Raw genomic sequence first — 57,671 nt, forward strand, 5'->3', positions numbered from 1 at the left:
GATCATGTTCCGCAAGATCATCTGCTGAGATCGATTGACCGGTTCGTGGACCTGGACGGCATTCGGCCCCATCTTGCAGACTTCTACAGCCACACAGGGCGTCCGTCTGTCGATCCTGAACTGCTGATCCGCATGCTGCTGGTTGGGTATTGCTTCGGCATCCGATCCGAACGGCGGCTCTGTGAAGAGGTCCATCTGAACCTCGCCTATCGCTGGTTCTGCCGTCTTGAATTGAGCGACCGCATCCCTGACCATTCAACCTTCTCGAAGAACCGACATGGACGCTTCCGCGAGAGTGAACTGCTGCGCCATCTGTTCGAGACGACCGTTGCGAGATGCATCACCGAAGGTCTAGTGAGTGGACAGCGTATGGCTGTTGATGCTAGCCTGATCGAAGCCGACGTGAACCGGCAGTACTCTGCTCCAAAAGAAGAATGGGACCCGGCGCGTGTCGATGTGGACGCTGCACCACGAACTGTTCGCGAGTATCTCGACACGCTGGATGAGGCCGCGTTTGGTGCTGCCAGCGAGGTATAGCCCAAGTTCACCTCGCATTCTGACCCGGCCAGTCAATGGACAGCGGCCCGCAAGGGTGAGCCATTGGTCCGAGAGACAATGGCGAACGCGTTCTTCAGCTATTCCAACAATTACCTGATCGATACGGATCACGATGTTATCGTCGATGTCGAAGCGACTAGATCGATCCGAGAGCCCGAGGTGGGATCGACGAAGACCATGCTGAACCGGGTCAAAGACAAATTCGACCTGCACCCGGAGCGGCTGATCGTAGACACCGCCTACGGATCGGGTCCGATGCTGGGCTGGTTAGTGAAGCGCAAGATAGCGCCGCATATCCCGGTGATCGACAAAGCTGGCCGGGCCGACGGCACATGGTCCCGCGCCGACTTCGAATGGGACGCTGAGAACAACCAGTACATCTACCCCGAGGGCGAAGTGCTCAAGCAATTCCGTCGGAACTATTCCGACCCCAATCGCGGGCCGGCCGGGAAAGGCGTTGCCAAGTATCAGGCGCTCAAACACACCTGTAAGGCGTGTCCATCTAAACCCCAATGCTGTCCCAAGGTAGACTGCCGCAAGATCACCTGCGAAGAGCATGAGGATGCCCGCGATGTCGCCCGCGCCATCCGCAAAACATCCCAGTACAAGGTCTCATCCAGGCTGCGGAAGAAAGTCGAGTTGCTCTTCGCCCATCTCAAACGCATTCTGGGCTTGGGACGGCTTCGATTACGAGGGCCTTGCGGCGCAAATGACGAATTCCTCCTTGCCGCCACCGCCCAGAACCTCCGCAGACTCGCCAAGATCTTTCCTGCACCGCAGCAAACGCGAAAAGCTTGATCAGAAAGTCGCTGGCGCCATCTTCCCGACAGCACTTTCTGTGTCATCAACACGTTGTTTTTTCACAGAATCGGCTCTTTCCCGACTTTAGCCGCGCGGGTTACGGATCAAGGCAATGCGGGACGAAACCGACCTTCGCTTTATTCGCGCCAACGGCTGGTTCTTGCGCTTCGCGACACCAGCGACATCCGCCGGATCAACTCCCAGAATTTCTGAAAACTGAGACTTGCCGGTCTTAAGAGTTGGTTAAAGGACAAGAGTAGGTCACGGTTCTGATCACGAGCCGAGTCTCATTAATTCAGTCTCAGCATATACGACATCCGACATGACTTGTCGGCGTTCTTAAATGGTGAGGTTCCAAGTTTGATGGATTGCGCTCTGCCGCTACGCTGAGTCAGTATATTGCGGATAAGGTTACACCAATCCCAGAGACTTCTGAGTAGGACGACCAAGTCCGAGTAACCTAGTTTCATTACCGGATGGGTTTACGCCCCTAATACATGACTGTGTTGAGCGTGATAGAAACAGGTGAACCGGTCTTGGAAATTGCACTGCCGCGCGCGAGGAGCCAGCCGTCCTCACGCTCGAGACGTGCGATGATTTGCAAAGGTCCCACACTTGCAGGTGGCGAAAAGGAAAAAGCGATCGTTTTTGCCCCTCCATCACTTTTAACCTGCGTTTGAGCGGTAGGATGTCGGGTTTCGTTTGGCAGCGCGGAATCCTCAGAATAAATTTCGATCTCACCTTGGGGGATTTTGGCGCCGCCTTCGAAATCGACTGTGCCTCGGATTTCCGTCGATTGCGCCATAGCTGTATCTGCGACCGCTGCGACAGCCGCAACTCCAACTGCCAAGAGTATCCTGCGGCGATTTGTGTGATGATCCGTCATGCATAACCTCCCTTACCGTTCGTTCTTATTTTCGCTCCGGTCGTCAAAGCGGCATCGGGAGGGGCACCATAACGTGCCCCTCCCATATCGCGTCAGACGATGACAAAGTTATCTACTGAAAGACTAAGATTCATACCCAGCTGCGCGAACTCAATGGCGTCAAGCTCTCCGGAGCCATCAGCGTCATAAGACAGCGCCCCGGTTTCGGTATTGTAGATGATGCGGTCGTCGGCATCACGGCTTTCGCCCATTGCGCTACCATAGAACGCGCCAAAGGATAGGGCACCATCATCGCCCAGCTCGGTAAAGATGAGGCTGTCTAGAAGGATCAAATCTTCGGCGACACAGAAATCCCTGATCCTGTCAACATTGTCATCCCCCAGGGCAGTTGTGAAGCGGAACGAATCCTCGCCCGCGCCGCCGACCAGCAAGTCGGCGCCAACCCCACCATCGAGCAGGTCGCTGCCTCTGCCACCAAAGAGCCGGTCATCGCCTGCCTCGCCCGGTTGGGCAGGTGGGGCAGGGAAGTCGACCGATACGTTCAACTCGTATGTCGACCCTTCGGGGATGGCCTCGGTCCAGCCGCCTTCTGTCGATTCAGGTGTCCAGCTGCCTTCGAGAATGTAGTAGGTTCCGGTTTCTTCGACGACGAAAACAGTGCTTGAATCCCTTACGCTTGTGGAGCCGGGGTCGCCGCCGCCATCGTCGTTTTCGGCAACGATATCGCCATTGCTGTCCAGCAACCGCACCCAGCTGTCATGGACGTTGGGATCGGCGATGCCGTCAATGTCGATTGTGATGATCGTACCTGCCGCCAGATCGATACTGTAATACGCACCAAGACCGTTGCCGGTGGCATTGACGGTCGTATGCAGCACAGTTGTTGAATCGAAGATATCCGGATCTTCTGTCAGTGAGAAGTTATCGGAAATGTCGAATGCAGTGGCGATCGAATTGTTCGTAGCGTCCGGCCCCAACGTGGCGTAGCCGGTGCCCAAACCGGGGGTTGGCGGCGCATCGCCCTGATACGCAAAGTCACCAAGCAGCGTGTCATCACCCCCGCCGCCGCGCAGCACATCATCGCCGCCTTGGCCTGTCAGAACATTCGCCGCACGGTCCCCGATCAACCGATCATCAAAGCCCGAACCGGCCAGATTTTCGATAGAAACATAGGTGTCGCCCTCTGATCCGTCGCGCCTGAGATTGAGCCGGACCCCGCTGGTCGCGTCGGCGTAATCTGCCGTATCGCTACCTGCGCCGCCGTTCAGAATGTCGGTACCGCCGCCACCCGTCAGCGTATCATCACCAGAGCCACCGGAAAGTTCGTTGGTCTGGTCGTCCCCGATCAGGTGATCATCATGGAATGAACCGACGACATTTTCGATCTCGGCAAGGATATCGTTCCGGATCACAGTGCCGCGTCCGACGATTTGCGCCGGGCCGGTTGCGTCGCCGCCACTGGCCGTCCCGTTGGCAAGATCCACGGTCACGCCAGCGGAACTGCCAGCGTAAACAACCGTATCAATGCCATCGCCGCCATTCATGTAGTCCTGACCGGACCCGCCGATGAGTATGTCATCGCCATCTTCGCCATACAGGATGTCGCCATCATTGCCGCCGTCCAGCACGTCATTCCCGGCGCCGCCGTTGAAATAGTCACCACCGCCCTGACCCCAGAAATGATTGTCCGATGCGTTCCCGACGAAACGGTCAATCCGGTCATCCGACCCAATCAGGTTCTCGATGCTGTAGAATGTATCGCCCGAGGCTGTGCCACCACTGGCCACATTCGTTTCAAGATTGACAAGCAGTTGGAACGGGCTTTCCCGGCTGTAGTCAACAGTATCGCTGCCATCGCCGCCTATGAAGACGTCGATGCCGTCTTGACCACTGAGCGTATCGTCGCCGTCGCCACCGTTGAGGATATCATTGCCCTGGCCGCCAAGGATGGTGTCGTTACCAGCACCGCCATAAAGCGTGTCGTTGCCGTCATCACTTTCGGTTTGGTCTTCAAGATCCGCGATCGCAATCGTATTGTTGATATCGCGACTGGCGAGTGAGTCGGCACCGCCGATGATGAAATCGTCACCGCCCATCCCAAAGATTGTGTCGTCACCGGCACCCCCTTCAAGGACCTCACTGCTGCCATCCCCGATGATGATGTTGGTCAGGGTGTTGTCGCCAGCACTGGGTGGCGTTTCACCGCCACCATTGTCCGGTTGGTAAGGCGTTCCATTGGTATAGATAATGTTTTCAACATTATCGACGTTCCCAATGTCAATATCACCAGACAACACGATGATGGTGTCGTTCCCGCCGTCTTCCTCCTCGTGCACGATATCGTCGATTGAATCGACAAAATAGACATCGTCACCGCCATAGCCCGCCATGCGGTCAGCACCGCCACGGCCATCCAAAACGTTATTTCCGTCATTGCCGATCAAGATATCGTCATGGCTGCTGCCGATGCCGTTTTCGATATAGTATTCGGTCTCGTCAGCGTTATGGCCGGCAAAAATCGATACATTGTTGTTGTGACCATTGACGCTAGAAAACTGCCCGGCGCGCAAATCAAGGATCGTGTCTGCGGTAGATCCAGAGAAATCAATTGTGTCGGTGCCACCCGTGTCGTGGATCACAAAACCGATGTCACGCTGCATGCCCGTTGAGGTCAGCGCATACCCATATTCGGTACTGTTGAAGCCATAGACGGTGTCCCCGGTTTGGAGGTTGATGGTCTCGTAGGTCCGCACCCCGTTCTCATCCACCTCCGAGAAATAACGACGGATCGTCGCCTCAATATCGGCCATCATGGGGGTGGCTGCCGACCATCGGCTTTCTTCACCAACGTCAATGCCGTCAAAATAGGACATGACACTGTACTGCTGGCGATCAAAGATCCAGGTGGCGTTGTTAAGATAGTTGATCTGCACGCCGCCCGGGCCGCTGTAATTGTATAGGCCGGGGTGGTTCAGACCGAATTCATGGCCAAATTCGTGAACGAAGGTGTCAAACACGTAACCACCGATATCCGTCAGGTTGGGTTCGGTGTCGTGGAAACGTTGGCCCACGCTGACATAGCGGTTGCTGGAAAACGCGCTGCCATCACTGGGCTCGCCAATTTCCGGGCTGACGATCTGCATCCAATCCGTGTCGGGATCGAAGGGGGTGTCATAGACTATTTCGAATTGGAGTGGTGTGACAGAAGCCCACATCTGCAAGGCGCCAACTGCGGCGGCCTGATAATCGGTATGGTTGGCAAGCTCTGAGACATTGATCCTCATAGGCTCCGCCGCGACCTCTGGCGTTAGGCTTCTGGGCAATGCCCCCAAATAGTCGAGATAGGCTTCGTAGTCTTCGCTTTTGCCAAATGGATTGTCCGGTGTTTGGTCATTGACCCACCATTCTTCGTTTGTCTGGATTGGAGACGGCATCTTTGGGAACCCCCTGTGGTACAACCTGAGATATTTTCGGCTGAACGGTTTTTGTGCTGCCAACTACCGACAGGTGTCTTGCAGACGGCCTGTTGTACTTATCACCCTTGATCATAATGCTGTGATGTCGCGAGTGTGTCTACGGCTCTGAAAAAGGAAGTGTTTATTATTCTATCATAAAATCAATGTGTTAATATGTTGAGCGGGTCGATAGGCTGAAATCAGCCTGATAACTCCTACCATAAACTGGCCGGCGCGGGCATCTGCCACTCAAAGAACCAGTGAAATTCACAAACGCGTTCTGCATCGAGAATCGCAATTGCTACGCCTCAACCCAGAGGCGATATTTCTCTGGTGATACCGGCAGGTGTATGAATAGCTTGCCTATCATGATGCCGCCCGTCAGATTCATCTAATGAAGGCCCTAGGGCCGCCCAATTGGGCTAAGATGCCGAAACGCGACCGTACAAGCCAAAGATCCGCTTGATGACGTGCAATCGATCGCACTGAACTCGATATCTTCGTGGTTGATGAGCTGACTAGAGAGTCTATTGGTCGACCATACGAGGTTGTGTAGGGCGTCATCGCCCAGGATCCTCGCCAACAAGGAACGCCCTCTCACGTCTTGGCAAAGCACGAAGACTGCGGATGAAAGTCATGGTGCGGAGGTTGTCCTTCATTTCACGTCTGTAAAGCAGCCAAAACCGACAATGTGAAATGTGTCCTTGCCGATATCGATGCCTATCGACATCATCTCATCAAAGTCTTTCTTCGCCATGCTACTTCTCCTAGTCTACAGGTGAAATAGGCTCAGCCTAACCTGCTGGGAGAAGCAGCCGGTACATCCCATTACCGGACCTTGAACACTCGACCCGGATGCTGCATAGGCACCCGACTTTGCGGTCATTCGCTGCGTGTGCGAAATCTGGAGTTAGGTGAGCTCACAGTCGGCGGGACTTAGCTGCCTTCCAATACCGATGAGCTTTGAGTAGCTAGGCTTTCATACTAAATACTTAAGAGCGAATTGGAGATCAGATGGTCGAACTGCATGGCTGGTTCACGATCCGAGAAGCGTTTCGAGAGGGAGACGAAGCGGACGAGATGCTCTCTGATGCCATTTCTATCATTGAAAAAAAGTAGAAGGCATCAATGGCTTTAATCTGTTTGCAATGGTGCTTTCCCAGAATAGAGCCCGTAACCTCTTGATTAATGGAAATTTCAACCACCTCGACAGTCGTTGGAATGAAGTCAATGGCCTTGTGGCACTCGTCGCCGATGTCGCCCCCGGATCATTTGGTGTTCTGCACTCTTACAATGATGAGGACGAGTGCAGGTTGGACAATCAGTTTCAAGCATTGTTTATTAAGAAAGGCAAAATCCAAACGGCATTGGAGCAGAAACTTTCACCTGTGTTCGACGAACTAGGGGAGTAGCTTTGGGCTCAAAGCCGTCATTCGTTTCGCGGATCATCATGATTTATTTTTTGGTCTTAGGTCCCCAGTCAGAACACCCGTATTGTCCCACTCGACCCGCTCACGTCACCCGCCCCGCCTTCTGATACGCCGGATCGTCCCAGAGCCGGTTGTCCAGTACATCGGCCAGAACATCCACCGCCCGCCGCACGTCGTTTTCGTCGATATAAAGCGGGGTGAAGCCGAAGCGCATCACGTTGGGTGCCCGGAAATCGCCGATCACGTCCCGTGCGATCAGGGCCTGCATGGCGGCATAGCCGTGTTCGAACGCGAATGACACTTGCGACCCCCGCATCGCCGCGTCGCGCGGGCTGTGCAGGGTCAGGGCGGGGCAGCGGGACTCAACCTCTGCGATGAACAGCTCGCACAGGGCGATACTGCGGTCGCGCAGGTGCTGCATGTCGATGCCGTCCCAGACCTCCAGCGCGGCCTCGAGCGCGGTCATCTGCAACACCGGCGGCGTGCCGACCCGCATCCGTTCGATATCGCGGGCCGGGCGATAGGATGTCTCAAAAGCAAAGGGCGCATCGTGCCCCAGCCAGCCGGATAGGGCCGGTCTGATGTCATCCACGATATCGGGCCTTGCGTAGATGAACGCCGGCGCACCGGGGCCGCCGTTGAGGTATTTATAGGTGCAGCCGACCGCGAATTCGCAGGCGCAGGCGGTCAGATCAACGGGCACTGCGCCGGCGCTATGGGCCAGATCCCACAGCATCACCGCCCCCGCTTCATGGGCCGCTGCGGTGATCGCCGCCATGTCATGCAGCCGACCGGTGCGGTAATCGACCTGTGTGATCACGGCGACGGCGACGTCATCTGTCATGGCTTCCGCGACCTGTTCAGGGGCCACGATCCGCAATTCATAGTCGCGATCCAGTTGGGCGATGAGCCCTTCGGCCATATAAAGGTCAGACGGGAAATTGCCACTGTCCGACAGGATCACCCGCCGGTCCGGGCGCATCTGTACCGCCGCCGACAGCGCCTGATAGACCTTGATCGACAAAGTATCGCCCATCGTCACCGACCCGTCAGGTGCGCCGATCAGACGGGCCACCATATTGCCCACGCGCATCGGCTGGCCCATCCAATCATCAACGTTCCAGCCCTTGATCAGGTGCTGGCCCCATTCATCAGTCACCATGGCGGACAGCCGGTCATGCACCCCTTTGGGCAAGGGCCCCAGTGAATTACCATCGAGATAGATCATCCCATCGGGCAGGACGAATTTCTCCTTGATCGGCAGGGTCACACCAACATCTTTCATCATAACCGCCCTCGCATGTTCCAGAGTTCTGGGAAAAGCTCGACCTCGAGCATCTTACGTAGGTATTTCACACCGGATGTCCCCCCGGTGCCCCGTTTGAAGCCGATGATCCGTTCGACGGTTGTGACGTGATTGAAGCGCCAGCGTCTGAAGTAATCCTCCAGGTCGACCAGCTTCTCGGCCAGTTCATAAAGGGTCCAGTGATCGCGGGGCGACTGGTAAATCGTGGTCCAGGCGGCCATCACCGCGTTGTCATGCTGATGCGGCTGGTCCATGCGGTAAATCTTTGGGTCAAAACGGGTGTCGAGCCGCGCTGCAAGCTTGTCCAGCACCACGTGATAAAGCGACCGGGTCCGCAATTCCTGTTCCAGCATGTGATGCAGTTCGGGCCGGTGTTCATGGACTTTCAGCATGGCCCGGTTGCGATTGCCCAGGATGAATTCGATCAGGCGATACTGGTGCGACTGAAACCCCGATGACGCGCCCAGCTTGTCCCGAAAGGCGGTGTATTCGCTGGGGGTCATGGTGCGCAGCACGTCCCAGGCATTGTTCAACTGGTCAAAAATGCGCGAGACGCGGGTCAGCATCTTGAAGGCCGGTTGAAAATCATCGGCGATCAGGGCGATGCGGGCGCTGGATAATTCATGCAGGGCCAGCCGCATCCACAGCTCGGACGTCTGGTGCTGGATGATGAACAGCATCTCGTCATGGGCGTCGGACAGCCGGTTCTGCGCGCCCAGGATCGGATCAAGCGACAGGTAATCGGCGTAGCTCATGTCGCGGGCAAAGGACATTTGCGCGCCGTCCCCCGCCGGATCATAGGCGTCGGTCACGCGCTGGCCTCGTTTGTGGGGTGCCGCAGGAGCGTGCCGACGGGCGTTTCGGCGGGCAGCAGTTGTATCAATTCCTCAAAAGCCTGGATCGACAGGTTGGCATGTGCGCGGAACAGCTCTGCAGCGGCATCGGTATCGCGCGCCAGTGCTGCATCATGCAGTGCGGTGTGCGGGGCCAGTTCCATCGCCTTGGAAAATGTTGCCGCTGCGGTCGACGCCTGTGCCGGCTGCGTGACTGACATGTCCCGCAGACCATTCTGGATGAACAGATGATAGCGCCCCAGCTGATCGCCCAACTGGTCGCAGAAACGGTGCATCCAGACCGATGGCGCACCACTGATCAACGCCCGGTGAAACGCCTCGTGCCGCTTGGTCCATTGCGCCAGGTCCTCGGGCGCCTGCAGGACAGAGGGGAATGGTGTTTTGGATAAATGGTGGTAGGACCCCACAACCGCCGCTTCCCATGTGTCGCGGCCTTGTCTGATGGAGTCGACGAAAAGCGCGCCTTCGATGGCATTGCGCGCCTGCTCGAGGTCAAGCAGGTCCGCGCGCGACAGAGGTGCCACGCGAAACCCCTTGTTATGTTCGATCACCACCAGCTTTTCCGTGGTCAGCCGGTTGAGGCATTCGCGCAGCGGCGTCAGCCCGATCCGATACCGTTCTGACAGGGTTGGCAAACGCAGCGGCGCCCCCGGTTCGAGATCAAGCGAAAGAATATCCTGGCGGACCGTCTGATAAAGACTATCTGATTTAGAACGGGTCGTGGGCATGGCGATTCACCTATTTTCGTATTTGATATTATTTATTAGATACGAAAAAGCAAATCATATATGATGTTGTGGATAGCTGTATCGCAATTTGTCAGGACAGTTGCGACCGTCATCGCCAGACCAAGACAAAGGCGGGACCATGCATCAGACCCGGCGCTGGTTCGGACCAGCCGATCCCATCGCTATCCAGGACCTTTTGCAGATCGGTTTGCAGGGCGTTGTGCCCGCGCTGCATCATATCCCAACCGACCACGTACGGACCGCATAATGAACGCCGTTGACAGCCCCGCAAACGGTATCACGTTCTGCGGCGGGGTGGGATGCCGGGCTATCCGCTGATCAGGCGGATGCGCGGACTCGCCGAACTGCGCGGGATCATGGCGGCCCTGTCCTAGCCCAAAGGCGACAAATCGGGGCTACCAATCGTCGTTATGCGCCAAATGAAATCGCCCGCTTGCACGCATAATGGCAGCGTTCCTTCAGTGCGGGAGGTTGCCCCATGAACAAACACGATCCGCTTGCGTCGGTCATGGCGCCCGTCAATGTCGCCAATGGCCTGCCCAATGCGCATTACATTGACCCAGACGTTTTCGAGGCTGAAAAACATGCCGTCCTGTTCCGGAACTGGGCCGGGATCGGGTTTGAAAAGGACGTGCCGGAACCGGGCGATGCAATGCCCGTCAGTTTTGTCGGTATGCCTCTGCTGATCCTGCGTGATCGCAACGGCAAGGTTGGCGTTTTCCAGAACACCTGCCGGCACCGGGGCATGATCCTTGTCGACAAACCCGGCAAGATCAGGGGCGCGATCCGCTGCCCTTATCACAGCTGGTGTTACGATCTGGACGGCACGCTAAAATCCACGCCCCATGTGGGCGGGCCAGGGCAGAACCGGCACGACGATATCGACATGAACGCCTTGGGCCTGATCCCCATCCCGTCCTATATCTGGCAGGGCGTCGTATTCGCCAATATCGACGGCACCGCCCCGGATTTCGAGGTCGCCCATGCCCATCTGCTGGATCGCTGGCGCGAATTCGACCAGCCGCTGCATCTGGGCGGCGATGTGTCCTATTTCACGCTGGATGTGCAAACCAACTGGAAACTCGCGGTCGAAAACTACTGCGAAAGCTATCACCTGCCTTGGGTCCATCCCGGCCTGAACAGCTATTCCCGGCTTGAGGATCATTACAATATCGAAGAACCTGGCCTTTATTCTGGTCAAGGGACGCTGGTCTATCGCCAGTTGAAAAGCGAAACCGGCGAGGCAATGCCGGACTTCCCCGACCTCAGCGAAAAATGGAACGAGGGCGGGGAATATGTCGCGATCTACCCCAACGTCCTGCTGGGCGTGCAGCGCGACCATACCTTTGCCATCGTGCTGGAACCGCAGGGCTGTGAAAAGACGGTCGAACATATCGCGATTTTCTATGCCGTGCCCCCCGCCGACACGCCGGACCTTGACGCCCTGCGGACCAAGAACGCAACCCAATGGCGCGGTGTCTTCGAAGAGGATGTGTTCGTCGTCGAAGGCATGCAAAAGGGGCGGCACGGCCTGCATTTCGATGGCGGTCGGTTTTCCCCGGTGATGGATGGCCCAACCCATAACTTCCATCATTGGGTGGCCAGCCAGATGACAGCCGGACGCTGACAATCGTGGATCGCGACTCGCTGGATGCCGGTCTGCTACAGGCCCATGCCGATCATGACTTACCCGGGCTCATCGACCTATACACGCAGGCCGCCGATCAGGCCGAGGCTGCGGGCGACATCAACGCCGCCTGCTTTTTCCTGACCCAGGCCTTCGTTTTCGCGCTTGAGGATGGCGCGCGCGAAGCCATCACCCTGAACCAACGGCTTGTCACCCATGGCCGCGCCCACCCGATCACAGGACCCTGCCATGACTGACCCCCTGCCCACCACCGCCCGCGCCGTCGTCATCGGTGGCGGAGTCATCGGCTGTTCCATCCTCTACCATCTGGCCAAACTCGGCTGGTCCGATGTGGTGCTGCTGGAACGCGATGAACTGACATCCGGCTCCACCTGGCATGCCGCCGCCAATATCCACGGGCTGCATGACAGCACCAATATCAGCCGGATCCAGCACTATACGATGAACCTTTACAAGGAACTGGAGCAGGAAACCGGCCAGGGCTGCGGCGTGTTCCAGCCCGGATCGCTTTATCTGGCGCAGACCGAAGCGCGCGAACACCAGCTGCGCCTGCAGGCGGCCAAGGCGAAACTTTACGGTATGAATTTCCACGAAATCAGCATCGCAGAGGCCCGTGATTTGCACCCGCTGGTCAATTTCGATGGCATCCGCTGCGTGATGTACGAACCCGATGGCGGTAATGTAGACCCCTCCGGCGTCACGCAGGCCTATGCCGCGGGCGCGCGACAGCGCGGCGCGCAGATCCACCGCTTCACGCCCGTCACCGGGACCGTGGCGCAACCCGATGGCAGCTGGATCGTCCAGACCCCGAGGGGCGATATTCACACCAAATGGGTGGTCAATGCCGCAGGGCTATGGGCGCGCGAGGTGGCGGCACTGGCCGGTCTGCAACTGCCACTGCAACCGACCGAACATCAGTATTTCGTCACCGAAACCATCCCTGAAATCGCGGCGATGGACCGCCGCCTGCCGTCGGTCAGCGACCGGGACGGCGAATACTATCTGCGGCAGGAAGGCAAGGGCCTGCTCGTCGGCGCCTATGAACGCGACATGCGGTTCTGGGCCGAAGACGGCACACCGCTCGATTTCGCCCATGACCTGTTCCCCGACGATCTGGACCGGATCGAGGAAAACATGATGAACGCGATTGAGCGGGTGCCGGCGGTGGGCGAGGCCGGGATCAAGCGGGTGATCAACGGCCCGATGATCTGGTCCCCCGACGCCAATGTGCTGTTCGGCCCGGTCCCGGAACTGGACAATTACTTCTGCTGCAACGGCATCATCCCCGGCTTTTCGCAATCCGGCGGCATGGGCCTGCTGGCCGCCCAATGGATCATCGAGGGCGAGACGCAATATGACATGTTCGGCTGGGACATGGCCCGGTTCGACACATGGGCGACCAAGACCTTCACCAAGGCGCGCGTCGCCGATCAGTATGCCCACCGCTTCGCCATCCATTTCCCGAACGAAGAACGCAGCGCAGGCCGCCCTGCCCGCACCCGCCCGGTCTATGACATGCAGCGGGATAGGGGCGCGGTCTTTGGCCTGAATGCTGGCTGGGAACACCCCTTGTGGTTCGCCGACATGCCCGGCGCGACAGAAACCAACGGCTTTACCCGGCAGAACTGGTGGGACCCGGTGGGTGCCGAATGCCGGATGTTGCGGGACAAGGCGGGGATCATCGATATCTCGAATTTCGCCAAATATATCTGCCGCGGGCCGGGCGCCGAAGACTGGCTGAATGCTGTATTCGCCAACACGATGCCCCGCGCGGTCGGGCGGTCCTGCTTGACGCCTTTGATCAGCAAACGCGGCGGGATCGCTGGCGATTTCACCGTGACCAGGACGGCAGACGACACATTCTGGATCATCGGCTCCGGCATGGCCGAACGCTATCATAAACGTTTCTTCAAACAGGTCCCCCTGCCCGATGGGACCACATTCGAAAGCCAGACCGAAGCCATTTGCGGGTTCAACGTCGCCGGCCCCGCCGCACGCGACCTGCTGCAATCGCTGACAAACACATCACTCGCAACAGCCGATTTCCGGTTCATGCGGTCGCAAACCATCACGCTGGCCGGGGTCGAGATGTTGGCGCTGCGTGTGTCGTTCACAGGTGATCTGGGGTGGGAGTTGCATTGCAAAACCGCCGATCAGGCCGCCCTCTACTCCGCCCTGCTGAATGCGGGCAAGGCGCACGGCGCAGGCCCGGTGGGCAGCCGCGCCCTGATGTCGCTGCGGATCGAAAAAGGCTACGGATCATGGTCCCGCGAATATTCCCCCGAATACTGGCCGCAGGAGGTCGGGCTGGATCGGCTTTGCAAGCTGGACAAGGATTTCCTGAACAAGGAAGCTGCGGTCAAGGTTCTGCGAAACCCGGCCCGCGAGCGCCTTGTCATTTTGGAACTGGACGCTGATAACGTTAACCGCTCAAACGCGGATGCCACAGGGGGCGAGCCGATTTTCAAGGATGGCAAGGGCATCGGCCGGGTGACGTCGGGCACTTATGGGTACACGGTCGATCAAAGCCTCGCACTTGGTTTTGTTAAGGATGCCGGGCCGGGCGATGTGGTGGAGGTCATGGTGCTGGGTCAGCCCCACAAGGCCACGATCCTTGCCGCCCCGCCATTCGACCCCGAGGGGCGCAGGCTACGCGCCTGAGCCCCCACTGTTCAACTTGCCTTACGCGTCTGCCGTGATTGCGGCGACATGGCGTTCGAGATTGTCCAGACCACCGCCCCAGCCCTGTTTGAAGTCCTCGAGCGTTTCGGGTCCTGAGAATGAGGAGACCGCAACCGTGACCCCAAGTTCGGTTCCCGGCCCTGCGGCTGTCAGGCTGTAGGTCACAAGGCTGGTGCAAATCGGCTCACCCCCGATGATCAGGGTTTCGGTGAAAACCGCCCGTTCCGGCCCGGTCAGGTCATACCACCGGGTTTCGACCACGAATTCCGGCGCGTCGGCAGGCCCGCAGCGGTGCCGGTCCTGCCCGCCCACGCGCAGATCGGCGGCATCGACCACCAGCACGGTCTCGGCATCCGGCCCGCCCCACTTTTCACGGTGCTTGGGGTCGGTCATGACCTCCCACAATTTTTCGGGTTTCAGGGGCAAAGTGCGATGAAGATCAAAGGTGGTTGTATCAAGTGCCATCGTTCTGGTCCTTTTGTGAGATTTCATGGGCAAGCGCCGCAAGACCATCCAGCCGGTTTTCCCAAATCTCGCGCTGCCAGGCGAGCCAGCCCTGCGCTTCGATCAGCGGGGCTGCCTCGATATGGCAGGTGCGCACGCGCCCTTTCTTGACGGACCGGACGATGCCGGTGTCCTCCAGCACCTTGAGGTGGCGCATGAAGGTGGGCAGCGCCATTTTGTGCGGCTTGTGCAATTCGCTGACGCTGGCAGGACCCGAGGCGAGCCGTTCGATAACGGCCCGGCGGGTGGGGTCGGCCATAGCGCCGAAAAAGGAATCAAGTTGGTTAGCCATGTTGCTAAGTATTGATGCAAAGCCGACCGTTGTCAATACAGTTAGCAAAGATACTAAGTTTTAACCGCAACTGCCTGCCTATGGCTTTGAAAATAGGGCATCCTGCATCCCCGGCAGCCAGTCGCGTGTCTGCTGATCAAAGATCGCGAAGTTTCCGGCGAACCCCCAATGGCACCAGCCGATCCCATGCGCCTCAGCCTCTTGCCGGACCGTTTTGGTCCAGTCCGCCCGATCGCGTGCGTTCGTCTCGATCGTCACGCCGAATTCACCCAGCAACATCGGCAGGCCATACTGGGCCGCCTCAGCAATATATCCCTGCACCGCCGCCCGATCGCCGTCAGACCCCCACCCCATGGCCGGTGGCGGGTCGGCGAGCCAGCTTGCCTGCTGATGCGTAAACTCCCACGGCCCGTAGAAATGAAACGACAGAACCGTGCGGTCATCGAACCGGGGCAGTTCGGGCAAGGCGCTGATATTGGCCCAATAACCGCCTTCGATGATCACCCAGCGGTCCGGGCTTTCGGCGCGGATCACGGGCATCAGGCTGCGAAACAGCGACACCGCCCGGTCAGTGGTAAGCTGATCATGCGGTTCGTTCAGTAACTCGAACATCAGCCGGTCATCATAATCGGCATAGCGCATCGCCAATTCGATCCAGATTGCCTGAAACTCCGCCGTGTGCGTGGACGGGTCCGCCATCAGAGCGTCGAAATGATGCAGATCCAGAATGATATTCAGATCGGCGGCCAGCGCCCAGCCGATCACCGCATCGACACGCGCCAGAAAGCTGGGGGCGATCTGACCGTTCCAATGGGCATCAAAGCGTACTGGCAGCCGGATCGTGTCGAACCCCTGTGCCGCGATCCATTCAATGTCAGGGCGGGTGATCCGGTAGCCCCAATCGCCTTCGTTCGGGGCCTCAAGCGCCTGATCCAGATTGACACAGCGCGCCACCGGAAAGCTGTCCGCCACAGCCGGTGCCGCCCAAAGCGCCAAGAACAACGCGCGCCACATCGCAAATCCCCCATTGCCATCTTGTAGACTGCCACACATCAGATACCCTGAAAAGCATGAGCACATCCCCCCGATTCATTCACCTGCGCGTCCACACCGAATATTCGCTGCTTGAGGGCGCGATCCCGGTCAAGAAACTGCCTGGCCTTGCCGCCGGAATGGGCATGCCTGCTGTCGCCGTGACAGACAGCAACAACATGTTCTGCGCGCTGGAATTTTCCGAAGGCGCGTCAAAGGCCGGCATCCAGCCGATCATCGGCTGTCAGGTCGATGTCGGCTACACGACCCCCGAACCGGGCAAGCGCCCCGAAAACCCTGCCCCCATCGTGCTGCTGGCCCAGAACGAAGCGGGCTATATGAACCTGATGAAGCTGAATTCCTGCGCTTATCTGGATGCAGAAGGCCAGTTGCCGCAGGTCACGGTTGAGGAGTTGGAGCAGTATAGCGACGGTCTGATCTGCCTGTCCGGCGGCCCGGACGGCCCCATCGGGCGGTTGTTACGCCAGGGCCAGCGGCCCAAAGCCGAGGCGCTGATGGACAGGCTCGCCGCGATCTATCCCGACAGACTTTATGTGGAACTGCAACGTCATCCCGGCGACGGCCTGCCAGAGGCAGAGCGGTTGTCGGAACGCGGCCATATCGAAATGGCCTATGCCAAGGGGTTGCCGCTGGTCGCCACCAATGACGCCTATTTCCCCAAAACCGAACTCTACGAAGCGCATGACGCCCTGATCTGCATCGCCGAAGGCGCCTATGTCGATCAGCAGGAACCGCGCCGCAGGCTGACCCCCCAGCATTACTTCAAATCGCCGCAGGAAATGGCGACCCTCTTCGCCGATTTGCCGGAGGCAATTGAAAACACCGTCGAAATCGCACGCCGCTGTGCCTTCAAGGCCTATAAGCGCAACCCGATCCTGCCGAAATTCGCCGATGACGAGGTCGCGGAATTGCGGCGTCAGGCGCAAGAGGGGCTCAAGGCCCGCCTTGCCGTCATCCCCCACGCCGCCCCGGTCGAAGACTACGAAAAGCGGCTGGAATTCGAACTTGGGATTATCGAGGGCATGGGCTTCCCCGGCTACTTCCTGATCGTGGCCGACTTCATCAAATGGGCCAAGGATAACGACATCCCCGTCGGGCCCGGTCGTGGCTCTGGTGCTGGCTCGCTCGTCGCCTACGCCCTGCTGATCACCGACCTGGACCCCCTGCGCTATTCCCTACTGTTCGAACGGTTCCTGAACCCCGAACGTGTGTCGATGCCCGATTTCGACATCGATTTCTGCATGGATCGCCGTGAAGAGGTCATCCGCTATGTCCAGGAAAAATACGGGCGTGACAAGGTGGGCCAGATCATCACCTTCGGCGCGCTTCTGTCCAAGGCCGCGGTGCGCGATGTGGGCCGGGTCTTGCAGATGCCTTACGGGCAGGTGGACCGTCTGTCGAAAATGATCCCGGTCGAAGGCGTCAAACCCGTCAGCATCGAAAAGGCACTGGCCGACGAACCGCGCCTGCGCGAAGAGGCCAAGAATGAAGAGGTCGTGGACCGCCTGCTGACCTACGCCCAACAGGTCGAGGGGTTGTTGCGCAACGCCTCTACCCACGCCGCAGGTGTGGTGATCGGTGACCGCCCGCTGGACGAACTGGTCCCGCTGTATCAGGATCCGCGGTCCGACATGCCCGCCACCCAGTTCAACATGAAGTGGGTCGAACAGGCCGGACTGGTCAAATTCGACTTTCTGGGGCTAAAGACGCTGACGGTGATCCAGAACGCGGTGGACCTGATCCAGAAGGCGGGGCGCCCGCTGAATATCGCAGCCGATGGCACACAGCTTTACGACGCGCCGGAGGGGTTCGAATACGACATCGGGGCGATCCCGCTGGACGACGAAAAATCCTACGCGCTTTATTCCTCGGCCAAGACGGTCGCCGTGTTCCAGGTGGAATCCAGTGGCATGATGGACGCGCTCAAGCGGATGAAACCGACCTGTATCGAAGACATCGTGGCCCTCGTGGCACTCTACCGTCCCGGCCCGATGGAAAACATACCGACCTATTGCGAGGTCAAGAATGGGCAGCGCGAACTGGAATCGATCCACCCGTCGATTGATCACATCCTGAAGGAAACCCAGGGCATCATCGTCTATCAGGAACAGGTGATGGAAATCGCGCAGGTCATGGCAGGCTACAGCCTTGGCGGAGCCGACCTGCTGCGCCGCGCGATGGGTAAAAAGATCGCCGAGGAGATGGCGAAAGAACGCCCCAAATTCGAAGCAGGCGCCAAGGCCAACGGGGTCGAGCCGAAAAAGGCACGCGAGGTTTTCGACCTCCTGGAGAAATTCGCCAATTACGGTTTCAACAAATCCCACGCCGCCGCCTACGCGGTCGTCAGCTACCAGACCGCGTGGCTCAAGGCGAACCACCCGGTCGAATTCATGGCCGGGGTCATGAACTGCGATATCCACCTGACCGACAAGCTGGGCGTCTATTTTCAGGAGGTCAAGAAAGGGCTGGGGCTGGATTACATCCCGCCTTGCGTCAACCGGTCGATGGCGACGTTCGATGTGCATGACGGCAAACTGGTCTATGCGCTTGGCGCGCTGAAAAACGTCGGGGTCGAGGCGATGAAACTGATCGTCGAAGGGCGGGACGGGGCAGCGCCGCACAAACCCTTCGTCAACCTTTTTGATTTTGCCCGCCGGGTCGACCTGAAACGCATCGGCAAGCGCCCGCTGGAAATGCTGGCCCGCGCTGGGGCCTTCGACGTGCTGGACCCGAACCGGCGCCGTGTGTTCAACAGCCTTGATGCGCTCACCGCCTATTCGGCGGCAATCCACGATCAGAAATCATCCGATCAGGTATCCCTTTTCGGCGACGCTGGCGAAGACCTGCCCGAACCGCGTCTCGCGGGCGGCGATGACTGGCTGCCCGCCGAACGCCTGGCCGAGGAATTCAAGGCCATCGGCTTCTACCTGTCCGGTCACCCGCTCGACGACTACATGGGCGCGCTCAAGCGCAAACAGGTCATGACACTGGATGAGGTCACAGCCCGCGCCGAAAAAGGGGCCGCCATCGTCAAGATGGCGGGCACCGTGTCAGGGCGGCAAGAGCGTAAATCGGCACGCGGCAACCGTTTTGCCTTTGTGCAGCTGTCCGACCCGACCGGCCAATACGAGGTCACGATGTTTTCCGACACGCTGGAGGCGTCGCGCGAATTCCTTGAAACCGGCGCGCAGATCGTCCTGCAATGCGAGGCCACTATGGAAGCCGATCAGTTGAAGCTGCTCGGGCGCTCGGTCTCTCCGATCGACACGATCGTGGCGGATGCGGGTGGTGCGGGCCTGCGTGTCTTCATCGACGCGCCCGATGCCATCGGGTCGGTCGCCAGCATTCTGGAAAACGCCGCCCGCGACGGTGTGCGGGCCGGGCGCGGGCCGGTCTATTTCTGCCTGATGGGCGATGACCTACCCGGGGAGGTGGAACTGGATCTGGGTCAGGATTTCCCGGTAAATCCAAAGATCAAAGGGGCCTTGCGCAGCCTCAGCGGCGTCATCGAGGTGGAAGACGCCTGAGTACGGCGCGTTGTCGCAGGCCGCGCGCCACCATGGACGCGAGGCCCGGTCATCGTTATCGCAATGCAATAGGAAACATTGGGATATTCAAATGTATCGCGCAAGCCTCGCCGCCTTCACGGCATTGATGCTGTCAGGCTGCATTGATCCTGCCGGGGTCGATGGCATGGGTGCCGGTCAAACCAGCTTTGGCTTTGCCGATACTGCGGTGGCGGCGGATGCGGTGCCTTTTGGCCAACTGGCCCGCAACTGCACAATCCGGAAACGCGACATGGGCACCCGCGTGGGCACTGCATCCGGCTATGATGTTTACGACACCGCCCCCGACACGATCCAACCCAGAACGCATTTCCTGACCGGCTTTGGTGATGGCTGCGCGCGGCAGTTCACCGGCGCCTTGGTGATTTTCGGCGATATCGGCACGCATGAAATCGTCCGCTACGCCGATGTCGGGTTGGACCAGCCCTACACCCCCACCGACGACGCGTATGAGGCGATCAAGGCGTCATATTGCCGGGTCGGGCGCAGCGAACCCTGCGGCAGGTCGATCAATCGGCTGGCAAGGACGACCAGTTTCGTCACCATCTACAACAGCTTTGCCGACAACGCGGCATGGATGGATATCCTGCTGCACAAGGGCGATGTCGCCGCCACTGACGTCAACCGCTAGCCGCGCTGCGCGTATAAATCCGGCCCCAACGCGGCAAAACACTTGCAAATCCGGCCCCGTCCCGCTTTTCTTGGGCGAACAGAGGGGCAGATGTCTACGCCGCATCGACATCGTGCCGCGCACCTCGGGCAATCGGTAAGGCGGCAGGTTTACATCATGAATGTGACGTTTCTTCTGAACGGGGAAACTGTGCAGGTCGATACCGCCCCGACGCGGACCCTGCTTGACTGGCTGCGCGAGGATCAGGGGCTCTGCGGGACCAAGGAAGGCTGCAACGAAGGCGATTGCGGCGCCTGTACCGTCATCGTGAGCGATAACGATGGGGCGAAAGCCCTGAACGCCTGCATCCTGTTTCTGCCGCAACTGCATGGCAAGGCGGTGCGCACAGTCGAAGGGATCGCTGGGCCGGACGGCGCGCTGCATCCCGTGCAGCAGGCCATGGTGGACCATCACGGATCGCAATGCGGATTCTGCACCCCCGGCTTTATCGCCTCAATGACGGCGGGGCATATGAATGGGCGCAGGGATTACGACGATGTGCTGGCAGGCAACCTGTGCCGTTGCACCGGTTACGCCCCGATTATTCGCGCAGCAAAGGCGGCGGAGGCCGCGCCCTCGCCCGATTGGCTGGATGACGATATGCCCAGCGCAGCACAACAACCCTACGCCCCCGAAACCCTTGATGATCTTGCCACGTGGTACGCGGCCCACCCGGACGCGACCCTGATCGCCGGGGCCACCGATGTCGGGCTTTGGGTCACGAAACAACTGCGCGACCTGCCCCATGTCGCGTTCCTGAACCGCTGCGCTGACTTGCAGCGGATCACCGTCAGCGATGATACGATCCACATCGGGGCCGGGGCAACCATGACAGCCGTCATGGCCTCGATGGGTGAATTTCACCCATCCTACGCCGAACTGATCCGCCGTTACGGGTCCGAACAGGTGCGCAATGCAGCGACCATCGGGGGCAACATCGCCAACGGATCGCCCATCGGGGACAACCCGCCAGCGCTGATCGCCCTTGGGGCCACGCTGCACCTGCGCCATGGGGACAAAACGCGCGACATGCCGATCGAGGATTTCTTTCTCGACTACGGCAAGCAGGACCGGACCGCGGGCGAACTCGTCACCGGTGTCACAATCCCCAAAACCGCCTCTGCATTGCGCTGCTACAAAATCTCAAAACGGTTCGATCAGGATATCTCGGCCCTGTGCGGCTGTTTCAACATCACCGTCGCGGATGGGGTCGTATCGGACGCCCGCATCGCATTTGGCGGCATGGCCGGCACGCCGCACCGGGCGCACAAGACCGAGGCTGCACTGATCGGCCAACCCTGGAAACCAGAGACTGTCGCCACGGCCGCCGCGCGGCTGGGCGACGATTACACACCAATGACCGACATGCGCGCCTCTGCCGCATACCGGCTGACCACCGCGCAAAACCTGCTGCACCGCTATTTTGCCGATCTGTCCGGCGACAGGATCAACGTGCTGGAGGTGACATCATGAGCGTCGCCAAACCCCTGCCCCATGATGCCGCCCGGCTGCATGTGACCGGCAGCGCGCGCTATGTCGATGACCTGCCAACCCCGGCCAATACGCTGCATCTGGCCTTTAGCACTGCCGAAATCGCCAAGGGCCGCATCACAAACATGAGCTTGGACAAGGTGCGAAAGGCTGCTGGTGTTGTCGCGGTCCTCACAGCCGCTGATTTGCCTTTTGCCAACGATGTCTCACCCTCGATCCATGATGAACCGCTGCTGGCGACAGGTGATATTCATTACCTTGGCCAGCCGATTTTCATCGTTATCGCTGACACCCACCTGAACGCGCGCAAGGCCGCCCGGCTGGCCGAAATCGACTACAAAGAAGACACCCCGATCCTGACCATCGAAGACGCGCTGGCCGCGAACAGCCGGTTCGAGGATGGCCCGCGCGTCTGGACCAAGGGCGACGTGGATCAGGCTCTGGCAGACGCCCCAAACCGCATCAACGGCACAATCAATATGGGCGGGCAGGAACATTTCTACCTCGAAGGGCAAGCCGCCCTCGCCCTGCCGCAGGAAGGCGGCGATATTGTGGTCCATAGCTCCACCCAGCATCCGACCGAAATCCAGCACAAGGTGGCCGAGGCGCTGGGGATGCCGATGCACGCGGTCCGCTGCGAAATCCGGCGCATGGGTGGCGGGTTCGGCGGCAAGGAAAGCCAGGGCAACGCGCTGGCCGTCGCCTGTGCCGTGGCCGCACGGGCAACCGACCGCCCCTGCAAGATGCGTTATGACCGCGACGATGACATGATGATCACCGGTAAGCGGCATGATTTCCGGATCGATTACGATGCGGGGTTCGATGAGAAGGGCAAACTCCTCGGCGTCGATTTCACGCAAATCACCCGCTGCGGCTGGGCGCAGGATCTGTCGCTACCCGTGGCCGACCGAGCGATGCTGCATGCCGATAACGCCTATCATCTGCCCGCCGCCCGGATCACCTCGCACCGGCTGAAGACCAACACCCAATCCGCCACGGCCTTTCGCGGTTTCGGCGGCCCGCAGGGGGTGCTGGGGATCGAACGAGTGATGGATCATATCGCGGCGGAACTGGGGCTGGACCCTGTCGCGATACGCCAGCGGAATTACTATGCCGCGATGGAGGGAGGGGGGCCGTCTGCCCCCCGCGCTGCGCGCCCCCCCGAGGATATTTCCACTCCAAAGAAGCAAGGGCCAAACCCAGCATCCCGCGGTGCCACCTCCAGCGCGGCTGACGAAACAGCGCGGGATCGTAAGATGGGTCTTGACCCATCCCCGGTGCAAACAACCCCCTACAGGATGCCGGTCACCGATTTCATCCTGCATGACATGACCGACGATCTGCTGGCCCGCGCCGATTACCACCGCCGCCGCGAAGCGATCGCTGACTGGAACGCAGGACAGACGATCCTGAAGAAAGGAATCGCCTTCAGCCCGGTCAAATTCGGGATTTCCTTTACCCTCAGCCATCTCAATCAGGCGGGTGCGCTGGTGCATGTGTATCAGGACGGATCGGTCCATATGAACCATGGCGGCACCGAAATGGGGCAAGGCCTGTTCCAGAAGGTGGCCCAGATCGCCGCCCACCGGTTCGGGATCGATGTGAGCCATGTCAAGATCACCGCCACCGACACCGGCAAGGTGCCCAATACATCGGCTACCGCCGCATCGTCCGGGTCTGACCTCAACGGCATGGCCGTCGCCAACGCCTGCGACATCATCCGCGACCGCATCGCCGCCTGCCTTGCCGAACTGCACCAGACCAGCACCGAAAACATCCGGTTCGAGGATGGTCATGTTCAGATCGGCACCGAACAGATCACCTTTGCCGAGGCCGCGCAGGTCGCTTATCTGAACCGAGTCAGCCTGTCGGCCACGGGTTTCTACAAGACCCCGGGCCTCAGCTGGGACCGGATCAAGGGTGAAGGCACTCCGTTCTTCTATTTCGCACAGGGTGCCGCCGTGACCGAGGCCGTGATCGACACCCTGACCGGCGAAAACCGTATCCTGCGCACCGATATCCTGCATGATGCCGGTGCCTCGCTGAACCCCGCGCTGGATATCGGCCAGATCGAGGGCGGCTATGTGCAAGGCGCGGGCTGGCTGACGACCGAAGAACTGGTCTGGGACGATACCGGTCGCCTGCGCACGCACGCGCCCTCCACCTACAAGATCCCCGCCTGCTCCGACCGCCCCCGCGTTTTCAACGTGGCCCTGTGGGACGCGCCCAATCCAGCGCAAACCATCTACCGGTCCAAGGCGGTAGGCGAACCGCCCTTCATGCTGGGCATTTCCGCCTTCCTCGCCCTGTCCGACGCGGTCAGCGCCTGCGGGCCCAACTACCCCGATCTGCAGGCCCCCGCCACCGCCGAGGAAGTCCTCAACGCTGTGCAAAGGGCGCGCGGATGACCAACTGCATCCGCATCACCATCACCAAAACCGCCGGTTCCGTACCGCGTGAGGCGGGCACGCAGATGCTGGTCCACGCTGACCGTATCGAGGGCACTATCGGCGGCGGTACGTTGGAATGGGAGGCGATGGCGGAGGCCCGCAAGATGCTAGTCGATGGGCGCGAGGCGCTGACGCGCACGATCCCGCTTGGCCCCGCGCTGGGGCAGTGCTGCGGCGGGTCGGTGACGCTGATATGGGAGCGTGCCGACATGCTAACCGCATCGCCCGTCCGTCCGCTCTGGATTTACGGCGCGGGCCATGTGGGCCGCGCCATCATGCATGTCATGGCCCCCCTGCCCGATTTCGAGATCACCTGGGTCGATACCCATACCGACCGGTTCCCCGAAACTGAGGTCACAACACTGGTCGCCACGGATCCAGCCCAGATCGTCAAACATGCGCCCACAGACGCTGATCACCTGATCCTGACCTATAGCCATGAGATCGACCTCGCCCTTTGCCATGCGATCCTGAGCCATGATTTCCACACGGCGGGCCTCATCGGCTCCGCCACCAAATGGGCGCGTTTCAGGAAACGGCTGGCGGCATTGGGGCACACATCTGAACAAATCGCACGCATCGCCTGCCCGATCGGTGACCCTTTGTTAGGCAAACACCCCACAGCCATTGCACTTGGCGTCGCAACCGCCATGATCAGCCCGCAGAATCGCGCGATCAAGGACCACGCCGGATGAATAGCCCACTACTGCGCCTGTCCGGCCTGACCAAAGCCTACCCGGGGGTCGTTGCGAACAAGGATGTGTCCTTCGATATTCTGCCCGGTGAGGTGCATGCGCTCTTGGGCGAAAACGGCGCGGGCAAATCCACGCTTGTCAAAACCATCTATGGCCTCGTCAAACCCGACAGCGGGACCATGACGCTGCAAGGCCAGCCGTTCCAGCCGCCCGAACCGCGTGCGGCCCGTGCCGCCGGTGTCGCCATGGTGTTCCAGCATTTTTCGCTGTTCGACGCGATGAACGTCGCCGAAAACATCGCCCTTGGCATGGAAAACCCGCCGCCCCAGCGCGAAATTGCAGCACAGGTGCGCAAGGTGTCGGATCAATATGGCCTGCCTCTGGACCCCGACCGGATCTTGGGTGAGCTTTCTGCAGGCGAACGGCAACGGGTCGAGATTATCCGCTGCCTGCTGCAGGATCCCAAGCTCTTGATCATGGATGAACCCACATCGGTCTTAACCCCGCAAGAGGTGGCGATCCTGTTCGAAACGCTGCGCAAGCTTAGCAGCGAGGGGACCGCGATCCTTTATATCTCGCACAAGCTGGAAGAAATCCGGACCCTTTGCGACAATGCCACCGTGTTGCGGCTGGGCGAGGTGGTGGGTGAATGCGACCCCAAAACCACATCGGCCCGCGACATGGCCGAACTGATGGTCGGCAGCAAACTGCATGTGCCGGAAAAAGCGGATAAACCGGCGGGCGATACTGTCCTGACCCTGCAAAACCTCAGCGCCGCGGCCCCGCACCGGTTCGGCACCGCGCTGAAGGATATCACACTTGAGGTTCGAAAAGGCGAGGTGCTGGGCATTGGTGGCGTCGCGGGGAATGGACAAGATGAACTGGTCGCGACCCTGTCAGGCGAAATGCGGGTCGCCCCGGCGATGATCAGCTATCAGGGGCGCGCCATCGGGCAAATGCCCCCGAACGGGCGGCGCAGGATCGGCCTGCTGGCCGCGCCAGAGGAACGGATGGGCCATGCCGCCGCCCCCGACATGTCGCTGACCGAAAACGCGGTGATGACCGCGATGACCCGGCAGAAGCTGACCAGCAAGGGCTTTGTGCATTGGGGCAAGGCGCGCAGCTTTGCCGAAGGGGTGATCAAGACCTTCGATGTGCGCACCCCTGGCCCCGCCAACGCGGCCCGGTCACTGTCAGGTGGCAACCTGCAGAAATTCGTCATCGGGCGCGAGATTATGCAGGCCCCGGATGTGCTGGTGGTGAACCAGCCCACCTGGGGTGTTGATGCCTCGGCCGCCGCCGCGATCCGGCAGGCATTGCTGGATCTGGCGGCCAAAGGAACGGCGGTGATAGTCATCAGTCAGGACCTGGATGAACTGATGGAAATCTCGGACCGGTTCGCCGCGCTGAACGAAGGGCGGCTGTCTGCACCACGCCCGGCGAAAGGGCTGACGGTGGAGGAAATCGGTTTGATGCTGGGAGGTGCACACGACATGGAGGTGGCGCATGTCGAAGATGCATAGAACGGAGGGCAGCCCCCGAGCCTGGGTGGGGGTGAAGCCCCCTCCCGTGGGGAGGGTCGGGGGCTGCCCGGCCTATCAGCCGGGCGGAACAGTATTGCGAGGTCCCGCCCCATGATCGCCCTCGAAAAACGCCCACAGCCATCGCGCGTCTGGACCTTTGCGACCCCGCTCCTCGCCGTTATTCTGACGATGATCTGTGGCGGGCTGCTGTTTGCGGCCCTCGGCAAGAACCCGTTCGAGACGATCCGCACGATCTTTCTGGATCCGCTGTTTTCCGAATTTGCATGGTTCTACCGCCCGCAACTCCTGATCAAGGGCGCGCCCCTTGTCCTGATCGCGATCGGCCTGTCCTTTGGCTTCCGGGCGGGCATCTGGAATATCGGGGCAGAGGGGCAGTATATCGTCGGCGCAATTTGCGGGGCGGCGGTGGGGTTGGCCTTCTATCCCACCGAGTCCTTGATTATCTTCCCCCTGATGATCGTCGCGGGCGCTTTGGGTGGCATGCTCTGGGCGATCATTCCGGGGTTTCTGCGGGTGAAATTCGGGACGAATGAAATTCTTGTCTCCCTCATGCTGGTCTATGTGGCCGAACAATTGCTCGCCTCCATGGCGCTGGGAACGCTACGCAACCCCGACGGCATGGGCTTTCCCGGTAGCCGGAACCTGTCGCAATATCCTTCGGCTGCGAACCTTGAAATCATCCAGGGGTCGGGAATGCATTGGGGCGTTGTCGCGGCCCTGATTGCCGTCATCTTTGCCTATATCGCGCTATCGCGGCATGTCTTTGGCTTTCACGTGCGGCTGGCAGGCCAAAGCCCCCGCGCTGCCAAATTCGCTGGCGTAAACCCCGCGGCGCTGATCCTGGTCTGCATGGGGCTATCAGGTGCGCTGGCGGGGCTTGCGGGCCTGTTCGAGGTCGCGGGCCCCGCAGGCCAGATCAGCATTGATTTCAACGTGGGTTACGGGTTCACGGCCATCATCGTGGCCTTCCTCGGGCGGCTGCACCCGGTCGGCATATTGCTGGCGGGCGGCCTGATGGCGCTGACCTATATCGGCGGCGAAATCGCGCAATCCAACCTTGGGCTGCCCCTTGCCGCGATCCAGTTGATGCAGGGGATGCTGCTGTTCTTCCTGCTGGCTGTGGATGTGTTGACGAATTACCGGGTGCGGTTTGGGCGGAGGCAAGTGGCATGAGCTATGACCGGGCAAGTTTTGAAGATTGGGTGAATGCGATCACCAAACCGGTGATCGGGCTGCTGCTGGGTCTCGTTCTGGGCGGTCTGATCACGCTTGCTGTCGGTGGATCACTGTGGCTCGCGGTCATCATGGTCGTGTTGGGTGTTATCTTCTGGTTCGGGGTCCTCTTACTCGACAAACTGGACACGACGTTCACCAACTGGCTGTTCGGCGGTTCAGGCGTGCGGCCCGCCGCTAATCGCCAGACGTCACCCGGCCAATCCTGGCCTGCACTGGTCGGGCGCTACGGGCTGATCGCGGGGCTCGTCCTGGGATGTCTGGCCGAGCTTTTGTTGCCGCAGTCGGTCCTGAACATGGTGCTCTCATGACCTTCTCCGGAAGCAAGCCAAACCAGTTTTTCGCCGCAGGCATGTTGCCCGGATGCGGTGCACAAAGCAGTAAAGGGCAAAGCGCATGATGACGGCAACAAAGCCACTGGCAATGGGTGCCCTGATGGGGCTGATGATGCTCTGGATGCTGCACGGGCAGTTGACCGGGGACAGTTCGCTGTCCGGGACCGCATTGGCCGCTTTCATCGGTGTGCATGCGGCACTGGCCGCGGCACTCATCGCAGGCGCGCTGTTCGCGACCCGCCTGTCACCGCGCGCGCGGACATGGCTTGACCGTTTGCATCGCCCCTCACTACGCCATCTCGGACTGATGCTGATGGGTGCAACCCTTTCTGCGGGCCTCGTTCACTTCTGGATACATGGGCTGATCTGAATGGACCTTTCCGCAATCAACCCCATCCTCCTGCTCGCCTCGTTGATGGTGGCCGCAACCCCGATCCTGCTTGCCGCCATCGGTGAACTGGTCGTGGAACGCGCGGGTGTCCTGAACCTCGGGGTTGAGGGGATGATGATCACCGGTGCGGTCTGCGGGTTTATCGTGGCGGTCGGCACCGGGTCACCCTGGCTTGGCTTTATCGGAGCAGCCGTCGGGGGCGCGATCCTGTCGCTGGTCTTCGGCGCGCTAACCCAGTTTCTGCTGTCCAATCAGGTGGCGACCGGGCTGGCCCTGACCCTGTTCGGGCTTGGGCTGTCGGCGCTGATGGGGCAAGGCTATATCGGGATCAAGGCACCGGAATTCCCCGACTGGCACATCCCCCTGCTGGGCGACATCCCGGTGATTGGGCCGATCATCTTTCAACATGATCCGATGGTCTATGTCGGGCTGATCCTTGTGGCGGCGACATGGGCGTTCCTCAAATACGCCCGCGCCGGGCTGATCCTGCGGGCGGTCGGCGAAAACCACGAGGCCGCCCATGCGCTTGGCTATCACGTGATCCGGGTGCGGCTGCTGGCCATCATGTTTGGCGGGGCATGCGCGGGGCTGGGGGGCGCTTACCTCAGCCTGGTCCGCGTGCCGCAATGGACCGAAGGAATGACGGCCGGTGCTGGCTGGATCGCCCTTGCTATCGTCGTCTTTGCCAGCTGGCGACCCGGCCGGCTTCTGATCGGTGCCTATTTGTTCGGCGGGGTCACGGTGTTGCAGCTTAATCTGCAAGCCGCGGGCGTCGCCGTCCCGGTCGAATATCTTTCCATGACGCCCTATCTGGCCACCATCGCCGTTCTTGTTATTATGCGCGCAGGACGGGCGCCGGGGTCACTGGGCCAATCTTTCCATGCCTCACGCTAGGGGCGCTGCCAAACCACCAACAAGGGGATGAGTATGACAATCACGAGACTTCTGGCCGGGGCCACATTGGCGCTTGGCCTTGCTTCCGGTGCCATGGCCGACGGGCACGAACCGACCACGGTCGGGTTCGTTTATGTCGGGCCAGTGGGCGACGGCGGCTGGACCTATGAACACGATCAGGGGCGGCTTGCAGTCGAAGAACATTTTGGGGATGCGGTTGAAACCGTCTTTGTCGAAAGCGTGCCAGAAGGGGCCGATGCGGAACGGGTCATGACCCAGATGGCGCTGCAAGGGGCCGACCTGATCTTTACCACCTCCTTTGGGTATATGGACCAGACGATCAACGTCGCCGAAAAATTCCCCGATGTGAAATTCGAACACGCGACCGGCTACAAACGCGCCGACAACGTATCGACCTATTCCGCCCGGTTCTATGAAGGGCGCGCGGTACAGGGCCACATCGCCGGGCATATGACCGAAAGCAACATCATCGGCTATATTGCCTCCTTCCCCATCCCAGAGGTGATCCGGGGCATCAACGCGGCCTATATCCACGCGAAAGAAGTGAACCCTGACGTCGAATTCAAGATCGTCTGGGCCTACACATGGTTCGACCCCGCGAAAGAGGCTGAAGCCGCAACCGTGCTGATCGAACAGGGCGCTGACGTGATCCTGCAGCACACGGATTCGACAGCGCCGCAGGCGGCTGCACAGCAGGCCGGCAATGTTGTCACCTTTGGGCAGGCCTCCGACATGGCTGAGTTCGGGCCCTTCCCGCGCGTGTCGTCCATCATCGACAACTGGGCGCCTTACTATATTGCTCGCACCCAGGCCGTGATTGATGGCACCTGGGAAAGCACGGACACATGGGATGGCATCGCCCCCGGCATGGTCGAAATCGGTGAAATCACCGATGCCGTGCCCGCCGAAGTGAAAGCCAGCGCCGAGGCCATGATCGAAGCGATGCGGTCGGGTGAATATCACCCGTTCACCGGCCCGCTGAACAAGCAGGACGGATCGGCATGGCTAGCCGAAGGCGAGGTTGCCGATGACGGCACCTTGGCGGGCATGAGCTTCTACGTCGAAGGGCTGACTGGCGAAATCCCGCAGTAAAACATGACGAAAACCAACGGACAGGCCCCCAATATGCGGGGCCTGTTTGTGTTTCAGCCCCGTGAATTTTCGATTCGACGCAATGCCAATAATCTAATGCGCCGCCGGGTGACCTATGTTCATTTGGATGCAATTTTGACACAATTAAACTGATGTAACTTTTACCAGACAGTCAGCCTGTCAATCCTAATTCAGCCCATCGCGCCGGTATTCGCGAAAACCCGCCGTCAACGAATTTGAGCTCTATTTTTGCATTTATTTCATACGCTTACACAACATGGCACTAGGTAATTTTTATCGGACCATCTGCCGTTAGGTCAATCTGATTGCGGAAAACAAGGACGTGACCAACGCTCAATCGGAAAATCAAACAATTAACGCATGCCTATTAAGCATGTCCTTTAGTAGATACAATTTTCTACCCCTGCGCCTCATTTTGTGCACAAATCAACGACAGATTGTGACGCAGCACGCACGGTATTGGCGCAGACAAAACCAAAAAGTGCTTACAGTGACGAGTAGTTAAGTGTCTGGCCTGTATGCAGAACGAGTGAGTAAATGGAGAAAAGTATGACTTTTAAAGTCCCTGGAAAAACACGCAATATGGTGTCGGGGTTCGCGCTCTGCGCGGCCATGATGGCCCCAGCAGCAGTGAACGCGGCAGAAGTAACGTTGAAATCTGCCGACGGTACGGTGAACCTTGTGGGCGAGTTCATCGAATTCACCGACAACAACTATGTGATCCGCACCGGCCTTGGTGATCTGCGGATTTCGGCATCTCGCGTCCGCTGCGAAGGCGACGCCTGCCCTGATTTCAGCGAAGTCGACGCCGATGTGATCATTGCCGGTTCGGACACTGTGGGTTTGGGTGTGATGCCGCTTCTGATGTCCGGCTATGCGGCGTTTCTTGAGGCCGAGGCGACGGTCACATCAACCGGAACAGAGGGTGAAATCATTGCCGAGCTAGTCGGTGATGAGGGCTTTGGTGACCCTCTTGGATCCTATTTGGTGAACTCCACTGGCTCCAGTGATGCGTTCCGCAAACTGCTTGATCAGTCGGCACAGATTGGCATGGCATCCCGCCGCATCCGCCCTGATGAGGCACGCGCCCTGCGCGATGATGGCGCTGGCAACATGATCAGCCCTGCCAATGAGCATATCATCGCGGTCGACAGCCTTGTCGTTATCACCCATCCCGACAACCCGGTTGATACACTGAGCACCGATCAACTGCGCGGCATCTATGCAGGTGAAATCACCAATTGGTCAGAGGTCGGGGGCAATGATGGACCGATTTTGCTGATTGGCCGTAGCGAAGGCTCTGGTACGCGCGGGGTGTTCGAAGATCGGTTGTTCGGCGATGATGTCCCATCGACGCCGGGAAACAAATCTGTCGCCGTTGACAACAACGATATGGCGGCACAGGTCAACGCCGATCCGAATGCCATCGGCTATGTCGGGTATGCGTTCCAGCGCGGCGCAAAGGCCATGACGCTGATCAACGAATGCGGCTTGACGATGGAACCCACGCCCTTCTCGGCACGGACGGAAGAATACGCGCTGCAGCGTTTCCTGTATCTCTATAATCGCGAGGACACCACGGATCAGGCGACAGCCGATTTTCTGGACTACGTGATTTCGGACGAGGCTGATGAGGTCATCGCCAAGGCCGGCTTTATCGATCTGGGCATTGACCGTCAGGCACAGCCGCTGGATGGCCAGCGGGCCGCCCAATTGCTTGATCCGAATGTCGACGATTATGAAGGCGGGATCATGCGCGGGATGCTGTCCGAGATGGTGAATTATGATCGCCTGACGTCCACTTTCCGGTTCCGCACCGGGTCGTCCAAGCTTGACCCACGTGGCTTGCTGAACCTTGAACGTCTGGCCGACTATCTGGAAGATGAACCGGAAGGGACAAAGGTGTTGTTCGTGGGCTTTACCGACAGTGTCGGTGCCTTCGACAGCAACCGCGAACTGTCGATTGGCCGGGCAAATCAGGTGCTTGAGGCGATGCAGGACTTCGCCGGTGATCGCCTGACAGGCATCGAAATGGCGGCTACAGGTTATGGCGAAATTGCACCATCCGCCTGCAACACGTCCGAAACCGGACAGCGTATCAACCGGCGGGTTGAGGTCTGGATCCAGTCTGCCAACGGCTGACCAGGCACCGGGTGCCGCGTGCGGCACCCGGACCTCATTGCAGAGGATGCAAACCGCATCCGGACTTTCCGCCCAGCAGTGTTTTGGTCAGCGACGGCACCAGCCGCATCGCACAGCCCTCGCATTGCAAGCACCAAGGACATTGAGATGAAACAACATCGAAACAGAAAAACACCCGCACGGGCAAGATCAGTTGGCCGTAAAGCCATGGCCGTTACGCTGGCGATCGGCGTCGCCGTGATCACCCCCGGCACCGCCCAGGAACTGACCGCAGAACAGCTCCAGCAGGCGCAATTCCTCGAAGATATAGGGGCCAGCCAACGTATCGATTTTTCGGGCAAACTGCGCATGCTCAGCCAACGCATCCCGGCTGCCGCCTGCAACTACGCTGAAGGGATCACCCCCGACAGCAGCGGCGCCATGCTGGATACGGCCTCCGCCGAATTCCAGCAGATCGTGAACGCCCTTGAATTCGGCGACGAAAGCCTCGGGATCGTCGGCGCTGAAGAGCGGCGCAAGACGCTTGTCGGCCTGCGCAAACTGCGCGAAAACTGGGACCCGATGTTTGCGACCGCTGATGCGATCCATAACGGCGAGAACTCGGCGGAGGCCGTAACGACCATCGCCGATCAAAGCGTGCCGGTGCTCGACATCGCCAAGCTTCTGGTCAGCACGATATCGGAGGAATACTCCAACCCCGTCGCCCTCCTGCAGGCCGACGCGCTTGTGATCGACATCGCCGGGCGGCAACGGATGCTGTCGCAGCGCATGTCCAAGAACGTCTGCCTGATCGCTGCTGGCGTGAACGTTGACACCGCCATGTCAGAGCTGGCGAGCACGGCACAGCTTTTCGAAAACGCGCTGATTGCCTTGCAAAACGGCATGCCTGATGCGGGCGTCAAGGCCCCGCCGAATGCCGAAATCCAGGAAGGGCTGGATGTGGTGATGGATGACTGGAACGGATTGAAACCCATCGTCACCCGTGTGCTCGCCGGTGAAACGCTCGACGACGAAACACGCGGCATCATGTTCAACGGCGCCAACCACATGACAACGGATATGAACAAGGTGGTCGGCATGTATTCAGAGGCGTCCAAGCTCGGCCTATAGGCCGTCAGCCTCTGAGAAAGCCGTGCGGGTTCTCCATTCCCGTGCGGCTTTTTATATATAGGGATTGAAAAAGGCGCGCCGTATCCTGGGCGCGCCTTTCTTGTCAAACAGCTTGCCTAATGCTTGTGCTTGACGATCTCGCCCGACTTCAGGCGACCGAAATAGCTGTTCATTTCGCGCTTCACGATCGGCATCAGGAAGTAGAGCGCCGTGATGTTCACCACCGCCATCGCAAAGATCATCGCGTCAGAGAAGTTGATGACCTCAGTCAAATCTGCTGCAGCGCCGATTATGATGAAGACACAGAAGATCACCTTGAAAACGATCTCCTTCGCACTCCCTTCCCCGAACAGATAGGTCCAGGCCTTCAGGCCGTAATAGGACCAACTGATCATGGTCGAGAAGGCGAACAGGATCACCGCAATCGCCAGAACGTAAGGAAACCAGCTGAACCCGGTGGCAAAGGCCGCCGATGTCAACTGCACGCCGGACGAACCATCAGCCGTCTGGATCGATGTGCCCGCCTCGTTCAGCACATAGATGCCCGCCGCCTCGTCAAAGACCAGCACACCGGAAATCGTGATGACCAGCGCGGTCATCGTACAGATCACCACAGTGTCGATGAAAGGCTCCAACAGGGAAACGACGCCTTCGGTGATCGGCTCTTTGGTGCGCACGGCAGAGTGTGCGATGGCCGCAGAACCCACGCCAGCCTCGTTCGAAAACGCCGCCCGCTTGAAGCCCTGGATCAATGCACCGACAAAGCCGCCAGCAACACCCAGCCCGGTAAAGGCCCCGGCAAAGATCTGGCCGAACGCCCAGCCGATCTTGTCATAGTTCACCAACAGAATGATCAGCGCCACGACGACATACATGATGCCCATGAACGGCACGACTTTTTCGGTGACGCGGGCAATGGATTTGATCCCGCCGACGATCACCAGAAACACAATCACTGCAAAGACAAGGCCGGTGATCCATCCCGGATAATCACCCGTGATCCCCGAAATCTGCGCATGTGCCTGATTGGCCTGGAACATGTTGCCCCCGCCCAGCGCACCCAGGATACAGAAGATCGAAAACAGGATGGCCAGGATACCACCACCCGGTAGGCCGCGTTCCTTGAACCCCTTGGTCATATAGTACATCGGGCCACCCGAAACGGTGCCATCAGGGTATTCGTTGCGGTATTTCACACCCAGCGTACATTCGGTGAATTTCGACGCCATCCCCAGCAGACCCGCCAGGATCATCCAGAACGTGGCACCCGGCCCGCCGATCCCGACAGCCACGGCAACACCAGCGATATTCCCCAGGCCCACTGTGCCTGACAAAGCTGTGGCGAGGGCCTGAAAGTGGCTGACCTCACCCGCATCGTTCGGGTCGGAATAGTCACCCTTCACCAGCGATATGGCATGACCAAAGGCACGCAACTGGATCAGGCCAAAATAGATGGTGAACACCGATGCACCAATCACGAGCCACATCACGATCCACGGGAAATCGGTCCCCGGCAGGTTCATGAAGATCAGATTGACGAACCAGCCGGTCGAACCGGCGAACACCTCGTTGATGCGGTCATCGATTGATGCCTCCTGCGCGGCAGCCGCGACAGGTGACAAGGCGGCCATCAGGGCCGCAAGCGTAAATCTTTTCATTGTCTTTCCCCTCACGGAATGATTGTCACAGGGATCGACGCCGAAGCGACCAACCGGCCTGTCACACCACCAAAAACCCGTTCTTTCAGGCCACGTGCACCGACACGACCCACGATGATCTGTGCGGCACCATGCTCTTTGGCCAGATTGTCCAGTATTTCAGCCACGTCACCATGCTTGACCACGCCAACCACGGTGAACCCTTCGTCGGTTGTGGTCTTTACAGCGGGGTCCAAAACCCTGTTATGGGCCATGCTGATTTCTTCTTCACGACGCTTGTGGCGTTGTTCGTTTTCCTCCGGGGTCTGGAAGGAGAAGGGCGACCATTCGATCACGTAACACAGCACGATCGTGCAGTCCCCTGCGGCTTTCGCCCGTTCCTTGGCAAAGGCCAGCGCCCTTTCGCCCGCATCAGAGCCGTCGAGCCCGACGACATAAGTTGTCTTTGACATTGTTTAGTCCCTGTTGCTGTTTCGGGTCGTGTGTCGGACAAAGCCGACCAAAGCACCGGTTTCTGCCGACCGGTCTGGGGTCATCATACGCCAATGCAACAGGTATGGCGAAAAAACTTTCCAAACGGCGGTATTCCAGTCCAAGTTACAAGGCATTTATGGTTTTGCAGATCAGAACGCCTGCATTTTCATCACAGGCAGTCGTTTGATCTTACACTCCCAGACCGGAAACAGCGCTGTTATTCACCACTTTTGCAACTTTTAGACATGTTTTATTGCATGAAAAACTATCTTAAGTTGTTGATCCAAGACTGATTAGCGCTTCTGTCGCGCGGCGAAAGAAGCCACGGCTTAACGCTTTTTACATGCCCCGGATGCTAGCCATTGACCGCCTGAACGACAGAAAACCCCGAATGATCACCTGGATGTCCATCATTGCAGCCATTGGTATGGCAACTGGCTTCGTCGGTCTGGCTTGGCTGATCGGGAAACGGATGAAATGGCCTGTTGTGACCGCACCGGTGACTGACGGCGGCCCGACTGACCTGGAACGGTTTTATCCGGTCATCGCCATCGACCATACCAGCGACGGGATGTTGATCATGAGCATGAACGGGATCATTCTGTGGATGAACCCTGCCTATTGCCGGATCATGGGATACCAGGCGCATGAGATGCTTGGACGCAACCCTCTCAGCTTTGCGTTGCCGCCCGAAGAAACTCCGGACGCCGAATTCGTGCGCAACTTCCGCTTTGTGCGTGAGGCATACGAAAAAAGCGGACTGCAACTCTATCGCAATGTTCGCAAAAATGGGGAGTTGTTCTGGAACCAGATCAGCGTGTCCTTTCACACGACAGATCAGAACCAGCAATATGCCGTTCTGGTCTGCAGGGATGTCACCACTAATATCGAAAAGGAACAGGCGCTTGAGGCGGCAAGCCGGGAACTGGCCTATATCGCGGCACATGATGATCTGACGGGCGCTGCCAACCGGGCAGAGCTGTCCCGGTTCGTCGAGGCCGCTCTCACGACCGCGCAGGACACCGATAGCAAGATCGGGTTGCTGCATATCGACCTCGATAAATTCAAGCAGATCAACGACACCTATGGCCATCCTGCGGGCGATGCGGTTCTTGTCGCAACGGCGGAACGGTTGCGGGCGGAAACCCGTGACACTGATCTGGTTGCGCGCATGGGCGGGGATGAATTTGTGGTGGTGTGCACCGGCCTGCAGACCCTGACAGACCTTAGAAATGTCGGGAAGGCCCTGATCAAAGCGGTGACCAAGCCAATCCCGTGGCAGAACAGCACGCTGAACTTCGGTGCCAGTATCGGCGCGGCCCTGTCAAACGACACGATCAAATCCGCCAATGACATGCTGATCCAATCCGACTTTGCACTTTATGATGTCAAACGGACAGGGCGTGGGCGTGTGGCGACCTATAATGCTGAGCTTCACCGCCGCTATACACAAGCCGCCGCGCGCGAGACGGCGCTGGTTCAGGCGATCCGCGACAAGGCGCTGACATTCCACTTTCACCCTGTTGTGGCCCCGCAGCCGGGTGTTGTGCGCGGGCTTGAAACCCTGGTTCGGTGGGAGCATCCGACCGAAGGCTTGATGTCGCCGGACATATTGCTGCCGCTGGCGCAATCGCTTGGCCTGATGGCCGATCTCGACTTTCTGGCCATGAACGCCGCCCTTGATATGAAAACCCGCCTGAATGCTGCCGGTCATGCCGACGTGCTGGTCAGCTTCAACACCTCGCCCGAGGTCCTGTCGCATACCGACTTCTGCCAGAAACTTCTGTCCGGGCTCGCCTTTCGGGACCTGACCCCCGATGATGTCATCGTCGAAGTGCTTGAAACCGTCGTGTTCGAAAACCAGGGCGGTGCCACACCATTCACCCAAATCGTGGCAGATCTGAATGACGCCGGCATCTTCACCGTGCTGGATGATTTCGGCAGCGGCAATGCGGGGATTGCCCAACTCGCCAAACTTGCCATCAAGGGCGTCAAGTTCGACAAATCCATCGGGATGAGTATCCTGACAGACCAGACCATGGAAGTTGTCTATAAAACGCTGGTCGGGCTGTGCAACGAACTCGACCTGCGCATGGTCACTGAAGGGGTCGAAACCGAAGCACAGGCAGAGCGCCTGCGCGAACTGGGCTGCACCAACATTCAGGGCTTTTTGGTCACCAAACCCCTGCCCTCCGACGCCATCCTGCAGTGGCTTGACCACTACACCGCTTCTGCGATTGCCCCTGACGACGCCCCCCGCTATCTAAAGGCCAATTGAACCACTCGCGGAGCGTCCCCAATGGCCAGCAATCAATTCGTCTATTTCATGGATGGCGTGTCCAAAACCTATCCCGGCGGCAAGAAGGTGTTCGAAAACATCCGGCTGAACTTTTTGCCAGGGGTCAAGATTGGGGTCGTGGGCGTGAACGGCACAGGTAAATCCACTCTGATGCGGATCATGGCGGGGCAAGACAAGGATTTCCAGGGTGAGGCTTGGGCCGCCGAAGGCGCGCGCGTCGGCTACCTGCCACAGGAACCCGAACTCGACCCGAACCTGACCGTCCGTGAAAACGTCATGCTGGGTGTGGCCGACAAAAAGGCGATCCTGGATCGCTATAACGAAGTCGCCATGAACTATTCCGAAGAAACCGCCGACGAAATGGCCCAGCTTCAAGATGAGATCGACAGCCAAAACCTCTGGGACCTCGACGCTCAAATCGACATCAGCATGGAGGCGCTGCGCTGCCCCCCCGACGACGCCGATGTGACCACCCTGTCAGGCGGTGAAAAACGCCGGGTCGCGCTTTGCAAACTGCTGCTCGATGCGCCTGACATGCTGCTGCTCGACGAACCGACCAACCACCTTGACGCGGAAACCATCGCCTGGCTGCAGCAACACCTGATCGAATACAAGGGCACGATCCTGATCGTCACCCACGACCGGTATTTCCTAGATGCGATCACCGGCTGGATCCTCGAACTCGACCGCGGGTCGGGCATCCCCCACGAAGGCAACTATTCAAGCTGGCTCGAAGCCAAGGCAAAGCGTCTGGAACGCGAAGCGAAGGATGACAAATCCAAACAGCGGACCCTCGCCCGCGAACTGGAATGGATGCGGCAGGGCGCCAAGGCGCGGCAGGCCAAATCCAAGGCCCGGATCGCGTCCTACAACGAGCTCGCCAACCAGTCCGAGCGCGAAAAAATGGGCCGCGCCCAGATCATCATCCCCAATGGCCCCCGGCTGGGCTCCAAGGTGATCGAAGTCGACGGGATAAAGAAACACATGGGCGACAAGCTCCTGATCGAAAACCTGTCCTTTGACCTGCCCCCCGGCGGCATCGTCGGCGTGATCGGGCCAAACGGCGCGGGCAAATCCACGCTGTTTTCCATGCTCACGGGTCAGGCCGAACCGGACGAAGGCACCGTAGAATACGGCGATACCGTCAAACTGTCCTATGTGGATCAGTCACGCGATGCGCTGAACCCGGACGCCACCGTATGGGAAGAAATCACCGGCGGCGCGGAAATCATCCCGCTTGGCGACGCGCAGATGAACTCGCGCGCCTACTGCTCCGCCTTCAACTTCAAAGGCGGCGACCAGCAGAAGAAAGTCGGGCTGCTGTCAGGTGGTGAACGTAACCGTGTCCACATGGCGAAGCTGCTGAAATCCGGCGGCAACGTCCTCCTCCTCGACGAACCGACGAACGATCTGGACGTCGAAACGCTGCGCGCGCTCGAAGACGCGCTGGTCAGTTTTGCGGGCTGCGCAGTGGTGATCAGCCACGACCGGTTTTTCCTCGACCGGATCTGCACCCATATCCTCGCCTTCGAAGGGGATGCCCATGTGGAATGGTTCCAGGGCGCGTTCACCGATTACGAAGAAGACAAGAAACGCAGGCTCGGCGCCGACGCGCTGGAACCCAAACGGATGAAGCACAAGAAATTCGTGCGGTAGATGCGAGGTGGGGTTCCACCCCACCTCTGCCTTCAAGGATCGCGAAAACCGGGATTTTATCGCGCCCCACCGCATGCCATACGCGCGATCTCCTGCCGGCAGCGTCCAGATCGCAAGCATATGATCCGGCAAAACCACCCAGGCATCGACGTTCACGGGGTGGTCCTGCAGCGTCTGTTTGACCGACTGACGCAAACGGCCCACCTCATCCACCAAAAGCGTGCTGCCCTTTCGGACAAGGGCAACGGTAAAAAAGACGGTGGCACCCGTCACCTTGGGTCTGCGATAACACGACATGGGGCCATTGCGCCGGAAATTGGTTAAGGCCCGGTCAACCGGACACCAGGGGATGCCTGCTATCGCAATTGTTCACCAGCACAGGACAATCCTGCGATTCGTGGCATGACCCGACGTCAGATGAACAGCCGTTCATCATATCTGCGCGAAATCTGCGCAAATTCCCCTCATTTTTGCCACCTTCTGGCAGCTAGATGAAATCAAGCGAAGATGAAGGACGGACAAATGGCTGTAGTTGCAATGATGTTGGGAAGTATCGCGGCGCTGATGACGACGCTGATCTTTCACCTGCTCATCGGCCTGAACCTGGGTCAGGCGGTCACCGTCTATTTCGGCACCGGATTCATGACGATCGCGCTTGCCATCGCCGTGGCCCGTATCTCGTTCAGCGCAGCCAAGCCTGCGCGCATCGCCGACTGACGGCTACGCCACCCCAGATCCGAACCCAATCGCTGGTTTGCCTTCCGCGCGCCGTGCATCATCCTTGTCATTGAGCGTTTTCATTCGCGCATAGACCGCCTCTTCCACCCGCAAAGCCTCACCGATTTTCATATTGGCCCATAGCGCCAATATGCGACTGATCCGCGCCTGATATCCCGGCCCCATCGCGCGATAGAATTTCGCGACGCTGTCATCCAGCCGCAAAGTGATCTTTGTCTTGGGTTCTTCCACATCCAGATCATGTTCCAGCGTGTGCCAGGCTAATGGCACCTTGTCGCGCAGCTCCAGCGACAGATCGCTGTTTTCCAGCGTTTCCTGCTGCAGGAATCGGATCATCCCCTGACGGGCAATACGGTCGGCTTTGGACATACGGGGCATGGGCGTCTCCTTTTGACACCATCCTGCATCCTGCGGGTTAAGGGGGTCCCAAGCAACCGTCCGTTGGGGTCCGACGTTTTGCCGACGCAAATCCGACGCGATGCCGACCGCGATTTTTACAGCATATGAAGCCGGTTCTGTTTCAGAAGATTGATCAGCACATCCTTGGCGCCGGCCCGGTGTGTGGCATGAATTTCGCGCGCCCGCGCCGCATCGCCGGCCCGGATCGCATTAACCACATCGCGATGATCCTTGTTCGATTGCAGCGGCAGGGGCCGCATATGCAACGTCACCGATTTGGCCCGCCGGACCTGATCGGCCATGCGCGCGACAATCGCCATAACCCGCGAATTGCCGCCCAGCCGGACCAGTTCGGTATGGAACCGGTCATCCGCTTCGGCCCAGGCGTCGCGGTCTTCGGCGGCAAGGGCGGTTTCCATATCTTCAATCGTTTTTTCCAGCGTTTTCAAGTCTTTGACGCTATAGCCCCGCCCGGCCGCATCGGCGGCGGCCATGCTTTCCAGCTCGGTCAGCACGTCATAGATTTCTTCCATATCGCGCACGGAAATCGGCAGGATGCGCACCCCCTTGCGCGCCCGCACCTCCAACAGCCCCTGCCCTTCCAGCGTCAGCGCCGCCTCTCGTACCGGCGTGCGCGACATCCCCAGCCGCATGGCCAATTCGCTTTCCAGATGGTCGGACCCGGCGGGCAACTCTCCTGAAAAGATCAGTTTTCGCAGTTCTTCGACGGCGATGGCAGAATTGCTTTTGGATTTAGTCGGGTTCGGGGCCATGATCGTCGAGCTCCACTTTCCTGTGTGTCATGTCTGACCGATAAATTGCCTCCTCGATCTTGATGACACTCAGATACTCGGACGCGGTATTCTCAAACTCTAGTCCGTCCAGAAGGCCCGAAATCACGTGTAATTGCAAGGCATGCGTACAATCTCCGCCAAATCCGTCATGTGTGTCGGGGGCCAGAAGTATCTGTTCCTCCTGCGTCCTGAAGCGGCGCAAGATGACCGCACCGTCGCCCCCAAGGGTCAATGTGCCCTTTGTCCCCTCAAACAAGCCGTCGCCCATTGTGCGCCGTGTGTTGTCGGCCCTGTGATCCAGACAGCGGTTGCCATCCAAGAGGGCCCGCGCGCCCGTTGGGAAATCGAAGATGACATAACCTGCGTCCTCTCCGGCGATGGACGGGTTGATCTGGCGTAGGTCGGCATAGACGTGGCTGGGTTCGCCCAACAGGTACCTAAACGTGTCAATGTAGTGGACGCCGGTTTCGTGGATCAGGAACCGCTGCATGTCACGAAAGGACGGCTGACGATCCAGATAGGCGTCCGGCCCCTGCCCATCGCCGGGGCGCAGACGGAAGGTCACTTGCAACACATCGCCGATTGTCCCGGCCTCCAGGGCCTGCCGGATACAACGAAACCACGGTTGAAACCGGAAGTTTTCATGGACAATCAACGGAATGCCAGCCTTTTGCGCAAGACCAGCCATCGTCCGCGCCTCGTCCAGATCGCGGCAAAAGGGTTTCTGGCAGATAATCGCCCGAACCCCGGCCGCAAGCCCCGCGCGGATCGTTACCGCATGGCCCTGTGGCGGCAGGATGATGTCCAGAATGTCCGGTCTAACCTTTGCCAGCATGGTTTGCAGATCGTCAAAGGCCGGGGCGCCCGTCGCCGCGGCCTTGGCCAGATCATGATCACAGACGCCGACCAGGGTCGTGCGCGGCATGCGTTTCCAACTGCCGATATGGAACTGGCTGAAATAGCCCGCCCCGACACAGGCAACCCGCAAGGTCATGTATCCAGCATCGCACGCACGGCATCAGCTGCGTCGGCCGTGCTGGCTGCCCCGCCAAAATCCGGCGTCAGGATTTCGCCCTTTCGCATCACAGCCTCAACCGCGTCGCGCAGCCTGACACCATCGCGGGTGAGCGCCGCCACGTTATGCCGCTGGCCCAGCCATTCCAGCATCATCGAAGCAGACAGAATCATGGCCATCGGGTTTGCCTTGCCCTGACCCGCGATATCCGGGGCAGAACCGTGACACGGCTGGAACACCGCATGATCCAGCCCGATATCGGCAGAGGGTGCCATGCCCAGCCCACCCATCAGGCCTGCCCCGAGATCGGACAATATATCGCCAAACATGTTTTCGGTGACGAGCACATCGAAATCCCAGGGTTTCTGCACCATCCAGAGCGCGGTCGCATCCACATAGGCGTGATCGGCAATGAGCTCCGGAAAATCCTTTGCCTGTTCATCAAAGATGCTGCGAAAAAAGGCAAAGGCGCGGAACACATTGGCCTTGTCCACACAGGTGACCCGGCCCCGCCCGCGACCTTGTGTCTTGCGCCCTTGGGCCAGTTCGAATGCAAATCGAAACAGCTTTTCCGAGGTTGCGCGCGTGATCCGCAATGTCTCGCGCGCGTCGTCCTCTGTCACCTCGCCGGTACCTTGCGAGTAGAACAATCCTTCGGTGCTTTCGCGGATCAGCACAAAATCAATCTCGCGCCCTTCCGGCAGCTTCAACGGCGTATGCTGACCAGGCATGACCCGAACCGGGCGGACCCCGGCAAAAAGATCAAAGGCCTTACGCAGATCAATCTGTGGCGAAATCTCGGTGCCGTCTTGGTATCGCACATCCGGCAATCCCATGGCCGACAGCAGGATCGCATCGGCCGCACGGGCAGCTTCAAGCGATGCGGCAGGCAGGCTTTCACCGGTTTGCGCATAGTGGGCGGCTCCGGCAGGCAGCGTTTCAAACAGGAGATTATAGTCAGGCGATGCGGCAGATAAATGCTGCAATATCCCAACTGTCGGCTTCATGATCTCGGGTCCGATCCCGTCGCCATCAAAGACTGCGATGCGAAATGTCTGCGTCATGATCCACCCTGCTGGTTACTCAAATATTGACAATGCATACATTAGTGAATACGCAGAGATATGCAACGAGTAAAGCCTATCCATTGGGAGGATAAAAATGAAAGCGATTATTGCAAGCGCCGCTGCGGCGTTGACGTTTCTGTCAGCGACAGCGCAAGCACAGGAATACCCTTTTCGGGACATCACGACCGCCGTGGTCTGGGGCGCTGGCGGAGGGACTGACAGCATCAACCGGATGATCATGGCCGAGATGGAAAAGCATCTGCCTGTCAGCATCAATGTGATCAACCAAACCGGCGGCGTGGCCGGATCCAATGGCATGGTTTACGTGCAAAATCAGCCCGATGACGGCTATACGCTTGTGGGATTGTCGGAATCCAATGTGACCGCCGCGGTTCAGGGCGGCTGGGATCAGAAATTTGATTTCTGGTATCCGTTTATTGTCGGTGGTTCGCCCGACCTGATCTCGGTTCCCGCTGACAGCCCCTACAACACATTGGAAGAACTGGTTGATGCCGCCAAGGCCGCGCCGGGAACAATCCCGGCTGCCGCGTCCGGGGCAGGCTCGATCCATCATCTGAACCTGCTGGCGATCGAGAACGGGGCCGATGCCACGTTCAAATTCATCCCCTATGAAGGCTCTGCTGCAGGCCAAGAGGCCGCGATGGCGGGCGAGGTTGCATTGGTTGTGACCTCCCTTGCCGAACAGGCCCCGCTGATCGAAGGGGGTAAGTTGAAGCCATTGGCGATGCTGACCCCTGATGCGGCTGAATTCAACGGCAGCACCATTCCGTCAGCCTTCGACATCTATGACGGTCTGGACCAATACCTGCCACTGAAACAGGCGATTGGCTTTGCCGTGCATGATTCCGCCAGTGACGAGGTGAAGGCAGCGCTGACCGACGCCTTTGACAGGGCCATCGCATCTGACACCGTTGCCGCCTGGGCCGCTGCCAACAATTACGATGTGGGCGGCCAATCCGGTGAAGAGGCGCAGGCGCTGTTCAGCAAGCTGGAATCGACATTCGCCTATACCTTGCAGGAACTGGGCGCGACCTCGGTCGACCCGATGTCGCTTGGCATTGAAAGACCCTGAGGCCACTCAGCAAGACCAAAGGGGGCGTCTGGCTGGCGCCCCTTCACCTGTCTGGGGGAGAGGCAGATGACCGACGACGAAAAGGCAATTCTGCGCGCACGCGACTTCTGGGGCGGGCTTTGCCTGCTGGTAACCTCCCTTTTCTTTTTGTGGAAAACCAGTGCGATCCCGCTGTTTGGCGAAAACCGCGCCGGGGTCAGCGGGGCGGACTGGTATAACTCTGCCGCCATTGTGCCGTTGGGCATCTGGACGGCCATGCTGGTGCTGTCGCTGATCCTGTTGGCAATTGCCGTCCGCGATGGCGGGGCGAGGCGGGCAATGACCGCTGCAGGCATCGGGTGGGACCCGGCCGAGGCGATCCGCATCGCCACCATCGCCGTTATTCTGGTCTTTTACATCTTTGCCATGGTCCCGCGTGTCGATTTCATCATCTGTAGCGGCTGCCTGATCACTGCGTTGATCTTTGGTTATCACGGCGGCCATGTCGACCGTATGCTGACGGCGGCCGGAGCATTTGTGATTGGTGGGCTTTATCCGCTGATCATGCATTTCCCCCAATCCCAATGGAACAGCCCGCATGATGATGATTGGGTCGTGCTGGGCATCTGGGTTATTTTGACCCTTTGGGCGTTGATCAAAGGCCGGGGTCGCGTTGCCAGCGCCATCCCCTGGATCGCCGTGATTGTGCCGCTTGTGCTGGTTTGCGCGATGGCCTTTGGGTTTCGTCAGAACGTACCCAATCGCGGCGGTCTGATCTTTTCCCAGATCGAATATCACTACTACGTCAATATCAGATCACTGTGGCGCAATTGATGGAGTTCGCGCTGACGCAACTGGCCGGTTTCGGCGGGGCATTTTGGGACCTGATCACGGACCCGGTCGCCTATGTCTACATTGTGGTGTCGGTGTTTCTGGGCATCGTCTTTGGTGCCTTGCCCGGCCTGACGGCGACGCTCGCTGTTACCATCCTGACCGGGTTTTTCGGCAACAAGATCCCGTTGGACTATTCGCTGATCGCGCTTTTGGGGGCGTATGTCGGGGCGATTTATGGCGGGTCTTATCCATCCATCTTGCTGAACATTCCCGGTACGGCAGCCAGTGCTGCAACCGCCATGGACGGGCATCCACTGGCCAAGGCTGGACGCGGCGCCGAAGCGTTGGGTCTGACCACCACCGCCAGCTTTATCGGGACGCTGATCGGCACGCTGGCCCTGCTAATTTTCGTATGGCTTTTGCTGCTGATCAGCCAGTCCATTGCCAGCCCGGAAAAGGCGTTGCTGGCCTTGTTTGGTATCCTGTTGTCGGGAACTTTGATGAGCGAGGACATCGTGATCAAAGGCTGGATTGCCGGGCTGGCGGGGCTGGCCATGGCGATGGTCGGTCTTGATCCGCTATTGTCAGAGCCGCGGTATACCTTTGGCTGGTCTTACTTTTTTTCAGGGTTTCAGGTGGTGCCCGTGCTGATGGGTGCCTTTGCTGTGCCCCAGATCATCGACGGTCTGCGACATATGGATATGGGCCAGATCATCAGCCTGAAGGGGCGCATTCTGCCGAACCTGCCGGTGATACGCCGACATATGCCGACGATCGCACGCTCGGGTGTCATCGGCACCGGTGTCGGCGCCTTGCCCGGTGTTGGCGAGGATGTGGCAGGCTGGGTCAGTTACGGGGTAGGCAAATCCGTCAGTTCAGATGGCAAGAATTTCGGCAAAGGATCAATGGAAGGATTGCTGAGCTCTGAGACTGCCAACAACGCTTGCATCGGCGGTGCGCTGATCCCGCTTTTGGTTCTCGGCATCCCCGGTTCACCCCCTGCGGCGGCGCTGATGGGGGCGTTTAAGCTTAACAACATCATCCCGGGGCCCACCATTGACCCGGCCATCATTCTGCGGGTGGTGGCAATCATGGTTCTGGCCTCTTTCACCATGTTCCTGATGGGGCTGTTTACGGCCAGGATATTCATCCAGATCCTGCGCATCCCGCAAACCGTGTTCTTGCCTGTCGTCATGGTGCTGACAACAATCGGATCGTTCAGCGTGGGCGGCGGGATCAATGATCTTTACCTAATGCTTGGCGTCGGGGCCGTCGCCTATTTCATGAACCTGCTGAAATATCCGATTGCGCCGCTGGTCATCGGCGTCATTCTTGGCGGGCTGTTTGATGAAACCTTCCGCCGGTCGTTGCTCTTGTCAGATGGTGATCTTTCGGTTTTTGTCAGCAGACCAGGTGCTGCGATCCTGCTGACGTTGAATATAGCTTTGATTTTGAGCCAAGTACCCGTTGTCAAAAGAGGATTTGCAAAAATAAGGGGGACGTAATGTATGCTGTCTGTGTGATGCTACGGCTGAAACCCGGCAAGCAAGAGGAGTTCATGCCGATGATGCTGAAGAATGCAAAGACCTCCTTGCGGACAGAGCCGGATTGTCACCGTTTCGATGTCGCCACCGACAGCGCGGATCCCGATGCTGTCTTTCTTTACGAGCTTTATACCGACCGGGCCGGGTTTGACGCCCATCTGGCCAGCGAACATTTCCTGATTTTCGACGCCGCCAGCGCGCCGCTACTTGCCGATAAAACCGTTGTGACATTCGACACGGTGATGTCATGAGCGATTGGGAGGTCCACGCGGTCAAATATGCCGACCGAAATGCGCGAACCCGGGCCGACAGTTTTATTTTTGACGACAATCACGATGCCCCCCATCCGATGGATTATTTCATGTGGGTGCTTCGGCGCGACAAACAGGTGATCCTTGTTGATACCGGCTATGACGATGCCGAAGCCGCCAATCGTGACAGGCCCATTCGCATGGACCCGGCAGACGCACTGGCACCGCTGGGCCTGACGCCAGACGATATCACCACCGTGATCGTGACCCATTTGCATTACGATCATGCGGGCGGATTGCATCTGTTTCCCAATGCAACCCTGCATATGCAAGCCGCTGAAATGGCCTATGCCACCGGCCCCTGCATGTGTCACGACACGCTGCGGATGCCGTTCACCGCAGGCCATGTCTGCGAGGCCCTCAAACGGCTTTATTCCGGCAAACTGATCTTCCATGATGGCGAGGCCGAGGTGGCTGATGGGGTCACCGTGCATTGCATCGGCGGTCATTCACGCGGCCTGCAATGCGTGCGGGTCAGGACAGTCGCAGGCTGGCTGGTGCTGGCGTCTGATGCCGCGCATTACTATGAAAACTTTGTCGCGCGAAAACCGTTTCCGATTGTCGTGGATTTGCAGGACATGCTGGACGGATTTGACACGTTGCACCGCCTCGCCTCTGCCCCGACCCTGATTGTTCCAGGGCATGACCCGCTGGTGCGGCGGTATTTTCCATCAGACATCGCAGACCATATCACCCGGTTGGATCATGGGCCCAAACCAGCGACCTGAACCCATCTGTTTCGGGTGAGTCTTCTCACAAAACCGTGATTTGAGGGGGCGGTGATCGCTTGACAGCGGGTCGCCGGGTCCATAAAAGCCAAAGTCGGTCGCATATTTTTTATATAATATTCAATGCCTTAAACCAAACGCCACTAATACTAAGATTTTAGTTTGACAAACCCGCTCAATCGGACCCAAGGTAAGGCAGTCGGCAAAAACCGGCTCACATAATCTCAAGGGAGGAGACAAGATGCGTAAGTATCTGCTCTCCGCAGTCGCGGTCTCTGCCGTGTTTGCGGGGTCCAATTTCGCTGTGGCCGACGAAGCCGCAGCACAGCGTTGGATTGATCAGGAATTCCAGCCATCCACATTATCGAAAGATGAACAGCTGGCTGAAATGCAGTGGTTCATTCAGGCCGCCGAGCCCTATGCCGGTATGGAAATCAACGTCCTGTCGGAAGGCATTCCAACCCATTCCTACGAAAGCGAAGTGCTGACGCGCGCCTTCGAGGAAATCACGGGCATCAAGGTCAATCACCAGATCCTGGGCGAAGGCGAGGTCGTTCAGGCGGTCCAGACCCAGATGCAGACCAACCGGAACCTTTATGATGGTTACGTCAATGACAGTGACCTGATCGGCACCCATTCGCGTCTGCAGCAGGCCTATAACCTGACCGAGATGATGGGCGGCAACTGGGCCGACACCACATCACCAACACTGGACCTTGACGACTTCATGGGCATCCAGTTCACGACCGGTCCGGATGGCAACCTCTATCAGTTGCCGGATCAGCAATTCGCGAACCTTTACTGGTTCCGCAAGGACTGGTTCGACCGCGAAGACCTCAAGGAACAGTTCCAGGCAAAGTACGGCTATGAGCTGGGCGTGCCGGTCAATTGGTCCGCTTACGAGGACATCGCCGAGTTCTTCAGCAACGACGTGCAGGAAATCGACGGCGTGCGCATCTATGGCCATATGGATTACGGTAAGCGCGCGCCGGACCTTGGTTGGCGGATGACCGATGCGTGGCTATCGATGGCCGGTGCCGGGTCCGTGGGCGAACCCAACGGTATCCCGATCGACGAATGGGGCATCCGGATGGAAGCCGGGACCTGTAACCCTGTCGGCGCATCTGTGTCGCGCGGTGGTGCGGCCAATGGGCCGGCAGCGGTTTATGCGATCCGCAAATGGGACGAATGGTTGCGCAACTACGCACCACCCGCTGCGGCAAGCTATGACTTCTACCAGTCACTGCCAGCGCTGGCGCAAGGCAACGTGGCCCAGCAGATTTTCTGGTACACCGCCTTTACCGCCGACATGGTTGCCCCGCAGTCCGCGGGCAACAACACGGTGGATGCCGATGGCAATCCGCTGTGGCGCATGGCCCCTTCCCCGCACGGTCCGTACTGGGAAGAAGGTCAGAAGGTCGGGTATCAGGACGTGGGGTCCTGGACCTTCCTGACATCCACACCGGCTGACCGGGCGCAGGCCGCCTGGCTTTATGCCCAGTTCGTGACGTCCAAGACTGTTGATGTGAAGAAGTCCCATGTGGGTCTGACTTTTATCCGCGACAGTTCGGTCAATCATGAATCCTTCACCGAACGCGCACCGCAACTGGGTGGTCTGGTGGAATTCTACCGCTCACCTGATCGGGTTGCTTGGTCACCGACGGGCATCAACGTGCCTGATTATCCGAAGCTGGCCCAGATCTGGTGGCAGCAGATCGGTGACGTGAACTCTGGCGCGTTCACACCGCAGGAAGCCATGGATCGTCTGGCCGAGGAGATGGACATCACCATGGCCCGGATGCAGCAGGCCGATGAGGCAGCGAATGTCTATGGTGGCTGTGGCCCGCGCCTGAATGAAGAGCGTGACGCGGAATACTGGTTCGCCAATGGCGGTGCCAAACCACCGCTGGAGAACGAGAAGCCGCAGGGCGAGACCGTCAACTATGACGAACTCGTCGCCCGCTGGGCTTCTGAATAAGCTCCCTGTCGGGTGCCGCCTTCGGGTGGCGCCGACACCGGTCGGGGCGTCAGCGCCCCGGCCATTACCAAAGGGCATGTCATGACCATCACACTCAATAAAATCACCAAAGTGGTCGCCGGGCAGACCCATATCAAACCCACATCGCTGACGTTTCAGACCGGGCATTTCAACGTGCTTCTGGGCGAAACCGGCGCGGGCAAGACTTCCCTGATCAAGCTGATGGCAGGCCTTGACCCCATCGCCGCCGGCACGATTGAGATGGATGGTCAGGACGTCACCAAGCTGAGCACGCAGAAGCGGAATATCAGCCTGGTCCACCAGTTTTTTGTCAACTACCCCCATATGACGGTTTTCGACAACATTGCCTCCCCCCTGAAGGTTGCAGGCATGGCGAAATCCGAAATTCAGGGCCGCGTGGAAGAGGCTGCGGATATCCTGCAACTGCGCCCCATGCTGCATCGCCGCCCGCATGAATTGTCCGGTGGACAACAGCAGCGCACGGCGCTGGCCCGCGCGATTGCCAAGGAAAGCCGGGCGGTGTTTCTGGATGAGCCGCTGGCCAATCTTGATTATAAATTGCGCGAGGAATTGCGCGAACAGCTGCCCGAACTTTTCGCGGGGCGTGGGGCCGTGGTGGTTTATGCCACGTCGGAACCGGAAGAGGCGCTGCTGCTGGGCGGGTCCACCGCGCTGATGGATGATGGGAATGTCGCGCAATTCGGCCCCACTGCCGAGATTTATCGCAAGCCGCAGACGCTGACAGCGGCCAAGGTGTTTTCAGATCCGCCGATCAACGTCGCCAAGGTCACCAAAATGGGTAGCACGCTGATCATGGGCGACAGCGCGCGCTGGGATTCCGCCAAGATGAAGGATGCCCCTGACGGCGACTATCACATCGCGGTCCGCCCGCATCATGTGACGCCCAAACCCAGCCCCGCGAACACTGTCAAACTGAACGGTCGCGTGCTGGTCACAGAGCTCAGTGGGTCGGAAAGCAGCGCCCATTTCGCCATGCCGGATGCTGATTGGGTGTCCTTGTCGCATGGTGTGCATCCATATCAGGTGGGCGAGGATCACCCGTTCTACCTCGACCCGTCCGCATGCATGCTCTTCGCCGAAGACGGACAGGTCGTCGCCGGAGGTGCCGTCTGATGGCTAAGATCACGCTCTCTGACCTCAAGCACAGCTATTACGACAACCCCAAAGGGCCGGATGATTACGCGCTCAAAGAAATTGATCTGGAATGGTCCGATGGCGGCGCCTACGCCCTGCTGGGTCCGTCCGGCTGCGGCAAATCCACACTGCTCAACATCATCTCGGGCCTGCTGACGCCGTCGAACGGCAAGATCCTGTTTGATGACAAGGATGTCACCCACCTGCCCCCCAACCAGCGCAACATTGCGCAGGTGTTCCAGTTCCCCGTGATCTACGACACCATGACGGTTTTCGATAACCTCGCCTTTCCTCTGCGGAATCGCGGGGTGGACGAGACGACAGTGAACACCCGCGTCATGGCGATTGCCGAGATGCTGGAAGTCACCGACATGATGGGCAAAAAGGCCGCTGGCCTGTCCCCCGACAACAAGCAAAAGATCAGTATGGGCCGTGGTCTGGTCCGTGACGACGTGAATGTCGTCATGTTTGACGAACCACTCACTGTCATCGACCCGCATCTGAAGTGGAAGCTGCGGTCCAAGCTGAAAGAGCTTCACCAGAAAGTGCGCGCGACGATGATCTACGTCACCCATGACCAGACCGAGGCGCTGACATTCGCCGATCAGGTTGTCGTCATGCAGGACGGTGAGATCGTGCAGATTGGCACGCCGGTGGAGCTCTTTGAACGTCCCGCGCACACGTTTGTGGGCCACTTCATCGGCTCACCGGGGATGAATGTGCTGCCTTGCGAGGTCCGCGATGGCGGGGCGTTTTTCGAAAACACGCTGATCACGCTGGAAGGCGAGATCGAGCAGGGAACGGGCACGGCGCAGATTGGCGTGCGGCCGGAGTTCGTCACACTGGGCGATCATGGTTTGCCTGCAGTTGTGCACAAGGTGTCCGATGTCGGCCGGCACGCGGTGGTCGAGGCCAAGGTCGGCCATGAAACTGTGAAAGCGATTATCGAGGGCGAAGCACCGCTACAGGGAGCCGCCACACATCTGTCATTCGATCCCAGCAAGACGCGGCTTTACCGCGATGGCTGGATCGCGACGAGGGCAGCGGAATGACTGGCACGGCGCAGGGAACATGGGTGCAAGCACCCATCCTACGGGAGACGACATCATGAAAACACAAAATCAAAATGCGTGGTTTTTCGTCCTGCCGGTCCTCTTGCTGGTCGCCTTCAATGCGCTGATCCCGATGATGACGGTGGTCAATTATTCGGTGCAGGAAACATTCGGCAATAACGTGTTCTTCTGGCATGGCGTCGGCTGGTTTGAAGACCTGCTGAATTCCGAACGGTTCCATGCCGCGCTCGGCCGCCAAATCCTGTTTACCACTATCATCCTGCTGATCGAAATTCCGCTGGGCATCGTCATCGCACTCGCCATGCCGCGCAAAGGCATCTGGGTGCCTGTCTGTCTGGTGCTAATGGCCCTGCCGATGCTGATCCCGTGGAACGTGGTGGGGGCGATGTGGAACATCTTTACCCTGCCCGATATCGGCCTGCTGGGTTATCTGATGAACACTACGCTGGGCATCGATTACGACATGACCCAGGACCCGTTCGCGGCATGGGTCACCATCGTCACGATGGATGTCTGGCACTGGACCTCACTCGTGGTGCTGCTGTGTTATGCCGGCCTCGTCTCGATCCCTGACGCTTACTATCAAGCGGCGAAGATCGACGGCGCGTCCAGTTGGTCTGTGTTCCGCTATATCCAGTTGCCCAAGATGAAGCAGGTGCTGACCATCGCGATACTTTTGCGGTTCATGGACAGCTTTAACATCTACACCGAAGTGTTCGTGATGACCGGCGGCGGCCCCGGCAATTCCACGACCTTCCTGTCGATTGATCTGGTCAAGATCGCGCTGGGGCAGTTCGACCTTGGGCCTGCAGCGGCAATGTCGCTGATCTATTTCGCGATCACGCTGTTGGTATCGTGGCTGTTCTACACATTGATGACGAAGGATGACGGGAAATGAGAAAACGCAGCCTGATCCCCATTCTCTATATCCTGTTCCTGATGCTGCCGATCTATTGGCTGATCGCGATGAGCTTCAAGACAACGAACGAGATTCTGTCGGGCTTTTCGCTGTTTCCGCAGACATTCACCTGGGACAACTACATCACCATCTTTACAGATCCGTCCTGGTATTGGGCCTATGTCAATTCGATCATCTACGTGTCGCTAAACACCGTGATTTCGATCTGTGTTGCCCTGCCCGCCGCTTATGCCTTTTCACGTTATCGGTTCTTGGGCGACAAGACCCTGTTTTTCTGGCTGCTGACCAACCGGATGGCCCCTGCCGCGGTCTTTGTCTTGCCGTTCTTCCAGCTCTATTCAGCCGTCGGCCTGTTCGACACCCATATCGCGGTGGCGCTGGCGCATTGCCTGTTCAACATCCCGCTGGCGGTCTGGATTTTGGAAGGGTTCATGAGTGGTGTGCCGAAGGAACTGGACGAGACAGCTTACGTCGACGGCTATTCCTTTCCGCAGTTTTTCATCACGATCTTCCTGCCTGCGATCAAGGCTGGCGTCGGGGTCGCGGCCTTCTTCTGTTTCATGTTTTCGTGGGTTGAATTGCTGCTCGCCAAGAACCTGACGGCAGTCGATGCCAAACCGATTGCGGCCGAGATGACCAAGACCGCGTCGAGCGCGGGCTATGAGTTGGGCCTGCTGGCCGCCGCCGGGACGCTCACGATCATTCCAGGCGCGATCGTGATCTATTTCGTGCGCAACTACATTGCCAAGGGCTTTGCCCTGGGGAGGGTCTGAGATGCTGTCATGGATGGCCTGGACGTGGCAAACCGCCGCCTTTTTCATCGCGTTGTTCGCGGCAATCGGGGTGATCACCTTCATCGAAATCCGTTGGCCGGGTACAAGCGAACGCAAGGGCGTGCTGCGGCTGACCACGACGCGCGGTGACCGGCTGTTTCTGGGGTTGCTTGGGTCGGCTTACATCTTTCTGGCTTGGCTTGGGATCTTCGGCACGCCGCTTTGGGTGCCACTCGGCCTCGCCATGGCTTGGCTGATCTTCTGCTTTTGGAAAGTGTGAAATGCTTGGAGATGCGACATCTTTCGTATTTACTGCCCCCGTGGGGGGACGAGCAGACCAACACGTGACGGGACAATAGATGCGGCAGAGAAAGCGTAACGAGTTTTTGACGGAAGTCGAACTGGAGTTCATGACAGAGCTTTGGGCGATGGGACAGGGCAGCGTGCGCGATATGCTGGCCCGGCTGAACCCTGATCGCAACCTTGCCTATACATCTGCCGCGACGATCCTGCGGATCATGGAGCAAAAGGGTTTTGTGACCAGCGAAAAGCAGGGCAAGACATTCATCTATTCACCCGTGTTGGAAAAAGATGCCTATCAGGCCAAAACGCTGCGTGATCTGTCGAACAAGCTGTTTGATGGCACACCTGCGTCCATGGTCGCCCGTCTGGTCGATGACGATGGCATCTCTGAGGAGGCCCTCAAGGAAATACAGGCGCTACTCCAGCGGAGGTTAGACGATGATTTCACTTGAAGCCCTTCTGAACGCCTATATCGACGCCAATATCATTCTGGCACTCGGGGCCGTGATATGGGCCGCAGCACAGCTGATCATCCGACGCACATCGCTGAAACGCGCGCACGGGGCGCAGTTAAATCTGCTTTATGGCGTATTGATCATTGTTGGGGTCGCCCCGTTCGCAGCATTGGCGTTGTGGCCGCAGGCGCAGGCGCTGAACCTGAACCTGTCCGATATGATCGTGGCCGAATATCTCGACGGCCGCTTTGCCATGGCCCCCACAACGTTCGAGGCGCTGCTGGCCAGCCGCGACACGCTGATCCTTGAGGTCACGACGCTCGGCACGACAACCGGCACGATGATTGCCGCAATCCTGACGACCGGTATCACGTTTGCTGCGTTGCGCACTTTGGTGAACCTGACCCGCGTGCGGCGTGTCATCGCCCAAAGCTACCTGTGGCGTCAGTCCGGGCGGGTGCAAATCCGGCTGACCGATGTCTCCTCCATCCCGTTCTCAACCCGAGGGCTGCGTCAGCACTACGTCGTGATCCCTTCGGAAATGCTGGCCACGCCCGCCGATCTGCGCATCGCGCTGTCCCATGAGTTCCAGCATTTGCGTCAGGGCGATCTGAGCTGGGAAACCATGTTGGAACTGCTGCGCCCGCTTTTCGTCTTCAATCCCGCGATGCGTTATTGGAAGCTGCAGGTGGAACGGCAGCGCGAACTGGCCTGCGATCAACAGGTGATGCAACGCAAGAGCCTGAGCGCACAGGACTACGCCAACTGCCTGCTGCGGGTTTGCACCAATGCCGTTCACCGGCAAAGCCACGCGACGATCCCTGCGGTCGCCCTTGTCCAGGCGAGGGGTAGACGCAATGCGCAATTCCTGCGCCACCGCGTCCTGCAAATGATCGAAGGCGGCGGCGGGCCCACCCGACGTTGGGTTGTGCCTGCACTGCTGGTGCCGCTGGCGCTGTCTGTGGCGCTGTCCGCTATTGCGATCCAACGGTCCGGCGACTGGTCACAGGACCGGCTGATGCTGTCGACAATTGTGAACCTTGAACGGCTGAACCAGCGTAACGGGTATTAGGCCCAGCGCACACGGCTGATCTGGACAATCGGGTGACGCTCATGTTCAAAATCAGGCGCACCCCGATCAGGAACCATGCCGATGCCACCGCTGAAACTTTCTGCCGCCGATATGGTCGCCGCTGCCCGCGCCCGGATTGATGAGGTCACAACGCGGGACGCGATTGCGATGTTGAATGATCCTGACGTGCTTTTCGTCGATCTGCGCGATGTGCGGGAACGGCAGCGCAGCGGGGCCATACCGGGTAGTTTTCACTGTCCGCGTGGGATGGCAGAGTTTTGGGTGGACCCCGAAAGCCCTTATTTCAAAGAGATTTTCGGGCAGGATAAACGGTTCGTCTTTCACTGCGCATCTGGCTGGCGATCGGCCCTGACGGTGGCGACGCTGTACGATATGGGTTTTGCCGCCGCCCATCTGGCGGATGGCTTTACCGACTGGGTCAAGGCCGGTGGCCCGGTCGATGACACCATGATCAAGCCTGTCGGATGACGACTGACACCCCCGAATTCTGCCCACTGGGGATTGACGGTATTCTTGTCCGCTTTGCCAGGGTTTTGACGGAAGAAGCGAATGCGCAGGCGCTGACCTTTCGCGATGCGGTGGTCGCAGCCAACCTGCCGGGCGTGGGCGAGATCGCGTCCTCACTCACTTCGGTTCGCGTCGCGTTTGATCCGACTGTGACAGGCCGCGCAGCTTTGCTGGACCGCCTGCGGGATATTGCCAAGGACCTGTCTGTGCGGGCCCTGCGTCCGAAACGGATCTGGCACATCCCTGTTGCGTTCGGCGCTGACTACGCACCCCAACTGGCCGAAGCCGCCGCACTGGCCGGTGTTACCGAGGATCAGGCCATTGCCGAGATCACCGGGCAGGATTTGCGTGTCATCGCCATCGGGTTTGCGCCGGGCCAGCCTTATCTGGGCATGCTACCGCCCCATTGGGACATCCCGCGCCAAGGCAGCCTGACCGAAACCCTGCCGCGCGGCGCGCTGATCGCGGCGGTGCGCCAGTTGATCATATGGGCCGCAGATGCTCCCACGGGCTGGCGACGTATTGGGCAGACCGCGTTCGAGGTTTATCGCCCTGATGCAGCGGAGCCATTCGCCTTTGCCCCTGGCGATGCGGTGCGATTTTGCCATGTTTCTGACAGTGAATTCAGCGCCTTGCGTCAGGGCGACGGGAATGGCGGTGCCAGATGCGAGGTTCTGCGCTGATGCCCACGTTGCAGGTTCACAGCGTCGGTCCCGGCGTGACGGTTCAGGACCTTGGCCGGCCCGGCTGGACGGCGCGGGGATTGCCACGCGGCGGTGCAGCGGATCGGCTCGCGTTGTTCGAAGCGGCTGCCCTGCTGGGCAGCGATCCCACAAATGCGCTGCTGGAGATGATGGGGTTTGGTGGTGTTTTCAGTACAAGCCACGACACGCGGTTTGCGCTGACCGGGGCCGACATGCAGGCCAGTATGG

General features: G+C 59.1%; 51 protein-coding genes and 1 pseudogene (1 of these 52 running past the window's edge). 38 read left to right on the forward strand and 14 right to left on the reverse strand.

What is annotated here, in order from left to right; translation table 11 throughout:
* Window positions 1-1,356, forward strand: a pseudogene (locus ACFWW4_RS00005) (IS1182 family transposase); the annotation flags it as partial.
* Between the two features lie 493 nt (window positions 1,357-1,849).
* Here the strand turns inward: ACFWW4_RS00005 and ACFWW4_RS00010 are convergent.
* A complete protein-coding gene (locus tag ACFWW4_RS00010; RefSeq protein WP_411888980.1) occupies window positions 1,850-2,245 on the reverse strand; it encodes a hypothetical protein in 396 nt (131 codons plus the stop codon).
* Between the two features lie 92 nt (window positions 2,246-2,337).
* A complete protein-coding gene (locus ACFWW4_RS00015) occupies window positions 2,338-5,679 on the reverse strand; it encodes a M10 family metallopeptidase C-terminal domain-containing protein (protein ID WP_411888981.1) in 3,342 nt (1,113 codons plus the stop codon).
* Window positions 5,680-6,848: 1,169 nt separating this feature from the next.
* On the opposite strand from ACFWW4_RS00015, the gene ACFWW4_RS00020 reads away from it, so the two are divergent.
* Complete coding sequence (locus ACFWW4_RS00020) at window positions 6,849-7,112, forward strand: Imm7 family immunity protein (RefSeq protein WP_411888982.1); 264 nt, start codon at window positions 6,849-6,851, stop codon at window positions 7,110-7,112.
* Window positions 7,113-7,212: 100 nt separating this feature from the next.
* Here the strand turns inward: ACFWW4_RS00020 and kynU are convergent, their stop codons facing one another.
* Genes kynU through ACFWW4_RS00035 form a run of 3 tightly spaced genes read right to left on the reverse strand, consistent with a single transcriptional unit; the run spans window position 7,213 to window position 10,018 of the window.
* Window positions 7,213-8,415 (reverse strand): kynureninase, encoded by a 1,203-nt coding sequence (kynU, locus tag ACFWW4_RS00025; protein WP_411888983.1) that lies wholly within the window; start codon window positions 8,413-8,415, stop codon window positions 7,213-7,215.
* A complete protein-coding gene (locus tag ACFWW4_RS00030; RefSeq protein ID WP_411888984.1) occupies window positions 8,415-9,248 on the reverse strand; it encodes a tryptophan 2,3-dioxygenase in 834 nt (277 codons plus the stop codon). Before ACFWW4_RS00030 ends, kynU begins: the two co-directional genes overlap by 1 nt.
* Window positions 9,245-10,018 carry a GntR family transcriptional regulator gene (locus tag ACFWW4_RS00035; protein ID WP_411888985.1) on the reverse strand — a complete coding sequence of 258 codons (774 nt, stop codon included), beginning with the start codon at window positions 10,016-10,018 and terminating at the stop codon, window positions 9,245-9,247. The genes ACFWW4_RS00030 and ACFWW4_RS00035 overlap by 4 nt, the downstream gene beginning before the upstream one ends.
* A gap of 139 nt (window positions 10,019-10,157) precedes the next feature.
* Between ACFWW4_RS00035 and ACFWW4_RS00040 the strand changes: the two genes are divergently transcribed.
* The 4 genes from ACFWW4_RS00040 to ACFWW4_RS00055 all read left to right on the forward strand — a co-directional run bounded on the left by ACFWW4_RS00040 (window position 10,158) and on the right by ACFWW4_RS00055 (window position 14,348).
* The gene (locus ACFWW4_RS00040; protein WP_411888986.1) at window positions 10,158-10,286 is read left to right on the forward strand and encodes a mannonate dehydratase; all 129 of its coding nucleotides are present in this window, start codon (window positions 10,158-10,160) and stop codon (window positions 10,284-10,286) included.
* A 231-nt stretch (window positions 10,287-10,517) separates the two neighbouring features.
* Window positions 10,518-11,666 (forward strand): aromatic ring-hydroxylating oxygenase subunit alpha, encoded by a 1,149-nt coding sequence (locus tag ACFWW4_RS00045; RefSeq protein WP_411888987.1) that lies wholly within the window; start codon window positions 10,518-10,520, stop codon window positions 11,664-11,666.
* A gap of 5 nt (window positions 11,667-11,671) precedes the next feature.
* On the forward strand, window positions 11,672-11,923 hold the full coding sequence (locus ACFWW4_RS00050) for a hypothetical protein (protein WP_411888988.1): 252 nt from the start codon (window positions 11,672-11,674) through the stop codon (window positions 11,921-11,923).
* Window positions 11,924-11,927: 4 nt separating this feature from the next.
* Window positions 11,928-14,348 carry a GcvT family protein gene (locus ACFWW4_RS00055; protein ID WP_411889396.1) on the forward strand — a complete coding sequence of 807 codons (2,421 nt, stop codon included), beginning with the start codon at window positions 11,928-11,930 and terminating at the stop codon, window positions 14,346-14,348.
* A gap of 21 nt (window positions 14,349-14,369) precedes the next feature.
* Here the strand turns inward: ACFWW4_RS00055 and ACFWW4_RS00060 are convergent, their stop codons facing one another.
* The 3 genes from ACFWW4_RS00060 to ACFWW4_RS00070 all read right to left on the reverse strand — a co-directional run bounded on the left by ACFWW4_RS00060 (window position 14,370) and on the right by ACFWW4_RS00070 (window position 16,179).
* The gene (locus ACFWW4_RS00060; RefSeq protein WP_411888989.1) at window positions 14,370-14,834 is read right to left on the reverse strand and encodes an SRPBCC family protein; all 465 of its coding nucleotides are present in this window, start codon (window positions 14,832-14,834) and stop codon (window positions 14,370-14,372) included.
* The gene (locus tag ACFWW4_RS00065) at window positions 14,824-15,165 is read right to left on the reverse strand and encodes an ArsR/SmtB family transcription factor (protein ID WP_393927565.1); all 342 of its coding nucleotides are present in this window, start codon (window positions 15,163-15,165) and stop codon (window positions 14,824-14,826) included. Before ACFWW4_RS00065 ends, ACFWW4_RS00060 begins: the two co-directional genes overlap by 11 nt.
* Before the next feature lie 78 nt (window positions 15,166-15,243).
* A complete protein-coding gene (locus ACFWW4_RS00070; RefSeq protein WP_411888990.1) occupies window positions 15,244-16,179 on the reverse strand; it encodes a glycoside hydrolase family 5 protein in 936 nt (311 codons plus the stop codon).
* A 56-nt stretch (window positions 16,180-16,235) separates the two neighbouring features.
* Between ACFWW4_RS00070 and dnaE the strand changes: the two genes are divergently transcribed.
* The 13 genes from dnaE to ACFWW4_RS00135 all read left to right on the forward strand — a co-directional run bounded on the left by dnaE (window position 16,236) and on the right by ACFWW4_RS00135 (window position 33,873).
* A complete protein-coding gene (gene dnaE / locus ACFWW4_RS00075) occupies window positions 16,236-19,745 on the forward strand; it encodes a DNA polymerase III subunit alpha (protein ID WP_411888991.1) in 3,510 nt (1,169 codons plus the stop codon).
* 91 nt (window positions 19,746-19,836) lie between these two features.
* Window positions 19,837-20,415 carry a hypothetical protein gene (locus ACFWW4_RS00080; RefSeq protein WP_411888992.1) on the forward strand — a complete coding sequence of 193 codons (579 nt, stop codon included), beginning with the start codon at window positions 19,837-19,839 and terminating at the stop codon, window positions 20,413-20,415.
* Between the two features lie 156 nt (window positions 20,416-20,571).
* Window positions 20,572-21,927: a xanthine dehydrogenase small subunit gene (locus tag ACFWW4_RS00085; RefSeq protein ID WP_411888993.1), complete on the forward strand. Its 1,356-nt coding sequence runs from the start codon at window positions 20,572-20,574 to the stop codon at window positions 21,925-21,927.
* A complete protein-coding gene (gene xdhB / locus ACFWW4_RS00090) occupies window positions 21,924-24,353 on the forward strand; it encodes a xanthine dehydrogenase molybdopterin binding subunit (RefSeq protein WP_411888994.1) in 2,430 nt (809 codons plus the stop codon). The genes ACFWW4_RS00085 and xdhB overlap by 4 nt, the downstream gene beginning before the upstream one ends.
* Window positions 24,350-25,090: a xanthine dehydrogenase accessory protein XdhC gene (gene xdhC / locus ACFWW4_RS00095; protein WP_411888995.1), complete on the forward strand. Its 741-nt coding sequence runs from the start codon at window positions 24,350-24,352 to the stop codon at window positions 25,088-25,090. The genes xdhB and xdhC overlap by 4 nt, the downstream gene beginning before the upstream one ends.
* Window positions 25,087-26,613 (forward strand): ABC transporter ATP-binding protein, encoded by a 1,527-nt coding sequence (locus ACFWW4_RS00100; RefSeq protein WP_411888996.1) that lies wholly within the window; start codon window positions 25,087-25,089, stop codon window positions 26,611-26,613. Before xdhC ends, ACFWW4_RS00100 begins: the two co-directional genes overlap by 4 nt.
* A gap of 111 nt (window positions 26,614-26,724) precedes the next feature.
* Window positions 26,725-27,807, forward strand: a complete 1,083-nt coding sequence (locus ACFWW4_RS00105) for an ABC transporter permease (protein ID WP_411888997.1) — start codon at window positions 26,725-26,727, stop codon at window positions 27,805-27,807.
* Window positions 27,804-28,178: a hypothetical protein gene (locus ACFWW4_RS00110; protein WP_411888998.1), complete on the forward strand. Its 375-nt coding sequence runs from the start codon at window positions 27,804-27,806 to the stop codon at window positions 28,176-28,178. The genes ACFWW4_RS00105 and ACFWW4_RS00110 overlap by 4 nt, the downstream gene beginning before the upstream one ends.
* A gap of 85 nt (window positions 28,179-28,263) precedes the next feature.
* Window positions 28,264-28,572 (forward strand): hypothetical protein, encoded by a 309-nt coding sequence (locus ACFWW4_RS00115; RefSeq protein WP_411888999.1) that lies wholly within the window; start codon window positions 28,264-28,266, stop codon window positions 28,570-28,572.
* The gene (locus ACFWW4_RS00120) at window positions 28,573-29,487 is read left to right on the forward strand and encodes an ABC transporter permease (protein ID WP_411889000.1); all 915 of its coding nucleotides are present in this window, start codon (window positions 28,573-28,575) and stop codon (window positions 29,485-29,487) included.
* Between the two features lie 33 nt (window positions 29,488-29,520).
* Entirely contained in the window at window positions 29,521-30,600 is a 1,080-nt protein-coding gene (locus ACFWW4_RS00125) for a BMP family ABC transporter substrate-binding protein (protein ID WP_393927553.1), read from the forward strand.
* Between the two features lie 570 nt (window positions 30,601-31,170).
* Window positions 31,171-32,763 carry a substrate-binding domain-containing protein gene (locus ACFWW4_RS00130; RefSeq protein WP_411889001.1) on the forward strand — a complete coding sequence of 531 codons (1,593 nt, stop codon included), beginning with the start codon at window positions 31,171-31,173 and terminating at the stop codon, window positions 32,761-32,763.
* A gap of 147 nt (window positions 32,764-32,910) precedes the next feature.
* Window positions 32,911-33,873 (forward strand): type IV pili methyl-accepting chemotaxis transducer N-terminal domain-containing protein, encoded by a 963-nt coding sequence (locus ACFWW4_RS00135; protein WP_411889002.1) that lies wholly within the window; start codon window positions 32,911-32,913, stop codon window positions 33,871-33,873.
* 116 nt (window positions 33,874-33,989) lie between these two features.
* Here ACFWW4_RS00135 and ACFWW4_RS00140 read toward each other — a convergent pair whose 3' ends face one another.
* Entirely contained in the window at window positions 33,990-35,531 is a 1,542-nt protein-coding gene (locus ACFWW4_RS00140) for an alanine/glycine:cation symporter family protein (RefSeq protein ID WP_411889003.1), read from the reverse strand.
* Window positions 35,532-35,542: 11 nt separating this feature from the next.
* Window positions 35,543-35,983: a universal stress protein gene (locus ACFWW4_RS00145; RefSeq protein ID WP_411889004.1), complete on the reverse strand. Its 441-nt coding sequence runs from the start codon at window positions 35,981-35,983 to the stop codon at window positions 35,543-35,545.
* A gap of 425 nt (window positions 35,984-36,408) precedes the next feature.
* Between ACFWW4_RS00145 and ACFWW4_RS00150 the strand changes: the two genes are divergently transcribed.
* The 3 genes from ACFWW4_RS00150 to ACFWW4_RS00160 all read left to right on the forward strand — a co-directional run bounded on the left by ACFWW4_RS00150 (window position 36,409) and on the right by ACFWW4_RS00160 (window position 40,677).
* A complete protein-coding gene (locus ACFWW4_RS00150) occupies window positions 36,409-38,283 on the forward strand; it encodes a putative bifunctional diguanylate cyclase/phosphodiesterase (protein ID WP_411889005.1) in 1,875 nt (624 codons plus the stop codon).
* A 21-nt stretch (window positions 38,284-38,304) separates the two neighbouring features.
* Window positions 38,305-39,960: an energy-dependent translational throttle protein EttA gene (ettA, locus tag ACFWW4_RS00155; protein WP_411889006.1), complete on the forward strand. Its 1,656-nt coding sequence runs from the start codon at window positions 38,305-38,307 to the stop codon at window positions 39,958-39,960.
* A gap of 522 nt (window positions 39,961-40,482) precedes the next feature.
* The gene (locus ACFWW4_RS00160; RefSeq protein ID WP_393927547.1) at window positions 40,483-40,677 is read left to right on the forward strand and encodes a hypothetical protein; all 195 of its coding nucleotides are present in this window, start codon (window positions 40,483-40,485) and stop codon (window positions 40,675-40,677) included.
* A gap of 3 nt (window positions 40,678-40,680) precedes the next feature.
* Here ACFWW4_RS00160 and ACFWW4_RS00165 read toward each other — a convergent pair whose 3' ends face one another.
* The 4 genes from ACFWW4_RS00165 to ACFWW4_RS00180 all read right to left on the reverse strand — a co-directional run bounded on the left by ACFWW4_RS00165 (window position 40,681) and on the right by ACFWW4_RS00180 (window position 43,970).
* Window positions 40,681-41,076 carry a BrnA antitoxin family protein gene (locus ACFWW4_RS00165; protein WP_411889007.1) on the reverse strand — a complete coding sequence of 132 codons (396 nt, stop codon included), beginning with the start codon at window positions 41,074-41,076 and terminating at the stop codon, window positions 40,681-40,683.
* Window positions 41,077-41,192: 116 nt separating this feature from the next.
* A complete protein-coding gene (locus ACFWW4_RS00170; RefSeq protein ID WP_411889008.1) occupies window positions 41,193-41,870 on the reverse strand; it encodes a GntR family transcriptional regulator in 678 nt (225 codons plus the stop codon).
* Window positions 41,851-42,885 (reverse strand): Gfo/Idh/MocA family protein, encoded by a 1,035-nt coding sequence (locus ACFWW4_RS00175; protein ID WP_411889009.1) that lies wholly within the window; start codon window positions 42,883-42,885, stop codon window positions 41,851-41,853. The genes ACFWW4_RS00170 and ACFWW4_RS00175 overlap by 20 nt, the downstream gene beginning before the upstream one ends.
* Window positions 42,882-43,970: an isocitrate/isopropylmalate dehydrogenase family protein gene (locus ACFWW4_RS00180; RefSeq protein ID WP_411889010.1), complete on the reverse strand. Its 1,089-nt coding sequence runs from the start codon at window positions 43,968-43,970 to the stop codon at window positions 42,882-42,884. The genes ACFWW4_RS00175 and ACFWW4_RS00180 overlap by 4 nt, the downstream gene beginning before the upstream one ends.
* A gap of 97 nt (window positions 43,971-44,067) precedes the next feature.
* Between ACFWW4_RS00180 and ACFWW4_RS00185 the strand changes: the two genes are divergently transcribed.
* The 16 genes from ACFWW4_RS00185 to ACFWW4_RS00260 form a co-directional block, all read left to right on the forward strand.
* Window positions 44,068-45,066: a Bug family tripartite tricarboxylate transporter substrate binding protein gene (locus tag ACFWW4_RS00185; protein ID WP_411889011.1), complete on the forward strand. Its 999-nt coding sequence runs from the start codon at window positions 44,068-44,070 to the stop codon at window positions 45,064-45,066.
* Between the two features lie 66 nt (window positions 45,067-45,132).
* Window positions 45,133-45,879, forward strand: a complete 747-nt coding sequence (locus ACFWW4_RS00190) for a hypothetical protein (protein ID WP_411889012.1) — start codon at window positions 45,133-45,135, stop codon at window positions 45,877-45,879.
* On the forward strand, window positions 45,879-47,384 hold the full coding sequence (locus ACFWW4_RS00195) for a tripartite tricarboxylate transporter permease (protein ID WP_411889013.1): 1,506 nt from the start codon (window positions 45,879-45,881) through the stop codon (window positions 47,382-47,384). Before ACFWW4_RS00190 ends, ACFWW4_RS00195 begins: the two co-directional genes overlap by 1 nt.
* Window positions 47,384-47,674, forward strand: a complete 291-nt coding sequence (locus tag ACFWW4_RS00200) for a putative quinol monooxygenase (protein WP_411889014.1) — start codon at window positions 47,384-47,386, stop codon at window positions 47,672-47,674. Before ACFWW4_RS00195 ends, ACFWW4_RS00200 begins: the two co-directional genes overlap by 1 nt.
* Window positions 47,671-48,462: an N-acyl homoserine lactonase family protein gene (locus ACFWW4_RS00205; RefSeq protein WP_411889015.1), complete on the forward strand. Its 792-nt coding sequence runs from the start codon at window positions 47,671-47,673 to the stop codon at window positions 48,460-48,462. The genes ACFWW4_RS00200 and ACFWW4_RS00205 overlap by 4 nt, the downstream gene beginning before the upstream one ends.
* Window positions 48,463-48,703: 241 nt before the next feature.
* Entirely contained in the window at window positions 48,704-50,440 is a 1,737-nt protein-coding gene (locus ACFWW4_RS00210) for an ABC transporter substrate-binding protein (RefSeq protein ID WP_411889016.1), read from the forward strand.
* An 81-nt stretch (window positions 50,441-50,521) separates the two neighbouring features.
* Window positions 50,522-51,595, forward strand: a complete 1,074-nt coding sequence (locus ACFWW4_RS00215) for an ABC transporter ATP-binding protein (protein ID WP_411889017.1) — start codon at window positions 50,522-50,524, stop codon at window positions 51,593-51,595.
* Window positions 51,595-52,668 carry an ABC transporter ATP-binding protein gene (locus ACFWW4_RS00220; RefSeq protein WP_411889018.1) on the forward strand — a complete coding sequence of 358 codons (1,074 nt, stop codon included), beginning with the start codon at window positions 51,595-51,597 and terminating at the stop codon, window positions 52,666-52,668. The genes ACFWW4_RS00215 and ACFWW4_RS00220 overlap by 1 nt, the downstream gene beginning before the upstream one ends.
* Before the next feature lie 55 nt (window positions 52,669-52,723).
* The gene (locus tag ACFWW4_RS00225) at window positions 52,724-53,587 is read left to right on the forward strand and encodes a carbohydrate ABC transporter permease (protein ID WP_411889019.1); all 864 of its coding nucleotides are present in this window, start codon (window positions 52,724-52,726) and stop codon (window positions 53,585-53,587) included.
* Window positions 53,584-54,381, forward strand: coding sequence for a carbohydrate ABC transporter permease (locus ACFWW4_RS00230; protein WP_411889020.1), 798 nt, complete (start codon window positions 53,584-53,586; stop codon window positions 54,379-54,381). The genes ACFWW4_RS00225 and ACFWW4_RS00230 overlap by 4 nt, the downstream gene beginning before the upstream one ends.
* 1 nt (window position 54,382) lies before the next feature.
* Window positions 54,383-54,661 (forward strand): DUF2160 domain-containing protein, encoded by a 279-nt coding sequence (locus tag ACFWW4_RS00235; protein WP_411889021.1) that lies wholly within the window; start codon window positions 54,383-54,385, stop codon window positions 54,659-54,661.
* Window positions 54,662-54,740: 79 nt separating this feature from the next.
* Complete coding sequence (locus tag ACFWW4_RS00240; RefSeq protein ID WP_393927531.1) at window positions 54,741-55,136, forward strand: BlaI/MecI/CopY family transcriptional regulator; 396 nt, start codon at window positions 54,741-54,743, stop codon at window positions 55,134-55,136.
* Window positions 55,123-56,211, forward strand: coding sequence for a M56 family metallopeptidase (locus tag ACFWW4_RS00245; protein WP_411889022.1), 1,089 nt, complete (start codon window positions 55,123-55,125; stop codon window positions 56,209-56,211). The genes ACFWW4_RS00240 and ACFWW4_RS00245 overlap by 14 nt, the downstream gene beginning before the upstream one ends.
* A gap of 81 nt (window positions 56,212-56,292) precedes the next feature.
* Window positions 56,293-56,700 (forward strand): rhodanese-like domain-containing protein, encoded by a 408-nt coding sequence (locus tag ACFWW4_RS00250; protein ID WP_411889023.1) that lies wholly within the window; start codon window positions 56,293-56,295, stop codon window positions 56,698-56,700.
* Window positions 56,697-57,422, forward strand: coding sequence for a 5-oxoprolinase subunit B family protein (locus ACFWW4_RS00255; protein WP_411889024.1), 726 nt, complete (start codon window positions 56,697-56,699; stop codon window positions 57,420-57,422). The genes ACFWW4_RS00250 and ACFWW4_RS00255 overlap by 4 nt, the downstream gene beginning before the upstream one ends.
* Window positions 57,422-57,671, forward strand: partial view of a biotin-dependent carboxyltransferase family protein gene (locus ACFWW4_RS00260; protein WP_411889025.1) — the 5' portion only. 770 nt of this gene lie beyond the right edge of the window; 250 of the gene's 1,020 nt are visible here — the first part of the coding sequence; its start codon is at window positions 57,422-57,424; its stop codon lies off the right edge, out of view. The genes ACFWW4_RS00255 and ACFWW4_RS00260 overlap by 1 nt, the downstream gene beginning before the upstream one ends.

This window comes from Yoonia sp. SDW83-1, assembly GCF_046762885.1.
In the GTDB taxonomy this organism is placed as follows: domain Bacteria; phylum Pseudomonadota; class Alphaproteobacteria; order Rhodobacterales; family Rhodobacteraceae; genus Yoonia.

Coding starts and splice junctions, on each gene's coding strand:
- xdhC (WP_411888995.1), top strand. CDS start 24,350: ATGACCAACTGCATCCGCATCACCATCACCAAAACCGCCGGTTCCGTA.
- ACFWW4_RS00130 (WP_411889001.1), top strand. CDS start 31,171: ATGACTTTTAAAGTCCCTGGAAAAACACGCAATATGGTGTCGGGGTTC.
- dnaE (WP_411888991.1), top strand. CDS start 16,236: ATGAGCACATCCCCCCGATTCATTCACCTGCGCGTCCACACCGAATAT.
- ACFWW4_RS00185 (WP_411889011.1), top strand. CDS start 44,068: ATGAAAGCGATTATTGCAAGCGCCGCTGCGGCGTTGACGTTTCTGTCA.
- ACFWW4_RS00170 (WP_411889008.1), bottom strand. CDS start 41,870: ATGGCCCCGAACCCGACTAAATCCAAAAGCAATTCTGCCATCGCCGTC.
- ACFWW4_RS00195 (WP_411889013.1), top strand. CDS start 45,879: ATGGAGTTCGCGCTGACGCAACTGGCCGGTTTCGGCGGGGCATTTTGG.
- ACFWW4_RS00215 (WP_411889017.1), top strand. CDS start 50,522: ATGACCATCACACTCAATAAAATCACCAAAGTGGTCGCCGGGCAGACC.
- ACFWW4_RS00160 (WP_393927547.1), top strand. CDS start 40,483: ATGGCTGTAGTTGCAATGATGTTGGGAAGTATCGCGGCGCTGATGACG.
- ACFWW4_RS00145 (WP_411889004.1), bottom strand. CDS start 35,983: ATGTCAAAGACAACTTATGTCGTCGGGCTCGACGGCTCTGATGCGGGC.
- ACFWW4_RS00080 (WP_411888992.1), top strand. CDS start 19,837: ATGTATCGCGCAAGCCTCGCCGCCTTCACGGCATTGATGCTGTCAGGC.
- ACFWW4_RS00085 (WP_411888993.1), top strand. CDS start 20,572: ATGAATGTGACGTTTCTTCTGAACGGGGAAACTGTGCAGGTCGATACC.
- ACFWW4_RS00125 (WP_393927553.1), top strand. CDS start 29,521: ATGACAATCACGAGACTTCTGGCCGGGGCCACATTGGCGCTTGGCCTT.
- ACFWW4_RS00070 (WP_411888990.1), bottom strand. CDS start 16,179: ATGTGGCGCGCGTTGTTCTTGGCGCTTTGGGCGGCACCGGCTGTGGCG.
- ACFWW4_RS00220 (WP_411889018.1), top strand. CDS start 51,595: ATGGCTAAGATCACGCTCTCTGACCTCAAGCACAGCTATTACGACAAC.
- ACFWW4_RS00210 (WP_411889016.1), top strand. CDS start 48,704: ATGCGTAAGTATCTGCTCTCCGCAGTCGCGGTCTCTGCCGTGTTTGCG.
- ACFWW4_RS00250 (WP_411889023.1), top strand. CDS start 56,293: ATGCCACCGCTGAAACTTTCTGCCGCCGATATGGTCGCCGCTGCCCGC.
- ACFWW4_RS00140 (WP_411889003.1), bottom strand. CDS start 35,531: ATGAAAAGATTTACGCTTGCGGCCCTGATGGCCGCCTTGTCACCTGTC.
- ACFWW4_RS00040 (WP_411888986.1), top strand. CDS start 10,158: ATGCATCAGACCCGGCGCTGGTTCGGACCAGCCGATCCCATCGCTATC.
- ACFWW4_RS00175 (WP_411889009.1), bottom strand. CDS start 42,885: ATGACCTTGCGGGTTGCCTGTGTCGGGGCGGGCTATTTCAGCCAGTTC.
- ACFWW4_RS00255 (WP_411889024.1), top strand. CDS start 56,697: ATGACGACTGACACCCCCGAATTCTGCCCACTGGGGATTGACGGTATT.
- ACFWW4_RS00060 (WP_411888989.1), bottom strand. CDS start 14,834: ATGGCACTTGATACAACCACCTTTGATCTTCATCGCACTTTGCCCCTG.
- ACFWW4_RS00110 (WP_411888998.1), top strand. CDS start 27,804: ATGAGCTATGACCGGGCAAGTTTTGAAGATTGGGTGAATGCGATCACC.
- ACFWW4_RS00235 (WP_411889021.1), top strand. CDS start 54,383: ATGCTGTCATGGATGGCCTGGACGTGGCAAACCGCCGCCTTTTTCATC.
- ACFWW4_RS00165 (WP_411889007.1), bottom strand. CDS start 41,076: ATGCCCCGTATGTCCAAAGCCGACCGTATTGCCCGTCAGGGGATGATC.
- kynU (WP_411888983.1), bottom strand. CDS start 8,415: ATGAAAGATGTTGGTGTGACCCTGCCGATCAAGGAGAAATTCGTCCTG.
- ACFWW4_RS00045 (WP_411888987.1), top strand. CDS start 10,518: ATGAACAAACACGATCCGCTTGCGTCGGTCATGGCGCCCGTCAATGTC.
- ACFWW4_RS00015 (WP_411888981.1), bottom strand. CDS start 5,679: ATGCCGTCTCCAATCCAGACAAACGAAGAATGGTGGGTCAATGACCAA.
- ACFWW4_RS00065 (WP_393927565.1), bottom strand. CDS start 15,165: ATGGCTAACCAACTTGATTCCTTTTTCGGCGCTATGGCCGACCCCACC.
- ACFWW4_RS00010 (WP_411888980.1), bottom strand. CDS start 2,245: ATGACGGATCATCACACAAATCGCCGCAGGATACTCTTGGCAGTTGGA.
- ACFWW4_RS00240 (WP_393927531.1), top strand. CDS start 54,741: ATGCGGCAGAGAAAGCGTAACGAGTTTTTGACGGAAGTCGAACTGGAG.
- ACFWW4_RS00035 (WP_411888985.1), bottom strand. CDS start 10,018: ATGCCCACGACCCGTTCTAAATCAGATAGTCTTTATCAGACGGTCCGC.
- ACFWW4_RS00230 (WP_411889020.1), top strand. CDS start 53,584: ATGAGAAAACGCAGCCTGATCCCCATTCTCTATATCCTGTTCCTGATG.
- ACFWW4_RS00020 (WP_411888982.1), top strand. CDS start 6,849: ATGGTGCTTTCCCAGAATAGAGCCCGTAACCTCTTGATTAATGGAAAT.
- ACFWW4_RS00180 (WP_411889010.1), bottom strand. CDS start 43,970: ATGACGCAGACATTTCGCATCGCAGTCTTTGATGGCGACGGGATCGGA.
- ACFWW4_RS00100 (WP_411888996.1), top strand. CDS start 25,087: ATGAATAGCCCACTACTGCGCCTGTCCGGCCTGACCAAAGCCTACCCG.
- ACFWW4_RS00225 (WP_411889019.1), top strand. CDS start 52,724: ATGAAAACACAAAATCAAAATGCGTGGTTTTTCGTCCTGCCGGTCCTC.
- ACFWW4_RS00120 (WP_411889000.1), top strand. CDS start 28,573: ATGGACCTTTCCGCAATCAACCCCATCCTCCTGCTCGCCTCGTTGATG.
- ACFWW4_RS00205 (WP_411889015.1), top strand. CDS start 47,671: ATGAGCGATTGGGAGGTCCACGCGGTCAAATATGCCGACCGAAATGCG.
- ACFWW4_RS00150 (WP_411889005.1), top strand. CDS start 36,409: ATGTCCATCATTGCAGCCATTGGTATGGCAACTGGCTTCGTCGGTCTG.
- ACFWW4_RS00200 (WP_411889014.1), top strand. CDS start 47,384: ATGTATGCTGTCTGTGTGATGCTACGGCTGAAACCCGGCAAGCAAGAG.
- ettA (WP_411889006.1), top strand. CDS start 38,305: ATGGCCAGCAATCAATTCGTCTATTTCATGGATGGCGTGTCCAAAACC.
- ACFWW4_RS00135 (WP_411889002.1), top strand. CDS start 32,911: ATGAAACAACATCGAAACAGAAAAACACCCGCACGGGCAAGATCAGTT.
- ACFWW4_RS00105 (WP_411888997.1), top strand. CDS start 26,725: ATGATCGCCCTCGAAAAACGCCCACAGCCATCGCGCGTCTGGACCTTT.
- ACFWW4_RS00115 (WP_411888999.1), top strand. CDS start 28,264: ATGATGACGGCAACAAAGCCACTGGCAATGGGTGCCCTGATGGGGCTG.
- ACFWW4_RS00190 (WP_411889012.1), top strand. CDS start 45,133: ATGACCGACGACGAAAAGGCAATTCTGCGCGCACGCGACTTCTGGGGC.
- xdhB (WP_411888994.1), top strand. CDS start 21,924: ATGAGCGTCGCCAAACCCCTGCCCCATGATGCCGCCCGGCTGCATGTG.
- ACFWW4_RS00245 (WP_411889022.1), top strand. CDS start 55,123: ATGATTTCACTTGAAGCCCTTCTGAACGCCTATATCGACGCCAATATC.